Source organism: Lysinibacillus sp. NPDC096382, assembly GCF_044762845.1.
Taxonomy (GTDB): Bacteria; Bacillota; Bacilli; order Bacillales_A; family Planococcaceae; genus Lysinibacillus.
This window is the reverse complement of the sequence record NZ_JBIWFC010000006.1, coordinates 180,395-225,280: the sequence shown is the minus strand read 5'-3', so window position 1 is coordinate 225,280 and position 44,886 is coordinate 180,395. Positions and strand designations below refer to the sequence as shown.

At 37.3% G+C, this 44,886-nt stretch carries 39 protein-coding genes, 1 tRNA gene and 1 other RNA gene; 29 read left to right on the top strand and 12 right to left on the bottom strand.

Going from position 1 to position 44,886, the window contains the following annotated elements; genetic code table 11:
• The 7 genes from ACIQZA_RS11600 to ACIQZA_RS11570 form a co-directional block, all read left to right on the top strand.
• On the top strand, nt 1–208 hold a 208-nt coding region (locus tag ACIQZA_RS11600), incomplete at its 5' end, for a hypothetical protein (protein ID WP_402881695.1).
• A gap of 297 nt (nt 209–505) precedes the next feature.
• On the top strand, nt 506–973 hold the full coding sequence (locus ACIQZA_RS11595) for an NUDIX domain-containing protein (RefSeq protein ID WP_142509282.1): 468 nt from the start codon (nt 506–508) through the stop codon (nt 971–973).
• A gap of 9 nt (nt 974–982) precedes the next feature.
• Nucleotides 983–1,876 carry an RNase adapter RapZ gene (gene rapZ / locus ACIQZA_RS11590; protein WP_142509283.1) on the top strand — a complete coding sequence of 298 codons (894 nt, stop codon included), beginning with the start codon at nt 983–985 and terminating at the stop codon, nt 1,874–1,876.
• A gap of 4 nt (nt 1,877–1,880) precedes the next feature.
• Nucleotides 1,881–2,864 (top strand): gluconeogenesis factor YvcK family protein, encoded by a 984-nt coding sequence (locus tag ACIQZA_RS11585; protein ID WP_400937770.1) that lies wholly within the window; start codon nt 1,881–1,883, stop codon nt 2,862–2,864.
• Between the two features lie 65 nt (nt 2,865–2,929).
• Complete coding sequence (gene whiA, locus ACIQZA_RS11580) at nt 2,930–3,877, top strand: DNA-binding protein WhiA (RefSeq protein WP_142509285.1); 948 nt, start codon at nt 2,930–2,932, stop codon at nt 3,875–3,877.
• A 115-nt stretch (nt 3,878–3,992) separates the two neighbouring features.
• Nucleotides 3,993–4,250 carry an HPr family phosphocarrier protein gene (locus ACIQZA_RS11575; protein ID WP_053485816.1) on the top strand — a complete coding sequence of 86 codons (258 nt, stop codon included), beginning with the start codon at nt 3,993–3,995 and terminating at the stop codon, nt 4,248–4,250.
• 421 nt (nt 4,251–4,671) lie between these two features.
• Entirely contained in the window at nt 4,672–4,824 is a 153-nt protein-coding gene (locus tag ACIQZA_RS11570) for a hypothetical protein (RefSeq protein ID WP_402881692.1), read from the top strand.
• 57 nt (nt 4,825–4,881) lie between these two features.
• Here ACIQZA_RS11570 and clpP read toward each other — a convergent pair whose 3' ends face one another.
• A complete protein-coding gene (gene clpP, locus ACIQZA_RS11565; protein ID WP_132361998.1) occupies nt 4,882–5,463 on the bottom strand; it encodes an ATP-dependent Clp endopeptidase proteolytic subunit ClpP in 582 nt (193 codons plus the stop codon).
• A 539-nt stretch (nt 5,464–6,002) separates the two neighbouring features.
• Between clpP and ACIQZA_RS11560 the strand changes: the two genes are divergently transcribed.
• Nucleotides 6,003–6,077: transfer RNA gene (locus tag ACIQZA_RS11560), tRNA-Arg, on the top strand.
• A 445-nt stretch (nt 6,078–6,522) separates the two neighbouring features.
• On the opposite strand, the gene ACIQZA_RS11555 is transcribed toward ACIQZA_RS11560, so the two are convergent.
• On the bottom strand, nt 6,523–7,137 hold the full coding sequence (locus tag ACIQZA_RS11555; RefSeq protein WP_142509288.1) for a spore coat protein: 615 nt from the start codon (nt 7,135–7,137) through the stop codon (nt 6,523–6,525).
• Nucleotides 7,138–7,326: 189 nt separating this feature from the next.
• On the opposite strand from ACIQZA_RS11555, the gene ACIQZA_RS11550 reads away from it, so the two are divergent.
• The 13 genes from ACIQZA_RS11550 to eno all read left to right on the top strand — a co-directional run bounded on the left by ACIQZA_RS11550 (nt 7,327) and on the right by eno (nt 23,112).
• Nucleotides 7,327–7,908, top strand: coding sequence for a LemA family protein (locus ACIQZA_RS11550; RefSeq protein WP_142509289.1), 582 nt, complete (start codon nt 7,327–7,329; stop codon nt 7,906–7,908).
• Nucleotides 7,908–8,672, top strand: coding sequence for a TPM domain-containing protein (locus tag ACIQZA_RS11545; protein ID WP_400937759.1), 765 nt, complete (start codon nt 7,908–7,910; stop codon nt 8,670–8,672). Before ACIQZA_RS11550 ends, ACIQZA_RS11545 begins: the two co-directional genes overlap by 1 nt.
• Before the next feature lie 304 nt (nt 8,673–8,976).
• Complete coding sequence (locus ACIQZA_RS11540) at nt 8,977–11,253, top strand: S9 family peptidase (protein WP_402881688.1); 2,277 nt, start codon at nt 8,977–8,979, stop codon at nt 11,251–11,253.
• A gap of 144 nt (nt 11,254–11,397) precedes the next feature.
• Nucleotides 11,398–13,674 (top strand): S9 family peptidase, encoded by a 2,277-nt coding sequence (locus ACIQZA_RS11535; protein WP_402881686.1) that lies wholly within the window; start codon nt 11,398–11,400, stop codon nt 13,672–13,674.
• 184 nt (nt 13,675–13,858) lie between these two features.
• Entirely contained in the window at nt 13,859–14,095 is a 237-nt protein-coding gene (locus ACIQZA_RS11530) for a glutaredoxin family protein (protein ID WP_053485826.1), read from the top strand.
• 17 nt (nt 14,096–14,112) lie between these two features.
• Nucleotides 14,113–14,721: an FMN-binding negative transcriptional regulator gene (locus tag ACIQZA_RS11525; RefSeq protein ID WP_402881684.1), complete on the top strand. Its 609-nt coding sequence runs from the start codon at nt 14,113–14,115 to the stop codon at nt 14,719–14,721.
• 431 nt (nt 14,722–15,152) lie between these two features.
• Entirely contained in the window at nt 15,153–15,275 is a 123-nt protein-coding gene (locus ACIQZA_RS11520; RefSeq protein ID WP_255505174.1) for a hypothetical protein, read from the top strand.
• 441 nt (nt 15,276–15,716) lie between these two features.
• The gene (locus tag ACIQZA_RS11515) at nt 15,717–16,748 is read left to right on the top strand and encodes a sugar-binding transcriptional regulator (protein ID WP_402881682.1); all 1,032 of its coding nucleotides are present in this window, start codon (nt 15,717–15,719) and stop codon (nt 16,746–16,748) included.
• A 117-nt stretch (nt 16,749–16,865) separates the two neighbouring features.
• On the top strand, nt 16,866–17,882 hold the full coding sequence (gene gap / locus ACIQZA_RS11510; protein WP_400937747.1) for a type I glyceraldehyde-3-phosphate dehydrogenase: 1,017 nt from the start codon (nt 16,866–16,868) through the stop codon (nt 17,880–17,882).
• Between the two features lie 416 nt (nt 17,883–18,298).
• The gene (locus tag ACIQZA_RS11505) at nt 18,299–19,483 is read left to right on the top strand and encodes a phosphoglycerate kinase (RefSeq protein ID WP_402881679.1); all 1,185 of its coding nucleotides are present in this window, start codon (nt 18,299–18,301) and stop codon (nt 19,481–19,483) included.
• A 38-nt stretch (nt 19,484–19,521) separates the two neighbouring features.
• Nucleotides 19,522–20,283: a triose-phosphate isomerase gene (gene tpiA / locus ACIQZA_RS11500; RefSeq protein WP_402881705.1), complete on the top strand. Its 762-nt coding sequence runs from the start codon at nt 19,522–19,524 to the stop codon at nt 20,281–20,283.
• A complete protein-coding gene (gpmI, locus tag ACIQZA_RS11495) occupies nt 20,276–21,817 on the top strand; it encodes a 2,3-bisphosphoglycerate-independent phosphoglycerate mutase (protein WP_402881677.1) in 1,542 nt (513 codons plus the stop codon). The genes tpiA and gpmI overlap by 8 nt, the downstream gene beginning before the upstream one ends.
• A gap of 2 nt (nt 21,818–21,819) precedes the next feature.
• On the top strand, nt 21,820–23,112 hold the full coding sequence (eno, locus tag ACIQZA_RS11490; protein WP_142509298.1) for a phosphopyruvate hydratase: 1,293 nt from the start codon (nt 21,820–21,822) through the stop codon (nt 23,110–23,112).
• A 333-nt stretch (nt 23,113–23,445) separates the two neighbouring features.
• Here eno and ACIQZA_RS11485 read toward each other — a convergent pair whose 3' ends face one another.
• On the bottom strand, nt 23,446–24,051 hold the full coding sequence (locus ACIQZA_RS11485; protein ID WP_402881674.1) for a hypothetical protein: 606 nt from the start codon (nt 24,049–24,051) through the stop codon (nt 23,446–23,448).
• 485 nt (nt 24,052–24,536) lie between these two features.
• On the opposite strand from ACIQZA_RS11485, the gene ACIQZA_RS11480 reads away from it, so the two are divergent.
• A complete protein-coding gene (locus ACIQZA_RS11480) occupies nt 24,537–25,049 on the top strand; it encodes a GNAT family N-acetyltransferase (RefSeq protein WP_400937736.1) in 513 nt (170 codons plus the stop codon).
• A 367-nt stretch (nt 25,050–25,416) separates the two neighbouring features.
• On the opposite strand, the gene dltD is transcribed toward ACIQZA_RS11480, so the two are convergent.
• From dltD to ACIQZA_RS11445, 7 genes are all read right to left on the bottom strand, one after another.
• Nucleotides 25,417–26,592, bottom strand: coding sequence for a D-alanyl-lipoteichoic acid biosynthesis protein DltD (gene dltD / locus ACIQZA_RS11475; protein ID WP_400937734.1), 1,176 nt, complete (start codon nt 26,590–26,592; stop codon nt 25,417–25,419).
• Nucleotides 26,589–26,822, bottom strand: coding sequence for a D-alanine--poly(phosphoribitol) ligase subunit 2 (gene dltC, locus ACIQZA_RS11470; RefSeq protein WP_053485840.1), 234 nt, complete (start codon nt 26,820–26,822; stop codon nt 26,589–26,591). The genes dltD and dltC overlap by 4 nt, the downstream gene beginning before the upstream one ends.
• A gap of 62 nt (nt 26,823–26,884) precedes the next feature.
• Nucleotides 26,885–28,048, bottom strand: a complete 1,164-nt coding sequence (gene dltB, locus ACIQZA_RS11465; protein WP_400937730.1) for a D-alanyl-lipoteichoic acid biosynthesis protein DltB — start codon at nt 28,046–28,048, stop codon at nt 26,885–26,887.
• On the bottom strand, nt 28,045–29,517 hold the full coding sequence (gene dltA, locus ACIQZA_RS11460; protein ID WP_402881669.1) for a D-alanine--poly(phosphoribitol) ligase subunit DltA: 1,473 nt from the start codon (nt 29,515–29,517) through the stop codon (nt 28,045–28,047). Before dltA ends, dltB begins: the two co-directional genes overlap by 4 nt.
• Before the next feature lie 18 nt (nt 29,518–29,535).
• Entirely contained in the window at nt 29,536–29,673 is a 138-nt protein-coding gene (locus ACIQZA_RS11455; protein WP_132361964.1) for a teichoic acid D-Ala incorporation-associated protein DltX, read from the bottom strand.
• Between the two features lie 647 nt (nt 29,674–30,320).
• Nucleotides 30,321–31,961 carry an alkaline phosphatase gene (locus ACIQZA_RS11450; RefSeq protein WP_402881667.1) on the bottom strand — a complete coding sequence of 547 codons (1,641 nt, stop codon included), beginning with the start codon at nt 31,959–31,961 and terminating at the stop codon, nt 30,321–30,323.
• A gap of 268 nt (nt 31,962–32,229) precedes the next feature.
• Nucleotides 32,230–33,465, bottom strand: a complete 1,236-nt coding sequence (locus tag ACIQZA_RS11445; protein WP_402881665.1) for a transglutaminase domain-containing protein — start codon at nt 33,463–33,465, stop codon at nt 32,230–32,232.
• Between the two features lie 452 nt (nt 33,466–33,917).
• On the opposite strand from ACIQZA_RS11445, the gene secG reads away from it, so the two are divergent.
• The 6 genes from secG to ssrA all read left to right on the top strand — a co-directional run bounded on the left by secG (nt 33,918) and on the right by ssrA (nt 40,456).
• Complete coding sequence (gene secG / locus ACIQZA_RS11440) at nt 33,918–34,145, top strand: preprotein translocase subunit SecG (RefSeq protein ID WP_400937720.1); 228 nt, start codon at nt 33,918–33,920, stop codon at nt 34,143–34,145.
• A gap of 904 nt (nt 34,146–35,049) precedes the next feature.
• Complete coding sequence (locus tag ACIQZA_RS11435) at nt 35,050–35,796, top strand: alpha/beta hydrolase (protein WP_402881663.1); 747 nt, start codon at nt 35,050–35,052, stop codon at nt 35,794–35,796.
• Between the two features lie 37 nt (nt 35,797–35,833).
• Nucleotides 35,834–38,413 carry a ribonuclease R gene (gene rnr / locus ACIQZA_RS11430; RefSeq protein ID WP_400938952.1) on the top strand — a complete coding sequence of 860 codons (2,580 nt, stop codon included), beginning with the start codon at nt 35,834–35,836 and terminating at the stop codon, nt 38,411–38,413.
• Between the two features lie 117 nt (nt 38,414–38,530).
• Nucleotides 38,531–38,998, top strand: a complete 468-nt coding sequence (gene smpB, locus ACIQZA_RS11425) for an SsrA-binding protein SmpB (RefSeq protein WP_049669013.1) — start codon at nt 38,531–38,533, stop codon at nt 38,996–38,998.
• A 186-nt stretch (nt 38,999–39,184) separates the two neighbouring features.
• The gene (locus tag ACIQZA_RS11420) at nt 39,185–39,913 is read left to right on the top strand and encodes a hypothetical protein (RefSeq protein WP_400938950.1); all 729 of its coding nucleotides are present in this window, start codon (nt 39,185–39,187) and stop codon (nt 39,911–39,913) included.
• A gap of 187 nt (nt 39,914–40,100) precedes the next feature.
• Nucleotides 40,101–40,456: a transfer-messenger RNA gene (gene ssrA, locus ACIQZA_RS11415) on the top strand.
• Nucleotides 40,457–40,591: 135 nt separating this feature from the next.
• Here the strand turns inward: ssrA and ACIQZA_RS11410 are convergent.
• Both ACIQZA_RS11410 and ACIQZA_RS11405 read right to left on the bottom strand, forming a co-directional pair.
• Nucleotides 40,592–41,758, bottom strand: coding sequence for a site-specific integrase (locus ACIQZA_RS11410; RefSeq protein WP_483869824.1), 1,167 nt, complete (start codon nt 41,756–41,758; stop codon nt 40,592–40,594).
• Nucleotides 41,759–41,861: 103 nt separating this feature from the next.
• The gene (locus tag ACIQZA_RS11405; protein ID WP_402881657.1) at nt 41,862–42,164 is read right to left on the bottom strand and encodes a helix-turn-helix domain-containing protein; all 303 of its coding nucleotides are present in this window, start codon (nt 42,162–42,164) and stop codon (nt 41,862–41,864) included.
• 600 nt (nt 42,165–42,764) lie between these two features.
• Between ACIQZA_RS11405 and ACIQZA_RS11400 the strand changes: the two genes are divergently transcribed.
• A complete protein-coding gene (locus tag ACIQZA_RS11400; protein ID WP_402881654.1) occupies nt 42,765–44,534 on the top strand; it encodes an HNH endonuclease in 1,770 nt (589 codons plus the stop codon).
• Nucleotides 44,535–44,886 lie beyond the last annotated feature (352 nt).

Genomic DNA, 44,886 nt, shown 5'->3' with positions numbered 1-44,886 from the left:
AGCGGCAGCAACAAATGTTTTTTCTGTGCGAAAGCGAAGCGGCAGCAACAAATGTTTTTTCTGTGCGAAAGCGAAGCGGCAGCAACAAATGTTTTCTGTAGCGAAAGCGAAGCGTCAGCTACAAAGCGCCCAGTCGGAACGGAAATCAAGCACACGTTTTGGTGATGATCCCAAGATCAATATTTTGAGGAAAAAAATACAATTTTAATACGCTCTTAATATAGTTGTAACTTGAATGACATATAAAAGGTGTAATATATATATTGTAATTAGCAATCCCCCTTTTATTTTGTTGAGTAGGTTGTTTCCACCAAATTAGGTGGAGCAGCCTATTTTTGTTGTGAACGTAAATTTTTATGACTGAGTTTCATATGTTTGAGTAAAGGTTAAAAACAGTATCGATGAAGTTACAATTGCAAATGACGTAAAGTTTAGAATTGAGGACAACCTTGTTTGGTCTTGCTATAATGAAAGGTAGAATGCAAAAGAGATTAGAGGTGTGCCTATGCAAAGAATTGCAAATTTAATAGCCGTAAAAGACGGTCAAGTGTTATTACTTCAGAAGCCGAGACGTGGCTGGTTCGTAGCTCCTGGCGGTAAAATGGAGAGCGGTGAATCGATTTATGAGGCTGCAGTACGTGAGTTTAAAGAAGAAACAAATGTCACACCAATAAATGCTCATTTAAAAGGTGTTTATACGATGGTTATTAAAGAGAATAATGAGGTAGTGGACGAATGGATGCTTTATACATTTGTTGCAAAGGATGTAGAAGGAGTACCGTTTAAAGAAACTAGAGAAGGCAAACTTGCATGGCACCCAGTAGAGGATTTGGAACATTTGCCAATGGCTGAAGGTGATCGAACAAACTTACAATTTGCTATCTCACAATCAGGCATTCAGTACGGTACATTTGAATACACAACTGATTTTGAATTACTGCATGAGAAAATACAAATATCAATCGAACAATAAAGGAGCTGCATGACAGTGGTGGTTGAAGGACCAAAAGGTACACATGAATTGGTTATTATTACAGGAATGTCTGGAGCTGGGAAAACAGTAGCTATTCAAAGCTTTGAGGATTTAGGGTATTACTGTATTGATAATTTACCACCAGCACTACTCCCAACATTTTTAACCTTACTAAGGGATTCTGGTAAAAATATTACACGTATAGCAGCTGTCATGGATATGCGTGGTGGCGACTTTTTTGATTCTCTTATCGGCGCTCTCGACCATATTCTTAAAGAAGGTGACATCGTTGCACGAATTTTATTTTTAGATGCAGATGATGCAGCTTTAGTTAGACGTTATAAAGAGACAAGACGTGCACATCCATTGGCTGTAAATGGTTTACCATTAGATGGCATTAAACAAGAACGTAAGCTTTTATCCGAAGTAAAAGGTCGCGCTAAATTTGTCTATAATACATCTAATATGAAGCCTAAAGAGCTACGAGAAAAAATCGCTAAAGAATTTGCCAGTGATGCTGATAATATTTTCTCGGTAAATATCATGTCTTTCGGATTTAAACATGGTATGCCGATAGATGCCGACTTAGTATTTGATGTCCGTTTTTTAAAAAATCCATATTATGTAGAAGAGTTACGCCATAAAACGGGATTACAAACTGAGGTATCTTCTTATGTTCTGGCACTTGAAGATACGCAAACACTCATTCAAAAACTAACGGATTTGTTTGAATTTATGATTCCGCTCTATAGACAAGAGGGCAAATCACAACTTGTCATTGCTTTTGGATGTACTGGAGGACAGCATCGTTCAGTAACATTAGCAGAGTATTTTGGGGCATATTTAGCTGGAAAGGAAAACACTGTTATTACACATCGTGACATCAATCGTAGAAAGGATTGAGTGAATGGGAAAGAAGCGAACAAAGCTTGTTGTAATTGGTGGTGGTACGGGGCTTTCTACGTTACTACGAGGGCTCAAGCACCACCCATTTGATATTACTGCAATTGTGACAGTAGCAGATGATGGTGGTTCTTCAGGACGTTTACGAGATGACTATGATATTCCACCACCTGGTGATGTCCGTAATGTGATCGCGGCGTTATCGGATGTTGAGCCGCTTGTAGAGCAAATGTTTCAATACCGATTTTCTGCATCAGAAGATTTACGTGGGCATTCATTAGGTAATTTAATGCTGACTGCTTTAACAGATATTACCGGGGATTTTAACCATGCTATTAGCGAAATGGGAAAGGTTTTAAAGGTCCATGGTCGCGTCATACCAGCTGCCAACAAAAAGATAAATTTACATGCTGAGCTTGAGGACGGTTCAATCATTGAAGGGGAATCTAAAATTCCAAAGGCAAAAAAACGAATTAGTCGAGTTTTTTTAGTGCCTGAAAATGTGAAACCGTTACCAGAGGCTATTCGAGCAATATATCGTGCTGACTATATTTTAATTGGTCCAGGAAGTTTATATACAAGCATAATTCCAAACCTCCTTGTAAAAGGAATAGGAGAAGCTGTTGTAAAGGCTAAAGGAAGAAAAATTTATGTTTGTAATTTAATGACTCAAAAAGGTGAAACCATTTCATATACAGCGGGTGATCATGTTAAAGCTATATATAAACATGTTGGAGACTCCTTCATTGATTCTATATTAGTAAATGATGTAAAACTCCCTCATCCTGTAAAAGAGCTTTATAAGGAAGAGTGTGCTGAGCCAGTAACATTCGACGTTGCAAAGCTTGAAAGCATGGGATTAGAGGTTATTAAACGGGATATTGCCACGATTCGCCCAGATGGGACGGTGCGTCATAATGCTACAAACGTTGCGAAATGGCTTGTAGATTACGCTAATATCTATGAACAAGAAGTTAGTGAATCATAAAGCGCTTATTGTATATGATAAGATGAACATATACATAGAACAAAAAGTTGAAAGGAGGGCGTGATATGTCTTTTGCTTCTGAAACGAAAAAAGAGTTAACTCAAATAGAAGCGGACAATCATTGTATGAAAGCAGAAGTATCTGCCCTAATTCGTATGAATGGTTCATTATCCTTTGCTAATAAACAGTTAAGCTTAGACGTACAAACTGAAAACGCTGCAATCGCAAGAAGACTTTATACGATTATGAAGAAGCTGTATCCGTATAATGTAGAGTTACTTGTTAGAAAAAAAATGCGTTTGAAAAAAAATAACGTATACATTTGCCGCGTAAGAGAAGGTGCGCGTGAGCTACTGATTGATTTAGAAATCATCTCAGACGACTTTCAATTTAATCATACTATTTCTCGGAAGCTCATTAAAAAGAGTGGTCAAAAAAGAGCATACTTACGGGGTGCATTTTTAGCTGGTGGCTCTGTCAACAATCCAGAAACATCCGCCTACCATTTAGAAATTTATTCATTATATAAAGAGCACGGCGAGGCTTTAATGGATTTAATGAATGAATTTGAGCTAAATGCAAAAACAATTGAACGAAAAAAAGGCTTTGTAACTTATTTAAAAGAAGCGGAAAAAATTTCAGATTTCCTTAACATTGCTGGAGCGCATCAAGCAATGATGAAGTTCGAAGACGTCCGTATATTGCGAGACATGAGAAATAGTGTTAATCGCATAGTCAACTGTGAAACAGCGAACTTGAATAAAACAATAGGCGCAGCATTACGTCAAGTAGAAAATATCCGATTTATTGAAAATTCAATAGGTCTAGATCAATTGCCAGAAAAACTACGTGAAATTGCACGATTACGCGTAGAATACCAAGACGTCACACTAAAAGAACTTGGTGAAATGGTATCAAGTGGAACGGTTAGTAAATCCGGTGTCAATCATCGATTACGGAAAATAGATGAAATAGCCGATGCATTAAGAAGCGGAGAAAAAATTGGTGGTTAAATTTTCATACTTTTCAGGTATGAATGTGAAAAGCCTAATCGCGTATTGTTCTTTTGCTAGTAAGTAAGGTAAGATAAAAATAATAGATGAACGGTAGTAAAGGGGAGTTTTAAGAATGACCGAGAGAAGAGTCCATGTAAAATTAAAATTAGGACTACAAGCTAGACAAGCAGCACTATTTGTACAAGAAGCAAATCGTTTTAGCGCAGATATCTTTCTGGAAAAAGACGAGAAAAAAGTAAATGCTAAATCCATTATGGGTGTTATGAGCTTAGCGATTGCAAAAGGAACAGAGGTTGTACTTAGTGGCGATGGCAACGATGCTGAGCAAGCGGTTACAGCATTAGCAGCACTAATCGAAAAAGAAGATTAAAAAACTATGATGCAAAAACTGTCCAAACAGTAAAACTTACATGTTGGACAGTTTTTTTTTGCGCTTTTGCACAGAAAGTAGAGCTAAAGCTTTACGGGAATAAAAGGCTACGATAGAAAAAAATAGTGAAAGCGGCGGAGAGAAAAGGCTACGACGGAAAGAAGAGTCAAAGTGATGGAAATAAAAGGCTTTTGGGGAAAGAAGAGTCAAAGCGACGGAAAGAAAGGCTGAAGCGACGGAAAGAAAAGGCTGCGACGGAATGAAGAGTCAGAGCGACGGAAAGAAAGGCCGAAGCGACGGAAAGAAGAGTCAGAGCGACGGAAAGAAGAGTCAGAGCGACGGAAAGAAAGGCCGAAGCGATGGGAAGGAGAGCCGAAGCGACGGAAAAAAGGCCGAAGCGACAGAAAGAAGAGTCAAAATAATGGATAGAACCGTCAAAATGAAAGATAGAGTAGCCAAAGTCGTGGATAGAACCATTGAAATCGTGGATAGAGCCATTAAAGTCGTGGATAGAACCATTAAAATCGTGGATAGCCCAATCAAAGTGAAGGATAGTCCCATCAAACCAATATAGTTAATGTCGAACAAAAAAAGACATCTCAGAAATAATCTGGGATGCCTTTAACTATTTTTATTTGCGTTCCATAATTTGGTCGATTAGGCCGTATTCTTTTGCACGCTCAGCTGTCATGAAGTTATCGCGGTCTGTATCTCTTGCAATGACTTCAAGTGGTTGACCAGTGCGTTCCGATAAAATTCCATTTAATTTTTCACGTAAGAATAAAATACGTTTTGCAGCGATTTCGATTTCAGTTGCCTGACCTTGTGCACCGCCAAGAGGTTGGTGAATCATTACTTCAGCATTCGGTAATGCGAATCGTTTACCAGGTTCACCAGCAGCAAGTAGGAAAGCACCCATAGATGCTGCCATTCCGATACAAATTGTTTGTACTTGTGGCTTGATAATTTGCATTGTGTCATAAATTGCCATACCAGCAGTGATAGATCCACCTGGTGAGTTAATGTAAAGAAAAATATCTTTGTCTGGATCTTCTGCTTGTAGGAATAGAAGTTGAGCAACAATTGAGTTAGCAACGTTGTCGTCAATTGCACTTCCTAATAGGATAATACGGTCTTTTAGTAGTCGTGAATAGATGTCATACGCACGTTCACCACGACTTGTTTGTTCAATAACTGTAGGAATTAAATTCATGTTAAATCCTCCTTAAAAAACTAAATTCGAATACTTTTGCTGAAAACTTCCTTGGTAATTCAGCTGTATCCTTATCATACACATTATAGTCAGGGAAGGTCAAATATTAACCCTGTTAAAGTAAAATAAATTAAATCAATTTTGCCTTGGCGTAATTATAGTGCTGCTTCGCTTTCACAGAGAAAACATTTGTCGCCGCCGCGCCGCCCTCGCCCAAAAAACATTTTATCCTACCGCTGCTTTTGCTATAAAAAACATTTACCGTTGCCGCTTCGCTTTCACGCATACACAATTCAGAATCTGTGATATCCGTCTGTGGTTTATCTTTTTTCCGTAGTATTTTGACGCTTATTGAATGAAAAAAAAAAAGTTAAAATGTTTTGCATTCTATAGTTGAAAAATGGGCAATACGTTTGTATAATTGATAAGGTCACATAAGTTAAAGTACAGTACACTATTTTGCAGGTATGCTTCACATGAGGGTTATCTACATCATGCTTTTCTAAAGCCTAGGGTGAGTACTTTTTTTTTGTTTAATTGCCCTCGTGGTGTAATGGATAACACGTAAGATTCCGGTTCTTGCACTGGGGGTTCGATTCCCTCCGAGGGCGCCATTTTACTGATTATTTGATTTACTTTTATAACTCAATTCTCCTAATAAGTAGTTTAGCAGCCTGCTTAGTGGGGAAAAGAGAAGGGAATATAATGGAAATATTGCCTAAGAGGCATTATTCCCGTATATGTTCCTTTCAAACCTTCAAAAAAGCAACAATTCCAAATTATTTTTTAGTGAACATACTGTACGTGAAGACTAGTTATACTAGTCGAAAAAAAGAATCCTATCTGAGGGGATTCTTTTTTTTTTTTGCAAATAATTAAAAATAGCACCAGGATGAATGGATAAACATTTACTCCTGGTGCTATTTTTAGTTTTTCGCATTGTTTTTATGAATGAAGTTTTTGCGGATCCACGAACGAAAGCATTTTTTATAAAAAGTTAAACAAGAGCAGCCCCTGGGTGATAGTGACCACAGAGGGGGCTGCTCTTGTTTTTTAGAATTAATGAAGGGGATTTGTTGTAGTGCTGTATGCATTAAGCATCGTTTGCATATCTTGTTGAGAAAATTGAGGTACTTGATAGTAGCCATGCATATTTTGGTATATAGATAATTCGTATGCCATTTCAATGCAGTTGGGAATACTATCTGCAATAACGCGACGAACAACAGGGTTTGTAGTTTCTGTTGCTGCTGCAGTCATACCTTTTGCCACACCTTTTTGAGCGCCAAGTAAGAAGCCAGAAATACATTCATCGCTGAGCTCATTTGCATTTTGCATTGGCTTTTTAGGTTGGCCAGGAGTCAATCCATATTTAAAATTATTTCCTGTCTCCATTTGATAGCGACCTGTAGGAACAGATGGATCATGACCTGTGTTATAAGATTCCACAATAGTGTTATACATACCTAATGTGAAATTATATTGGCGATCCAAAATACTAAGCAACTCTGTGTCCTTAACATGTGGACGTAAAACAATGGATTGATTCATACAAGCAATGATTGCACCTATTGTTTCATGCAAGTCCATTTGCTCATGTCCACCATGATTTAGGCTTTGTTGTTGATTAAACGATGTTTGGTTTGATGATTCGTTTTGAAACGATTGTGTCAAAAAAAGCGCCTCCTAAATATCATAGTTTGTTACAGTATTAAGTATGGCACGTTAGAGAAATTTCATACGGTATTAATGCATTTGCATATATGTAGAATAGGGATGTTTTTTTTGCTGCACATTAGTGGTAAGAAAAAAGAAAGGCTTATCATGGATGATAGCTAAAAGAAAGCGAAGGAGGTTTTAGAATTGAAAAAAATATTTGGACCTGTAGGAATAATCGTTATTATTTTAGTTGTATTGGCCTTACTATTTATTCCAAAATACAATAGTCTAGTAACGGCAGAGGAAAGCGTAGATTCGAAATGGGCGCAAGTTGAAAATCAGCTACAACGTCGCTACGATTTGATTCCGAACTTAGTAGAATCTGTAAAAGGTTATGCTAACCATGAGAAAGAAGTGATCGCTAGCATTACAGAGGCACGTGCACAAATGGGAAGTGCTCAAAGTCCAAAGGAACAGGCGGTTGCCAATGATGCATTAAACGGGGCACTTAGTCGATTACTAGTAGTCGTAGAAAATTATCCGAATTTAAAGGCAGATGCAAATTTCCGTCAATTAATGGATGAATTAGCTGGGACAGAAAATCGTTTAGCAGTGGCTCGAGAAGATTATAACAATGAAGTGCAGACTTTTAATAAAACGGTTAAACGTTTTCCAGGCAATCTTATTGCAGGGATGTTTGGTTTTGAACAGAAAGAATACTTTAAAGCAGCTGCGGGTGCTGAAAAGGCACCATCTATAGATTTTGGCAGTTCAGGTAAACAATAATGAAACGGTTAATATTCCAACTTGCTATTGTTAGCATCATGTTTATTCTGTCTATAAGAATGGCGGAGGCCGCAATGCCGACACCGATGAAAAATACGTATATTCATGATTTTGCTAATGTTTTATCAACATCCGTAAAGGAAGAACTCAACCACTATTCCGAGCAGCTAGACAAAGGCACAGGTGCTGAAATTATGGTCGTAACGGTAGATACTATTAACGGAGAAGAACCAAAAATGTATGCAACAAAAATGATTCGTTCATGGGGTATTGGCGATGCGCAAAAAAATAATGGTGTTTTAATTTTAGCAACGTTTGGGCAGGGCGATGGCAATAATGATGTCGTCATTGCTGTAGGCCAAGGTCTAGAAGGAGCATTACCTGATGGCAAGTTGGGGCGCATTTTAGATACAGCGTTTTATCCAAATGCAAGAGCTGGAGACATTAATAAGGCATTTAAAGCAACGTATGCAGACGTATTTCAAACTGTCGCACAGGAATACAATTGGGATGGAGAGATGCCTGAAAATACAGCTGACAATGAAGAAATGCCACCGTGGGTGATTATTTTAATCGCTATCATCGTACTTGTTATTTATACATTTATTTCTAATGGTAGAGGAGGAGGGCCTCGTTCTGGTAGACGTGGCGGTTTTCCGGGTAGTTTTCCAGGTGGATTCGGAGGTGGCGGCTCTAGGGGCGGTGGATTTGGCGGATTCGGAGGCGGCTCATCTGCTGGTGGAGGAGCAAGTCGGAAATTTTAATTTCAGATGCCAGCCTTATGTAACGTAAGTGAACCGGTAGTTACAAGTGTTTTGGTAGAGACAGATACAGAAGTCTCCCTCCTTTATAGGCGGTGGGATGAAGCTTTCGGTGGATGTCACGTAATTATGCCGAGGCACAACTGTTTATAGTAAAAAAGTGAACTCAATGCAGTTTGCTTTTTTTATTGGTTTAAAAGGGAAATATACTTAATTATTATCAATAATTGACAATGTAGATAAAATTGCTATAATTCAATTATATCGACAAACGATATAACATAAACTGATATATGGAGGAATCATTTTGAAGAAAAGATTTTTATCAGCATCATTAGCGGTTATTTTAACATCATCTGCGGTTATTCCTGTATCTATGCAGGAAGTGCGCGCTGCCAATGAAACTAGCAGTCAAGTAGAAGTAAAAGAGGAACGTCTATCTGCTAAGGAATTTTTAGATTTAACTGTAACAGCCTTAACATTCCAACATGGATCAGAGAAAATGCGTCAGCAAATCATTGATACGTGGGTAAAAGGCGAGGAATTAAAAGATTTAAGTGTCCATATTAAACGTGATGAAGCTGCACGTATTTTAGTAAGAGCTTTAAATAAAGAGGAAAAAGAAGCAACACTTGCTGAGTATCAAGAAAATGCAAATAAACTTGGCTTATTTAACGGTCTGCCAACTAGTGAAACAATTTCTAAACAAGATGCGGTTAAAATTTTAAATAACGCTAAAAATGTGAAAAATGGTGTCAGCAATAATGAAGGCGTGAAAGAAATTTCTGTCGAAGATTTCATGAAAAATCCAGGAAACGTTGGCTATGAACTTTCACCGGATGGCAATTACATAACTTTTAACGCTGCATGGGAAAACCGTAGAAACGTTTTCGTAAAAAAAATGAATGACGATAGCGAGCCAGTACGTGTATCTAGTTCAACGGATCGCGATATTGGTGGATCCTTCTGGAAAGATGATAATTTACTATATGTAAAGGATAAAGGTGGCGATGAAAACTTCCACATTTATTCAACAACATTTAATGGTAATGAAGAAAAGGATTTAACACCTTATCCGAATGTAACAGTTGGGGTATTAAGTAGCTTAAAGGGCGTTAAAGACGAAATCCTTATTATGATGAATAAAGAAGATGCAAAAGTCTTTGATGTGTACAAACTTAACCTAAAGACTGGTGAAACTACACATGTTGCGAAAAACCCTGGTAATATTACGAGCTGGATAGCAGACCGTGATGGAAATGTACGTATGGCAGTTGCTTCAGATGGTGTAGTAGGCACTGTTCTATATCGAGATTCAGAAAAAGATGAATTTAAGCCATTTATTGAAATGGAAGAAGGGGATCAAGTAACGCCACTTGCTTTCTCTAAAGACAATAAACATATTTTCGCAACTTCTAATAAAGGAAGAGACAAAGTAGAAGTAGTTAAATATGATTTAGAAGGTAAAGAAGAAGTAATTATGTCTAACTCAGAAGTAGATGTAACGGGTGTATTATATAATGCTGAGAAAGATAAAGTATTGTACGGTGCATATGTATCAGATAAGACACATTATCAATTCTTTGACGAGGACTTTGAAAAACTATTCCGTAAAATTCAACATAAATTAGGTGTTCAAGAAAGTGAATTAGGCATTAATGATTACAATAAAGAAATGACAAAATTCATTGTTAGCGTTTCTAGTGACACTGTTTACGGAAAATATTATTACTATGATTCAACAACAGATGAAATGACAGAAATGGGAACGTTAAGCCCTTGGTTAAAACAAGAGGAGCTTGCAGAAATGCATCCAATTTCATATAAGAGTCGTGACGGCTTAACGATTAACGGTTATTTAACTTTACCGAAAAACAAAGAGGCTAAAAATCTCCCACTTATCGTCAACCCTCACGGTGGTCCGTGGGCACGTGATATGTGGGGCTTTAACCCAGAGGTACAGTTACTAGCTAACCGCGGTTATGCAGTACTACAAATGAATTTCCGTTCTTCAACTGGCTATGGAAAAGAGTTTTTAGAGGCTGGTAATAAACAATGGGGTCTAAAAATCCAAGATGATATTACAGATGGCGTACAATGGGCAATCGACCAAGGGATAGCAGACCCTAAACGCATCGGAATTTACGGTGCATCCTTTGGAGGTTATGCAACTTTAGCTGGGATTACATATACTCCAGATTTATATGCTGCAGCAGTGGACTATGTAGGTGTATCTAACATCTTTACATTTTTAAATACAATCCCTCCGTATTGGGACACATTGCGTAACCAACTTTATAAGCGTGTGGGCAATCCAGAAGAAGATAAAGAGCTATTAACAGCCGCTTCACCTGTCTTCCATGTGGATAAAATTAAAACACCTTTATTTGTAGCTCAAGGTGCAAATGATCCACGTGTAAACAAAGCTGAATCTGATCAAATCGTTGAAGCATTACGTGCAAGAGGCGTTGATGTGGAATACATGGTGAAGGATAATGAAGGCCACGGTTTCCTTAATGAAGAAAACAGTATCGAATTCTACACTGCAATGCTAAAATTCTTAGACAGCCATTTAAAAAAATAAGTATGAAAGAAGACTGTGCAGGAACTAAGTTTCTCGCGCAGTCTTTTATCGTTAGGACCAATAATTGACAAATATACTGAAGTTGGTATAATTTCATTGTATTAACAATATGCATAATGCGTACTGATATAAGGAGGAATCATTTTGAAAAAAAGGTTTTTATCAGCATCATTAGCGGTTATTTTAACATCATCTGCGGTTATTCCTGTATCTATGCAGGAAGTGCGCGCTGCCAATGAAACTAGCAGTCAAGTAGAAGTAAAAGAGGAACGTCTATCTGCTAAGGGATTTTTAGATTTAACTGTAACAGCTCTAACATTCCAACATGGATCAGAGACAATGCGTCAGCAAATCATTGATACATGGGTAAAAGGCGAGGAATTAAAAGATTTAAGTGTCCATATTAAACGTGACGAAGCGGCACGTATTTTAGTAAGAGCTTTAAATAAAGAGGAAAAAGAAGCAACACTTGCTGAGTATCAAGAAAAAGCAAATAAACTTGGCTTATTTAATGGTCTGTCAACTAGTGAAACAATTTCTAAACAAGATGCGGTCAAAATTTTAAACAATGCTAAAAATGTGAAAAATGGTGTCAGCAATAATGAAGGCGTGAAAGAAATTTCCATAGAAGATTTCATGAAAAATCCAGGAAACGGCGGCTATCATCTTTCACCAGACGGAAATTACATTACTTATAAATCTGCATGGGAAAATCGTTCAAATGTGTTCGTAAAGAAAATGAATGACGATAGTGAGCCAGTACGTGTATCTAGTTCAACGGATCGCGATCTTGGTGGATCCTTCTGGAAAGATGATAATTTACTATATGTAAAGGATAAAGGTGGCGATGAAAACTTCCACATTTATTCAACAACGTTTAATGGGAATGAGGAGAAGGATTTAACGCCATATCCGAATGTAACAGTTGCGTTATTAAGTGATTTACAGGGCGTTAAAGACGAAATCCTTATTACAATGAATAAAGAAGATGCAAAAGTTTTTGATGTGTACAAGCTTAATGTGAAGACTGGAGTAACTACACATGTTGCGAAAAATCCAGGTAATATTGCAAGTTGGTTAGCAGATCATGATGGAAATGTACGTCTGGCAGTTACTTCAGATGGTGTAGAAGGAACTATCCTTTACCGTGATTCAGAGAAAGATGAATTCAAACCATTTATTGAAATGAAAGCAGGAGATGAAGTAATGCCACTTGCTTTCTCTAAAGACAATAAACATATTTTCGCGACTTCTAATAAAGGCAGAGATAAAGTAGAAGTGGTGAAATATGATTTAGAAGGTAAAGAAGAAGTAATTATGTCCAACTCAGAAGTGGATGTAATAGGTGTATTATACAGTCCTGAGAAAGATAAAGTATTATATGGTGGATATATAACAGATAAAGCACACTATCAATTCTTTGATGAAGACTTTGAAAAACTATTCCGTAAAATTCAAAACAAATTAGGTGTTCAAGAAAGTGAATTAAGCATTAATGATTACAACAAAGAAATGACAAAATTTATCGTTAACGTTTCTAGTGACACTGTTTACGGAAAATATTATTACTACGATTCAACAACTGACGAATTAAAAGAATTAGCAACGTTAGGCTCTTGGTTAAACCCAGAGGAGCTTGCAGAAATGCATCCAATTTCATATAAGAGTCGTGATGGCTTAACGATTAACGGTTATTTAACTTTACCGAAAAACAAAGAGGCTAAAAATCTGCCACTTATCGTCAATCCACACGGTGGACCATGGGGACGCGATGTATGGGGCTTTAATCCTGAGACGCAATTACTAGCAAATCGTGGTTATGCGGTACTACAAATGAATTTCCGTTCTTCAGCTGGATACGGTAAAAAGTTCCTTGAAGCTGGTAATAAGCAATGGGGTCTAAAAATTCAAGATGATATTACAGATGGCGTACAATGGGCAATCGACCAAGGTATTGCAGACCCTAAACGCATCGGAATTTATGGTGCATCCTTTGGAGGTTATGCAACATTAGCAGGTATCACTTATACACCAGATCTATATGCAGCAGCAGTTGATTATGTAGGTGTATCGAATATCTTTACACTATTAAATACAATTCCTCCATATTGGGAAACAATGCGTGAAATGCTTTATGAGCGTGTAGGGCATCCAGAAAAAGATAAGGAGCTATTAACAGCTGCTTCACCTGTCTTCCATGTGGATAAAATTAAAACACCGCTATTTGTAGCTCAAGGTGCAAATGATCCACGTGTAAATAAGGCTGAGTCCGATCAAATCGTTGAAGCATTACGTGCTAGAGGCGTTGATGTGGAATACATGCTGAAAGAAAATGAAGGCCATGGTTTCCATAATGAAGAAAACCGTATCGATTTCTACACTGCCATGCTAAAATTCTTAGATAGCCATTTAAAAAAATAAGATGAAAGTAAACTGTGCAGGGAGTACCTTGCACAGTTTTTTCTTAACTAGAGGCTCTAAAGGAATAATCCATGTATTCTAGAACTGTGCTTAGGGATAGGAGTCATTAGAGCCATTTTTTGAAGGGGACATTACACTCTCTTGTTTAATAGTTTTATAATAGCTCTTAAGGGAGGTGCTGTAATTGAACGTGAAATTTTTTAGTCGAGCTAATTGTGGACTATGTGTAGAAGGACTGCATACATTAAAGCTTGTACAGGAAGATATAGATTTCGATATAGAAATTATTAATATTGAAGAAGACGAGAGCATACATGAAAAGTATATGTTGATGATTCCGGTAGTAGAAAAAGATGGGCAAGTGATACAATACGGCAATTTGGATTACGCAACACTTATGGAGCATTTGTGTAGCGAATAACAAAGGGGGATTTGCTTATGTACATACCAGCGGCTTTTAAAATGAAGGATGTTTCAGAGATGATAGAAGTGATTCAGGAAAACAGTTTTGCAACACTCTTTTCGACTCATGAAGGAATGTCCTTTGCTACACATCTTCCGTTATTGTTGAATGACACAAAAGATTATTTAATTGGGCATTTTGCAAAAGGGAATCCTCAATGGAAAGATATTGAGAACCAAAAGGTTTTAGCAATATTTCATGGGCCACATTGCTACATATCTCCCTCATGGTATGAAACAAATCATGCTGTCCCAACATGGAATTATATAGCAGTACATGTTTATGGAGAAATCGAACTTATGGAAAACGATGATGAATTAATGAACTCCTTTAACAACATGATTAATGAATATGAACATCATACCAGCACATATAGCCTTACTCAGGTAGATGAGCAGCTTGTAAGTAACCTAAATAAAGGAGTTCAGGGCTTTAAATTAAAAATCTTAAGTATGGAAGGTAAGAAAAAGTTAAGTCAGAATCATTCTAATGAAAGACAGCATTTAGTGATTCAAAAATTAGAAGAAATCGAACATACAAATGAGCAGCAAATCGCTCGTTTAATGAAGCAAAACAATAAGTGAATCTTAAAAACTCCGCATTTTTTCTGCTATGTATATGGCGGTGAAGAAAGAGAGCAATTTTTTTGCTTCTTTTAGCGTGCTTCCAAACATCCACTGAAAAGAGGAATAGGCTAAGAACGCTACGTCTTATGGCAATTTATCTGTGTGAAAGCGTAGCGGCAACAAAACACACAACTGAGGACCCACATCGAAATAATTGATAGTTACTTTACTCGAATTTTTAGCGGTAATAACCACAATTCACAAATTGTTCAATGAAAGCGTTTAGAAATTGAACAGTTTGTGAAGACCTTCACATTAGGCTTTATTTTTAAAAAAATAGGAGTAGAATAAGAATCAGTAAGAGATTGTTATAAAACAGTTTATCGGAGATATCACATTTTTAGTGGTTGTTATATTACAAAAACATATAGTTGAAGGGAGATTTTACAATGTGGGTTATTACAGTATTTGAGAAAAAGGACGTTCGTATTTTTGAATACACAAATAAAAGTGAAGCAACAAAAGCTTTAGGCGGATTTAAGAAAAACGCAATTTTATCTTTCACAAAATAAGCTAACAAAAAACTCGTAGCCATGACAATGTGGTTACGAGTTTTTTTGTTAATAGAAACTAAACACTGATTAATCAGACTCACTACCATAACGTGGGGGTGATTTCCGTTCCTGCTGGGCGCTTTGTTGCTGCCGCTACGCTTTCGCACAGAGCAAAGCTTCCGAAGGGGTCCGATGAGCCGCTTCGCTCGCTCCGGGGTCTCGGGCCAACACAATTGAAGGCGTTATCACATGACGTGATGATTTTAGCGTAAAAAAATTTTTATAAGCCTTAGTGCATCCACATTTAGGTCACTATGCTTAAATTACTTTTCAATGCCAAAACATAACATTTACTTGCTCTTTATTTTAAAGCGTATTATAATGAAATTGTAAGTGGGACATAATTTTAAGTGGTGGGACAAAAAATAACCCATAACTATTATAAAGGGAGTAGATTATATGTTTTCTGTACCTGAGGCGCAGCAAAGGCTACTTCCAGAAATGTATCCGCTTCTGCAATCAAGATATCGTATTTTGCAAACAGTTCAGCTTATGCAGCCAATTGGGCGTCGTACACTTGCTGATTCACTTAAAATGACTGAACGAGAAATTCGTAAAGGAACGGATATTTTACGTGAGCAAGGGTTAATAGATTCTCAAAAGTCGGGTATGGTATGTACAGACGAAGGTAATGTAGTTATTGATAAGCTTCGAGCACTCGTCTATGAATGGTCTGGCATTACACAGCTAGCTAAATTACTGAAAAACCATTTTGGCTTACAGCATGTAATTGTTGTTCCAGGTGATTACAATGAGGACGATACGATATTAACATTGCTTGGAAAAGAGGCAGCACAACAATTTATATCAACAACCTTTGATGGTCAAATAGTAGCTGTTACTGGTGGCAAGTCGGTTGCATCACTCGCGCAATTTTTACATCCAGCTGATGCAAACAACATTACATTTGTTGCTGCTCGTGGAGGTATTGGGCATGAAATGCAAATGCAAGCCAATACACTTGTCTCAACATTTGCCATGCAGATGGATGCACAGTATCGCACATTATTTTTACCAGAGCATTTAAGTGAGCAGGCCTATCAAGCAATGTTAACAGAGCCAATGGTAACTGAAATGATGAATTATTATGATCGTGCAGATTGTGTTATTCATGGTATTGGTTCGGCAGAAGAAATGGCAGTTCGTCGTAACTCATCGCCTGAGGATTTACAGATACTCGAAGAAAAGGGTGCAGTAAGTGAAGCATTTGGTTATTATTTCAATGCAGAAGGCGAAATTGTACATCGAATTCGAACAATCGGTATACAGTTTGAACAAGTGCAAAGAAGTAAGCAAGTCATTGCAGTTGCTGCTGGTAAACAAAAAGTGAAGGCAATGCTATCGTACTTTAAGGTAGCACCAAAGCAAACCATTTTTATAACGGATGAAGTAGCCGCAAAAGCTATAGCTGAAGGTTTACCTTCTTTATAAATTACTCAAATTTCGGCGGGTGCTACAACACTCTCTGAATGAGAATAGGGCCAATTGTGGATATTATAAATGTCCGAGGCAAAATAAATTATTTAAACATTATTGGAGGAATTGACAATGGCATTAAAATTAGCTATTAATGGATTTGGACGTATTGGACGATTAGTATTTCGTGAAGCAATGAAGCACGATGAATTTGAAGTGGTTGCAGTAAATGACCTAACAGATGCAGGCCAGCTTGCACACTTATTAACTTATGATTCAGTACACGGTATCTACGATGCTGATGTTTATGCAGACGGCGATTCTTTCGTAGTAAATGGAAAAAACATTAAAGTTTATGCTGAAAAAGATCCTGCAAATTTACCTTGGGGTGAACTAGGTGTTGATGTAGTACTTGAATGTACAGGTAGATTCCGCTCAATGGAAGAAGTAGGTAAGCATATTCAAGCAGGTGCTAAAAAAGCTATTCTTTCAGCTCCAGCGAAGGGCGAAATGCCAACGTTTGTAATGGGGGTTAACCATGAGGATTATAACCCTGAAACAGATGATGTTATTTCAAACGCTTCTTGTACAACGAACTGTCTAGCGCCAGTTGCAAAAATACTTGATGAAAAATTTGGTATTGAGCGCGGTATGATGACGACAATTCACTCATATACAAACGATCAACGTATCCTTGACTTCCCGCACTCTGACCCACGTCGCGCACGTGCTGGTGCAGTGTCAATGATTCCAACAACAACAGGTGCAGCAGTTGCAGTTTCAAAAGTATTACCTCACTTAAAAGGTAAACTAGATGGCTTCTCTATGCGTGTACCAACACCGAACGTTTCATGTGTTGACTTAGTAGTGGAGCTAAAAGCAGAAGTAACGAAAGAAGCCATTAATGCTGCATTAAAAGAAGCTTCAGAAAATGAGCTTAAAGGTATTTTAGGCTACAACGAACTACCATTAGTTTCAATTGACTACAATGGTAACCATAACTCTTCAACTGTAGATGGTCTTTCTACAATGGTATTAGAAAATAGTATGGTAAAAGTTCTTGCATGGTATGATAACGAAATTGGTTACTCTACTCGTTTAATGGACTTAGCTTTATATATCGCAGAAAAAGGATTAAACACTAAATAAGTGACATAATTCGATAACTAAAGTAAAAAGTGTGACACAATACCGCTTTTTGCGCACAAAAAGTATAGCCTTTATAATATCTTAAAGATATAATGTACAAGGGTAATGGGAGTGAGGGAATTTACCCTTACTCCTTTTTTATACGAAATATAAGGCAGATACGTGACTGGTTATGTAATTGCAAGACATAGAACGTGACTTTTGCTACTATAAAAGCAAGTAAAAGGGTACTTCACCATAACGTGGGTTGATTTCCGTTCCAAGCGTTTTTTTTGAAAATGCTTATTAAACAAAATTAATCCTATGTGATGATGGATCAACTATTTTTATCTAATACAGTTAAGTGAATCATGTGAGGAGCCAAGATGGGTGAATCCAGGTAATTCATGACTAAAAACTTTGAAGGGGGTTTCTTCATGTTAAATAAGAAGACGATGAAAGATATTGATGTAAAAGGTAAGCGCGTATTTGTACGTGTTGATTTTAATGTACCGATGGCAGAAGGTGCGATTACTGACGAAACACGTATTCGAGCAGCAATTCCTACAATTGAGTATTTAGTGGAACAAGGTGCCAAAGTAATTTTAGCTTCTCACTTAGGACGTCCAAAGGGTGAAGTGAAAGAGGATATGCGCCTAACTGCAGTAGGTGTACGTTTAGCAGAATTAATGGGTAAACCTGTTACTAAATTAGATGAGTCAATTGGTCAAGAGGTTGAAGAAGCTGTTGCAAATATGCAAAATGGTGACATTATTCTTCTTGAAAATGTTCGCTTCCACGCTGGCGAAGAGAAAAATGATCCAGCATTAGCAGAGCAATTTGCAAAATTAGCAGACGTTTATGTCAATGATGCGTTCGGTGCAGCTCACCGTGCACACGCGTCAACTGAAGGAATTACTAAGTATGTACCAGCAGTATCTGGTTACCTTATGCAAAAGGAATTAGATGTGCTAGGTAAAGCATTATCTAACCCTGAGCGTCCATTTACAGCCATTATCGGTGGTGCCAAAGTTAAAGACAAAATTGGTGTGATTGAAAGCTTATTAGAAAAAGTAGACCATCTAATTATTGGTGGTGGCTTATCATTCACATTCATTAAAGCGCAAGGTTATGATATCGGTAAATCTTTATTAGAAGAAGATAAAATTGATTTAGCAAAATCCTTTATTGAAAAAGCAAAGGCAAAAGGCGTGCAATTACATATGCCAATCGATGCCGTAGTCGCAAGCGAATTTTCAAAAGATGCTGAAACACAAATTGTAGATGTAAACGCTATTCCAGCTGACTGGATGGGCTTAGATATTGGTCCGAAAACAGCTGCTAAATATGCAGAAGTTATTAAAAATTCTAAATTAATCATTTGGAATGGACCAATGGGTGTTTTTGAAATGGATAAATTCGCGAATGGTACAAAAACTGTAGCTGACGCTATGGCGACAACAACTGGTTATACTGTGATCGGTGGCGGGGATTCTGCAGCGGCAGTAGAAAAGTTTGAAGTTGCCGATAAAATGGACCATATTTCTACAGGTGGTGGTGCATCACTGGAATTAATGGAAGGGAAAGAGCTTCCTGGAATTGTGGCATTAAACGATAAATAAATCATTAACGTGGAATAAAAACATAGGAGGCAAGAATGATGCGTAAACCAATTATTGCAGGTAACTGGAAAATGTATAAAACATTTGAAGAGGCTATTCAGTTTGTTGATTCGGTACAGGACAAACTTCCTTCAAATGATAAAGTAGACGCTGTTGTTTGTGCACCAGCACTTTACCTACCTACGCTTGTGCAAGTTGCTAGTGAATCTGAGCTAGCAATTGGTGCACAAACGATGCATTATGAAAACGAAGGTGCATTCACTGGAGAAATTAGTCCAGCTCAGCTAGCAAGTGTGGAAGTAGACTATGTTATTTTAGGACACTCTGAACGACGTGAATATTATAACGAAACAGATGAAGCCATCCATAAAAAGGTTGCTGCAGCACTAGCGTATAATATCGTACCAATTATTTGCTGTGGAGAAACGCTTGAGGAACGTGAAGCGGGGACTACTGAGCAAAAGGTTGCTCATCAAATTACAGCAGCACTTGCTGGATTTGGCGCACAAGAAGTGGAGCATATGGTGATCGCCTATGAACCTATTTGGGCAATCGGTACAGGTAAAACAGCTACAGCAGAAGATGCTAACCAAGTATGTGGAGCAATTCGTGCAGTAGTGAAGGAATTATATAATGCTGAAACGGCCAATGCTGTACGAATTCAATACGGTGGTAGCGTAAAACCTGAGAACATTCAGGAATTATTATTAAAAGAGCATATCGATGGCGCTTTAGTTGGTGGAGCAAGTTTACAACCAGAATCATATTTGAAATTATTGGAGGCGGCAGCAAATGCCTAAAAAGCCAGTAGCATTAATTATTCTAGATGGCTTTGCATTTCGCGACGAAACTTTCGGAAATGCAGTAGCTCAAGCAAACAAACCTAACTTCGATCGTTTTTGGAATGAGTTCCCGCATTCAACATTAACTGCAGCTGGTGAAGCGGTGGGGTTACCTCAAGGTCAAATGGGGAACTCTGAAGTTGGACATCTAAATATAGGTGCTGGACGTATTGTCTACCAAAGCTTAACACGCTTAAACAAATCTATTCGTGAGGGAGATTTCTATACGAATAAAGCATTTTTGGATGCCATAGCACATGCTAAAGCTCATCAATCTAAGCTTCATATTATGGGCTTACTTTCAGATGGTGGCGTACATAGCCATTATGAGCATATGTTTGCACTATTAAAGCTTGCAAAACAACAAGGCTTAGACAAAGTCTTTGTACATGGTTTCTTAGATGGTCGTGATGTTGGACCATCAACAGCTTTAGGCTATATTGAAGAAACTGAAAAACAAATGAAGGACATTGGCGTAGGTCAATTCGCTTCTATTCATGGTCGTTATTATGCAATGGATCGTGATAAACGCTGGGATCGTGTAGCCCTTACGTATAATGTACTAGTAGATGGTGTTGGTCAAACAGCTGACAGCGCAGCAAAGGGCGTAGCTGCATCATATGAACGCGATGTAACAGATGAGTTTGTTATTCCATTTAGCGTTCAAGAGCATAGGGAAGCCGTGGCAACAATTGACGATAATGACGCTGTTATTTTCTTCAACTTCCGCCCTGACCGTGCAATTCAGCTGTCTAAAGTGTTTACAAATAGTGAATTTGATGGCTTTGCTTTATCAGATAAGCAGCCAAAGAATTTAAAATTTGTATCATTTACACACTACAGTGATGAAGTACACGCTCAAGTTGCGTATGAAAACGATAACTTAAAAAATACGATTGGTGAAGTGTTAGCTTCTAATGGCAAAACACAACTTCGTATTGCAGAAACAGAAAAGTATCCGCATGTTACATTCTTTATGAGTGGTGGTCGTGAGGAGAAATTTGAAGGAGAAGAGCGTATTTTAATTGCATCTCCAAAAGTTGCAACATATGATTTAAAACCTGAAATGAGTGCTTATGAAGTAACAGAAGCATTACTTGCAGAGATTGCGGCTGATAAATTTGATGGCATTATTCTTAATTTCGCTAACCCTGATATGGTTGGGCATAGCGGAATGTTAGAGCCAACCATCAAGGCCATTGAAACAGTCGATGAATGTCTTGGTAAAGTAGTAGATGCACTCCTTGCAAAAGGTGGCGCAGCTATTATTACAGCTGACCATGGTAACTCTGATGAAGTTCTTACTTTAGAAGGGGCTCCAATGACAGCTCATACAACAAACCCTGTTCCAGTAATTGTGACAAAAGCAAATTTAATGTTAAGAAATGGTGGTATTTTAGCCGATTTGGCGCCAACCATGTTAGAATTATTAGAGGTGTCACAACCTTCTGAAATGACAGGTCAATCATTAATTGAAAAAGAGGAGAATTAATTATGCCATTTATTACACAAATTTATGCGCGCGAAGTTTTAGACTCACGTGGGAATCCAACGGTAGAAGTTGAAGTATTTACAGAATCAGGTGCTTTTGGACGCTCAATCGTACCATCAGGTGCATCTACAGGTGAATATGAGGCAGTAGAATTACGCGACGGTGACAAATCTCGTTACCTAGGCAAAGGTGTATTAAAAGCAGTTGAAAATGTAAACACAATTATTGCTCAAGAGCTAGAAGGTAATTACTCAGTTCTTGATCAAGTAGTCATCGACAAAGCTTTAATCGAGCTAGATGGCACAGAAAACAAAGGTAAACTAGGTGCCAACGCCATTCTAGGTGTATCAATGGCAGTTGCACATGCTGCGGCAGATTACTTAGATGTACCTCTTTATCAATATCTTGGTGGGTTTAACTCAAAACAACTACCAGTACCAATGATGAACATCATAAATGGTGGCGCTCACGCTGACAACAACGTAGACATTCAAGAATTCATGGTAATGCCTGTAGGAGCAGAATCATTCCGTCATGCATTACGTATGGGTGCTGAAATCTTCCACAGCTTAAAAGCAGTACTTAAAGCTAAAGGCTATAATACGGCTGTAGGTGACGAAGGTGGTTTCGCACCAAACCTTGGTTCTAACGAAGAAGCCATTACTGTAATTTTAGAAGCAATCGAAAAAGCTGGCTATAAACCAGGTGAAGAAGTAAAACTTGCAATGGACGTTGCTTCATCTGAATTATTCAATAAAGAAGATGGCAAATATCACTTAGACGGTGAAGGTGTTGTTAAAACTTCTGAAGAAATGGTTGGATGGTATGAAGAGCTAACAAACAAATACCCAATCATCTCAATTGAAGATGGCTTAGACGAAAATGACTGGGCTGGACACAAATTATTAACAGATCGTATCGGCGCTCGCGTACAATTAGTAGGTGACGATTTATTCGTAACAAATACGCAAAAATTAGCTGCTGGTATTGAGCAAGGTGTTGGTAATGCGATCCTTATCAAAGTAAACCAAATCGGTACGTTAACAGAAACATTTGAAGCGATCGAAATGGCAAAACGCGCTGGTTACACAGCAGTTATCTCTCACCGTTCTGGTGAATCTGAAGATGCAACAATTGCTGATATCGCAGTTGCTACAAACGCTGGTCAAATTAAAACAGGTGCTCCATCTCGTACAGACCGCGTAGCTAAATACAACCAACTTCTTCGCATTGAAGATCAACTTGGTGCAACAGCTGAGTACCTTGGTTTAAAATCATTCTATAACTTAAAATAAGCTATTACTAAGTAGCTTTACTGGTATCGCCTCAAAGGTATTTACATACTTTTGAGGCGATTTTTTTGGTGGTTGGGTGAATATGGGGCAGTTTTTGGCAAAGAGATCGGGTAACGTGGGAACTACTCAGGTAGGGAGAAAAAGTAATCGGGTACCCATAAGAACTACTCGAGTAGGAGAAGTGATCGGGTAACCTGGAAAAGTGCTCGTATACCCCAGAGAACTGCTCGGGTAGGAGCCGGGTTTCCTGGGCTGCTCAGGTAAGATGAAATCCCCTGCTAAAAGTTACCTTTGAAATCTAAAGAAAAACCATTCAAATTAACAAAGATCCAGTTACTTGTTATGAATTTTTAATTTCAATAAATATACAAGATGGTCATCATTTATCATTTTTTTTACTTCATTCTCGTTCTGTAAGTCGTATGTTCGTATAGAGTTTCCATTTGATTCTCTGTATACACCTAGTAAATAAGTTTCGTTCAATTTTAATTTTACTGTTTCATCCCCAATTGCATAATCCCATCCACTAATACTACCAGCAGCTTGAATTTTGTCGATTTTTATAGGGTTTGCTTTAACACTTGGTCCATAAAGAAAAGCAAAAGATTCATCATCAGTATTTATTATCCCAAACCCTATATTGCCTTCTTCTACTTTGTTTGGACTTTGCCCATATGATAGTGCCATTAAGGAATTAGACTCCAATTGCCCATCTTTGTAACTTTCCACCCAAAGATCAACCCAACTTTTATCGGCATTATTTAATTTAAAATGAAAGTCTTGTGCTATGCCTAAATTTAAATCTTTGAAAGTACTCACATATTTAGAATCGGTGTTAATTGAAATAGTCGCTAATGCTGTATCTTTTTGATTAGTGCAACCTGAAAGAAATAACAAAAACAGTGTTGATAGGATACTAATAAAATACTTATTTCTCAATAAACGAAACCGCCTTTCAAGAATTTACTGCCTTTATTAAAAAAGGCAACGTGCTTTATAGAGGGCTCACCACCAAAAGTTGTGGATGACTTTTGTTAAAACGTCTACTATGTAAATAGTTGATTGGAGTGGAGACTGGGCGATTCCTCGGGAATCAGCGATAGAGGAAAGCATCACATCCTGTGATAACGCCTTCGTGACCAACATCGTGTTGGCCCGAGACCCTGCAGCGTAGCGGATGTTTTCTGTGCGAAAGCGAAGCGGCAGCAACAAAGCGCCCAATCGGAACGGAAATCAACCACACGTTTTGGTAATCATCCTTATAGAGTATTATTCGACAAATCTTGTAAAAAGACCTTGTAATGCTTTAATGGCATAAATACACTTATTGAAAGCTATGCAAGTGCATTTATGCCATTATTATATGTTTAAATAGTAAAACATAAATTATATATAGGGAAAACAATACTGAAAGGAGAATTACGATGAAAATTTTTGAAACAGAACGACTTACCCTTCGTCTACAAACAACAGATGATGCCGATTTTATCCTTGAGTTAATGAATGACCCTTCATGGTTGCAGTTCATTGGTGATCGCGGTGTGAAAACAGTGGAGGAGGCATGTGAATATATAGTAAATGGACCACTTCGTATGTATGAGCAATTTGGTTTTTGTTTTTATTTAGTTGAAAGAAAAGACGATCAAATCCCCCTTGGAATTTGTGGTTTTGTTAAAAGGGAGTCGCTAGAAGATGTGGATATTGGGTTCGCTTTTCTGCCTAAGTATTGGGGAAAAGGATACGCCTATGAAGCGGCTTCAGCAACAATGGCATATGGTTTAGATATACTAGGGTTAAATCGTATTGTAGCTATCACAACCCAAGATAATGAGGCTTCAGCTAAGTTACTAGAAAAAATAGGCTTGAAGTTTGAAAGATTAGTCCAATTTTCCAATGATGCTGAAGAACTTAGACTTTTTTCATTTAACTTCTTTTAGCAAATGTGTTATGGAGCGACAGGTGAGAATTCTCTATCTTTAGAGGTGGTTAAATGAATGGGATTATTTCAGCGGGTCACCAAACATCCGCTGAACTCTAGAAACTCAGTCTAAAAACGCCACATCCTGTGGTCACGAAGGCGTTATCACAGAACGTGATAGTTTTAGCCTTCGTTCCTCTATTTGCTTCAGGGTCTCATCTGTGACGCTATTCATTTCAGATAAGAATAACCCTTCCTCAATCAATTTTTAAGGAAGGGTTGAAAATGGAAGTTGTAGAGTGAATGCCCTCAAAGATAATCTACATAAAAAAGAGACAGTCTTTAGTGAGTAACACTTTAGACTGTCTCTGCTTTCGTTAAGTGATTTATTTCTGTGCCCAATATTTGTCTAGCTCTTGATCTAGATAGACCCAGCCCTTCCATGCAATATGAATCGTATCCATAATGAAATAAGGATCATAGTCATGGCTTGAGAAATCAACAAATGGAACACCATTATCAGTCAATATCTGGTTCATTTTTGCGTAATATTTATCACGGCGATCCGCAGGATATTCAGTGTAGTCATACCAATGACCATTTACTGGAATAGAGATGAATAGAGGCTTTGCACCAGCATCTTTTAAAATATCAATGACAAGCTGTAAATCCTCATATTCGGGTGAAGTCGTGTAATCTTCGCTTTTTCGGAATCCTTTAAACCTATCAAGATTAGAATTTTTAAGTCGCTTATAAAACTTGTTTTCAATCATTAAATCATTGGAAACACGCTTTTCGCCATATTTTTCGGCATTTTGTAGTTGTTGCTCAAATGTTTGGTCCGCAACTAGTTTGTCATTGTTCTTTAACTTACTCCCCTCTCGAGGGAAGAGCGAGTAATACAAATCTTTTTTCTCTAAAAGTGCCTTTTGGAAATGGCCAGCTAACATTGCAAGTCGCCCGATGATTGGTTTTTCCTTCCCACCAGATAATTTATATTCATAAATTGTTCTTAGCAGGTCATCGCGGTTTACTGTATCAAAATCAAGCAGGCGTTTCATTCCTCGATTTCGAAGATCTTCGTCAATGTCTTTATTGTATGCTAAATCATAAGCATGCAACATCGAATAGTTAGGAGAGAAGTGTAATTCATTCATGCCCTTTTTCGTAAACCATTGAGGGGAAATGATGAAAACAATTTTCTTATCCTTTAAATTCTTTTCCTGTGCAGCAAAATTTAAAAAGTGTGTAATAGACTGCATTCCACCACGCCCGACCATAAATGTCGTATACGGAGCATTTGTAGCACGAGTATAGTTATAAGGGTGGAAAGGATCAAAACGATTTAATTCTGAGGAGCCATATAAAGGCATAGTATTAGGCTCCTGCAACATTCGCTCTTGGAAATACATCCCTTGGAACACTAACGGAGACATACTCGTCTTTGCTTGCTCTACATCTTCATCTGAAATCCAAGCTTTTATCCAGGAATTAGGGAAGAATATCAAGGCAGCAAAAAGAGCAAAAGCAATTAATAATGATAGAAAGCCTTTCTTAATCATTGTCTTTCAGCTAATTCCGCAGCAATACGATTTGGCGTGTTCCATTCCTCACGGTTGAAATCAGTAATTGGCACTGAGATATTAAAGCGGCTTTCAATTTCCACTAATAAATTAATTGTACCGAATGAATCAAGAAGTCCTTCTTCAAATAAATCGATATCTGGATTTTCTAAAATGATATCGTCCTCACATAATTCTACTAGCATTTCTAAAACTTGTTGTTTATCCATATTATAAATCTCCTTTATTGTTTAGGCTGCGTTATTCATAAAAATATGAACAGAGCCATTAATTAAAATAATGTTCCTGAAAAAATATAGAAACCAAAGCAAATGGCATTAAACGTAATAAATACGCCGATTGCATGCGTCCATTTATTTTTTGGCCAAATCTTGCGCTTTTTATTCCAACGTTCAAATTTATCGAAGCAGATAATTAACAAGGCATGGTAGAGACCGTAGACAACAAAGTGCAATTCTAATCCGTGCCAAATACCCATTAAAAAGAACAGTAAAAAGAAGCCAAGATAAGAAACTGTATATTTGTTTTTAATCCATTTTTTCTTCGTCATCCAAAGTACGAAGCGCATATAAACATAATCCCTGAACCAAAATGAAAGACTCATATGCCAACGGTTCCAGAAGTCTTTAATATTGCGACTCGAGAATGGACGGTTAAAGTTAATTGGCGTTTGAACACCCATAATGCGACTGACACCAACTGCAAAAGCACTATACCCTGCAAAATCGAAAAATAGATAAAAACTATACATATACATATACGCTATTTGCCCTTGAAAAGGTGTCAAATAGTTATACGTTTGATTTGGTAAATAAATAAGTGTGTAATTGTATATTAAATAAGCCAAAATAAATTTATATAAAAAGCCTAAAAATATACAATTGATCCCGCTTAATAGCAGCTTTTGATAATCTTGTCCAGATGGCACTGTGTGCATATCTTTATAAAAGCGTCGCCAACGATCAATAGGTCCCGAAGTTATTGTTGGGAAGAACAGTAAGAAATAAGCAAGCTCAACTACTGAAATTTTATCCTTAATTAAGCCATCACGAGTTTCTAAAATCATTTGTACCGATTTAAAGGTAATATAGGATACCCCTAAAAATCCAAATAAATTATTAAGGCCAAGCATAGGCAGAACCTTCACAAGTACAAGTGGCAAAATAGACAGCAGTACAGCAATTACGAATACGGACGTGCTATTCTTCTGTAAGCGATATTTTTGGTAACCGACAATTAATAGTAACTGAAATACTGTAAATAGTATAAGAGAAGTTGAGCCATTAAGGGAGTTACCAAAAATAAGAGCTAACACGACAATCGAAATAAAGATATTATAGCGTTTAGCTGATTTCCCACGTAGTCCTAAAATAATGGATGGCATTAATAAAATACCAATGATGATGAAGAAAAATATATTTCCATAAGCCGTCATACTGTTTCCATAACCGCCAATCCTTTACGATCAACTTTACCGTTAGTATTTAAAGGTAAAGTGTCAATGTATTTGAACGTTTTCGGAATCATATAAGATGGTAAATACTCCGCTAACAATGCTTTAAGCTGCTTCGTCATTTTGAAGGCAGAGTCTGTCAATGGTTCTCGTAGAACAACAAACGCACTTAGTGAAACAATTTCATCATCTTTTGAAATAGGTATAACAACACAGCTAGCAACAGCTGGAAGATTGCCGATTTGCTTTTCAATTTCCTCGATTTCTAAACGATAACCGTGTAGTTTCACCTGGAAATCTTTTCGTCCTGAAAAGAACAGATAGCCATCTTTTTCATAACCAACGTCCCCAGTTTTATAAATACGTTGATCCCCTATTGTAGGAAACGCTTTAAGTGTTAAATCAGGTGCCCCAAGATAACCTGCACTTACAGTCGGTCCAGAAATAATAATCTCGCCATCTTCTTGCAAGGATAGATTAGGCTCAGATAGAGGAGCGATTGGTAATTGGTCAAATTGCTCCAGAAGCTCCTTTGTTACTTCCACATAAGATACGGCAACCGTTGTTTCTGTAGGACCGTATAAGTTAAAAATAGAAGCTTGTGGGAAGCGCTGCATTAATTCTTTCGATACGGATACTGGTAAAACCTCTCCGCAGAATAAAAATGTATTTAAAGTAGGCATTAACGCCTGATCCCATTCTTTGTTCATTAAGCAGATCTTCGCAAAGGAAGGTGTAGAAGTCCAAACGCGAATATCAGATGAAGCTAATGACTCAAATAACGCTTTTGGATTAGCAATTTGCTCCTGCTTAATAGCGTAAAGTGTTTGCCCACTAACGAGTGCAGGATATAAATCCATTACCGATAAATCAAAGGAATAAGGTGCTTGGTTTAGAAACACGCCAGATTCCTGTAAAGGGAAATGCTCATGCATCCAATCAACAAAATGTGCTAAATTATCAGCTGTAATTTGAACACCTTTTGGCTTACCAGTAGAACCAGATGTGTAAATAATATAATGAATTTCTTGATCCTTAACCCAAGTTGAAGGCTCTGTTGAAATGCTAGTAGCTTGAGCCACTAGATCACTTACTTCCACTACAGGAACTGATTGATTCGCGTTTAATGTTTCAGTTTTTAGTAGTAAACAAGCCTGAGAAGCTTCTATTATAATTTGTAACCTTTCAGACGGTGTAGAAGAGTCAACCGGTACATATGGATGACCTGCCTTTACAGCTCCTAAAAAGGCAACGATTTGTAAAGGGGACATATGCCCGTAGACGACGATAGGTTGTTGTCTTTTCAAATCAAGAGCCATTAAATATTGCGCTACACAATCAGAAAGATGCCAAAGCTCACCATACGTTAAGGCATCACTATTGGTTTGATATGCAGTTCGATGTGGATGCTGTTGTGCCACTTTTTGAATAGCCTCTAAAATACTTAACATAGTTTATATCTCCTTTTCTTAAAATTCCGTATATATAAATGGTCCTGCGTTCATATCATGGAAGCCATGGATAAGAAACAAGAGCGTTAAAATGATGAAGTAAAATAACGTAAAGCCTATAAAACGTAAAACCTCATTATTTTTAATGGATTGCATATGTCCACCTCCAATTAAAAATGAAAAAAGATTATAACTTTGTAAATATATAAATAAATAGATATTTTTTCAAGTTTTTTCTAAATTATTTTTCCACTTATTAATTTTTCAACACTGTTTTGACGGATTGTAGATTAAAATGTTGCTAAATTTCTCGATATTCATAAAATTATAAGATTAATTTAAGGTAAAATTAAGGTTTCTAAAAACCTTACCTAAATGAAGGAAAGAAAATGATTTTCCTTTGTACCTCAATTTGAATTTTACTAAAACTACAATCACCTTTATTATCGCTGTTTTTCCGCTTCAATGGTACTTAAAAAATCCTTAAATTTCGTTTTAGGGCATTCGAAGCAATCTATTTTTTCGTTACATTAAGCATAATAAATGAAAGTAAAATCAAAGTAAATCGGACGGAAAATATTGGTATAATTTATGATGAGAGGGGATAACCAAAATGGAAGCTGTAAAAATGTTAAGCAGATGATAAAAGTGGTAATCTTTTGAGGACTGTTGCAAAAACAAATTTGAGCAAAAAAGAAAAGTGCCACCATCAAGTTAGACATCTCAACTTATGATAGCACCCTTATTTTTATCTCGCTACAGAATTCCAAAGTAAGTGGGAGAATAACTTTCCGTAAAAGCCCTTATTTGATTACATTTAAAACTTTTTTAGAAACGTAAAATTCAGTACCGTTGTAGACATTGATTGTATCAAAGGTATGTGTTTTTGCTGTCTTGTCTTTTTCGTATATTAAAATGTTCTTATTAACTGGGATTGTAACGGTTACATTATTTTTTTGTGCAATCAATTTAGGGTTTTCTTTATCAGTTAAGTCAATTTTAGATGTATAGCCTTTTTCCGTAAATGCTTTTGTTGCTGGTATATATAAATCATCTGTAAGCTTATTTAAATCGAAGTCCATAAACTTTGCCATCGCATGGGCTAAATCTGTGTTTTCTACAAGGCCTGTAATTTTAGATGGCCCGAATGAGTATAAAAACACATCATCACCAGTATGCCCACCGGTTGTAAAGCCAATATTAGCACGGTTGGCAAGCATTTTTACCATTTCTTCTCCAGGGTCTTTAGCTAACTGTAAGGTTGCAAGCTCGTCCGGAGATAAATCATCTAATCCATAAAGTGCAGCGACTTCTACAATATTTGATTTATCTTCCTTTAATTGGCTTAGCGCACCTTCAACGGTCATTTTAGCTTTCTTTAGAGGGTCGATATAGGCAGAAACAGGTGTGTTGGAATAAGTACTTGTCGTGTTAGCATTCCCCATTGTAATCCCACTGTTGCCGTGGTCTGTAACAGCAATGACCATAGTATTGCCATCTTTTTTTGCAAAATCAACCGCTTCCTTGACTGCATCATCAAACGATAAAATATCGCTAATCATACCAATTGTGTCATTGGCATGAGCCGCCCAGTCCACTTTACTGCCTTCTACAAATAAGAAGAAGCCATCTTCATCCTTTTTGAGCGTATCAATAGCTTTACTAGTCATCTCAGCAAGACTTGGCTCAGATGCTTTTGTTTTGGCACGATCATAATCGTAGGCAAGGGCACCTGGAGCAAAGCTTCCCCAAATTTTTGACGATTCACTATTTAGAAGCTCATCTCGCGTTTTCACGATGTCATAATTTTTTTCTTTAAGGACATCCACTAAATTCTCGCCATCTTTTCGAGCATTTTTAGTTGTGCCAGGTGCCAAAGACTCAAAGCCACCACCTAATACGACATCAATGTTTTGATAAACTTGCTGCTCAGCGATGTCATCATATTGGCTTCTATTATTAACATGTGCAGAAAAGCCTGCTGGTGTGGCATGCTGAATTTCCGAAGTAGCAATCAATCCAGTCGCCTTGCCCTGTTGTTTAGCCCCTTCTAAAACATTAGCTACAGGCCTAAAAGCATCCTCTTTGGCAATTTGCTTAAGTCCTGGTGAATTAATAACGGACGGTAATACACCTACAAATTTATCATTTGATTTATGGCCAGTTGCTAATGCAGTAGCGGCAGGAGCTGAATCAGTAATAGCTGAATCGGCAGAGTATGTACGCACGCCCCCTGATAAAATTTCATCCATCGCTAAACTTTGACCTTTAAACCAACGAGAAAGTGTAACGGCATTATTACTACTACCATCCATCACGAGCATAATCACATTTGTTGGCTTCTTTACTTGAGCAGCTTCTACTTGCGGTTGAGCGATACTAATCGACGATAAAGCAATTGCGCTTGCTAGTAACAATGAACTCCATTTTTTTGAATGTTTCATGATTTTCCTCCTTAAGGTAAGGTCATTTCACAAGTAAGTGTAAAGGAAGGTTGTAAAGCTACAATGAATTAATTGTTATGATATTGTGTGGATCTTGTTAAATGTGGCATTTATAACTAAAGTGGGGGGTGTTTCCGTTCCGACTGAGCGCTTTCCTCCAGGCTCATCTGTAACCTGATCCCGGAGGAGTCGCCCAGTCTTTACGAAAACTAAAGGCTGAATGTGAAAATAAAATCTGTCTTACTATCTATTGGGATGGAAGCATAAGCTATAAATTTTGTGAATGTTTTTCACCATCAATGGTTTCGTATAATAAAACCCCTTTATCATTAATGAACAAGTTTTGAACCTCTTCCTCTAACAACACTTCTTCTGAGCCATCTTTTATAAATATCTTTGTTAAAAAGCCGGCATTATCATAATCACTACAATAAATCGAATCGTCAACTGCCGCAAGGAAATAACAGGCTGTTTCCGTAACCTGTCTATTTTGTTTTGTTGCTAAATCATAGGCGTATACCATGTTATCGGCCATGCTATTATAATAAATAACGTTACCAACAGTATCCGCATACCACATATCATGCATAAAATCATATGCATCGCTTGTAGCAGCAAAATAGTTGTCACGTGCCCAAATATGATCTTCACTTAGTTTTTCGTCATTCACTAAAAAATATTCGTAGGAAATAGCATAAGGTTCATCAGGATTAACATCATTCCAAGTTGTATCAACATGATACCAATCACCATTAACACTTACTAAATTCCATGCATGAAGCTGATTATCGCTATAGCCATAAACATATTTAGCATCAAGACCAGCCGCCAAAAATAAACGGTAGGCTAAAAGTGTATAAGCTTGGCAAACACCAGTTTCTTGACTAATTAATTCATAAACAGATTGACCTTCTGAAGCATCTTCACCAGAATAAGTGGCTAGTTGTACTACAAAGTCATTAACGGCTTTAGCACGATGAAAATCATCCATGTCATTTGTAATGTACTTAGTTGCAAATTTCTCTACATAATCATCGACTTTCTTTTCCTTTTTGGCATCTGTTAAATATGTAAAATCAAATTCTATCTCATAACCACTATCTACTTCCGATGCTTCCCAGTTGAAATCTTTGATATATCCTGTTGTATAAGGATTAACAAAATTAAGTATGTTATAAAGATCATTCAGTTGTTCTTCAAATGTATCCCAATCTAATTTTCCCCTATATATTACTGTAAAGTTTGGGTCAAACGTGGATATATGCTTCTCAACCTTTTTTGAGAATTGCAACAAAGCAAGATCTTTCTTAAATAATGTCGTTGAAAAAAGGTCTTCTGCAGAAAACTCCACTGATGGAGCTTTACTAGTAGGCTCCTTAAAGTCCATAGAAGCCTCTTCAGGTTCCTCTGGTACTAATACTTCGACGGCTTTGATAACGGCTGAACAAGCGCTAAGCATGCATAAAATAATAAGTAAAAAAATTAGCAATAAACTTTTTTTCATAATTCCTCCATTATAATTATATTTTTAGCTCATCACTAAAACGTGAGGGTGATTTCAGCGTTTTCCAGGGGACGTTCGATATGCCACTAAGAGCAACAGATGTTTTTGGGCGAAAGCGGCGGGATGTTGGTCCGAAGGCATGATCAGAGGACGTGATGCGCTTACCCCTCGTTCCTCTATTTTTGCAGGGTCTCTTCTGTGTCGCTAATCCCAAAGAGTCGTCTGGCCTCCACGCCAATCAACTTATATGAACGGCATTTTTTGGGATTTTTGTGATGACTATGCTTTTAACTATTATAGGATAATGTGATAGCAAGTTGGTATGTTGATTTTTAGAAAAACTAACCGAATGAGGTAAAATGAGGGTATTTATTAATCTTAGTTTGTCAAGAGAACCTTTTTTTGTTATAATATATTATGTTGTGATGTTCGAAGTTCGGGAGGTGCAGTGAATGCATACAGTAGTATTAGTTTCATTAGTTATCGTTTCAGTAGCGTTGATCGTTGTAGTATTACTTCAATCTAGTAAAAGTGCAGGCTTGTCAGGTGCCATCTCGGGTGGAGCTGAACAACTATTTGGAAAGCAAAAAGCACGTGGTATGGATCTAATCCTTCATCGTGTAACAATTGTGTTAGCAATATTATTCTTTCTTTTAGCACTCGCTATTACAAAAATCTAATAGTTGAAGATATATCGCCTAACCTTTACTGGTTGGGCGTTTTCTTTTATGGTACTAATTATTTGGATGTCGTCAATACATAGTTAGTTCAGCAAAGTCGTGTGTGGGGCAGGGAGATACTCGTGGAAGCGAAGTGAATACTCGCGTGAGGTCGGGCGCGGAAGCGAAGAATGCTCGCGTGAGGCAGGGAGATAATTGTGGAAACGAAAAGAATACTCGTGAAAGCCAAGTGAATACCCGCGCAAGGGTGTAAATACCTGCGAATCGCAAAATGACGGATGGAAAAGCTAAAGTGATGGCTAGACTCCCCGAAGCGACGGATAGAAAAGCTAAAGTGATGGCTAGACTCTCCGAAGCGACGGATAGAAGAGGCAAAGTGACGGATAGACTCCTCGAAGCTCTTTTATCAGCGATGAAAGAGCTGAAGCGGCGGGATTTCGTGTTTTAGCGGCGATCCTTGCTTGGTTAGCGGCGGAAATTCATGTTTTAGCGGCGTTCTTCCTTTGGTTAGCGGCGCAACTCACACTTTTAGCGGCGAATTCTAACATAAGCTGGACAATTTGACAAAACTAAAGTCAGAGTTGAAGAACATTGTATAGAATTTTACACAATATTAAGGACTTGACTTCGAAGAGTCAAAGTGACGGAGAATCCACGAAGCGACGGATAAAAGAGTCAAAGTGACGGATAGACACCTCAAAGCGACGGATAGAAGAACCAAAATGCCGGATAGACTCCTCGAAATGCCGAATAGAATTGCCAGAAACATCAAAATGCTGAAAAAGACCATCAAATTAACCGATAAAACCTCATAAAAGATGTAACAATCGCCAAAACTTTTTAGGAAGCTTCAGTATGGCTATAATGGTTATAGTATATGTATTTGGATGAAGGAGGGCGCGCAATGAAAAAATCGTTATCACAGCCTTTTTTCTTTCAAGCAGGACCTAGAGCAGTTTTGTTATTGCATGGGTTTACGGGAAGCTCTGCGGATGTGCGAATGCTTGGGAGATTTTTAGAGAAAAAAGGGTATACTACATTAGCACCTCATTATAAAGGTCACGGTGTGGAACCGGAGGAACTTATTACAACAGGTCCTGCTGATTGGTGGCAGGATGTCGTAGCCGCGTACAAACAGCTGCAGGATGCGGGCTATGAGGAGATTGCTGTTGCTGGCTTGTCATTGGGTGGTGTGATGGCATTAAATGTTGCGCTTAATAACCCAGTGAAAGGTATAGTGACAATGTGTGCTCCAATGACGATGCGTACAACAGATGTTATGTTTCAAGGTGTACTGAAATATGCGAGGGACTATAAAAAGTTCCAAGGTAAAGGTGAGGAGCAAATCGAAGCTGAGGTTGCGTTAATTGCTGAAAAGGGCATGCCATCTTTACAAGAATTGCGCGAGTTTATTGCCCGGACACGTCAAGAAATTGACATGATATATGCACCAATTTTTGTCGTACAGGCGACAAATGATGAGGTAATTGAGACAGAATCTGCCAACATTATATATAATCAAACTGAGTCACTTGAAAAACAGATCAAGTGGTATGAAAACTCAAAACATGTTATTACGTTAGATCAAGAAAAAGATCAGTTACATGAAGATATTTATCGCTTTTTAGAAAGCTTAAATTGGGCACAATAAAAATATAATTAGGATTTTCTCATGAAGGAGGGAAATTATGAAAGACCAGAACAATTCACTACAAAGTCGTTTACTCGATTTTTTCGGTGAAGAAGAATATAAACCATTAACCGTTGGCGAAATCGAGGACGTATTTGGCTTTGAAGATGCTGACGAATTTAAAGAATTAGTGAAAACGTTAGTGCGTATGGAGGGGCAAGGTTTAGTTGTGCGTTCTCGCTCCAATCGTTATGGCTTGCCAGAGCGCATGAATTTACTTCGAGGTAAATTTATCGGACACGCGAAAGGCTTTGGCTTTGTGACACCTGATATTGAGGGGATGGATGATGTTTTCATTCCACCGCATGAAATAAATGGTGCGATTAACGGCGATATCGTTTTAATACGTGTTTTAAAGGAATCATTCGGTGATCGTCGTGAAGGTACGGTGACAAAGGTAGTAGAGCGTGGACAAACGAGCTTTGTTGGGACATTCCAAGCAAATCGAGGCTTTGGCTTTGTTGTTTTAGATGACAAAAAACTACCGATGGACATTTTCATTGCTAAGGGTGATACATTAGGAGCTGTTGACGGACACAAGGTTGTCGTTGAGGTAGCTACTTGGCCAGAAGATTTAAAATCGGCAACAGGCTATATTACAAAAATATTAGGGCACAAAAATGACCCAGGTGTGGATATTCTCTCTATTTTATATAAGCACGACATTCCACCAGAATTCCCTGAAGAAGTGGTTGCTGCCGCGCAACGAGTGCCGGATGAAATTACAGAGGCAGATTTAGAGGGCCGCCGTGATTTACGCCATGAAACGATTGTGACAATCGATGGAGCTGATGCGAAGGACTTGGATGATGCTGTAACCGTAACGAAAAATGTAGACGGTACTTATAAACTTGGCGTACATATTGCAGATGTTAGTTATTATGTAACACAAGGCTCTGTAATAGATGTTGAAGCTTATGATCGTGCGACGAGTGTTTATTTAACAGACCGTGTTATTCCAATGATTCCGCATCGATTATCGAATGGTATTTGTTCATTAAATCCACAGGTTGATCGTCTAGTACTGTCTTGTGAAATGATTATTGATGCAAATGGTAATGTGGTTTCACATGAAATTTTCCAAAGTGTCATTAAAACAACTGAGCGTATGACATATAGAGACGTTTACAAAATTTTAGAGGAGCAGGACGCAGAGCTAATTGCCCGCTATGAGCCACTAGTACCAATGTTTAAACATATGGCTGAGCTGTCTAATATTTTACGTACTAAACGAGAAATGCGTGGTGCAATTGACTTTGACTTTAAAGAGTCTAAAGTGATCGTGGACGAAGATGGATGGCCAGTAGATATTGAATTACGTGAACGTACAGTAGCTGAGAAATTAATTGAAGATTTCATGCTAGCTGCCAATGAAACAGTAGCAGAGCACTTCCACTGGATGAATGTACCGTTCCTTTACCGTATTCACGAGGATCCAAAGCCAGAAAAGCTGCAACGCTTCTTTGAATTTGTCACGAACTTCGGTATTTTAATCAAAGGTACAGGGAACACAGTACATCCAAAGGCGCTACAGGATGTATTAAAGGCCATTGAAGGTATGCCAGAGGAGCCTGTTATTTCAACAATGCTTCTACGCTCCATGCAGCAGGCAAAATATTATCCTGAAAGCTTAGGCCACTTTGGTTTATCAACTGATTTCTATACACACTTTACGTCACCGATTCGACGTTATCCAGACTTAATCGTCCATCGTTTAATTCGAACGTATTTAATTAATAAAGATACATCAAATGAGACAGTCGCACAGTGGAGTATGGCGATGGATGAAATTGCTGACCATACGTCAGAGCGTGAACGCCGTGCTGTCGATGCAGAACGCGATACTGATGCACTGAAAAAAGCACAATATATGTCCGATAAAATTGGCGAGGAATTCGAAGGGATCGTCTCATCCATTACAAACTTTGGGATTTTCGTGGAGCTACCAAACACGATTGAAGGACTTGTCCATATTAGCAATATGACAGATGACTACTACCGCTTTGATGATCGTCAAATGATGATGATCGGTGAACGTACAAATCGCCAATTCCGTATTGGTGATGAAGTTACAGTACGTGTAGCAAATGTTATTATTGAGGAGTCATCGATTGACTTTGAAATCGTCGGAATGGTAACGTCTTATGGACGAACTCGAAAAGCTGCACCTACTGTTATTCACGCACGCAAAAATTATAGCGACAACAAAGATGGTCGTAATGGCCGCAAAGGTGGTCGCAACGGGGAAGAGCGAAGCGGACGTGGCAGTCGCAGTGGTCGCAACGAAGAAGAACGAGGCGGACGTGGCAGTCGCAGTGGTCGCAACGAAGAAGAACGAGGCGGACGTGGCAGTCGCAATGGTCGTAACGAAGAAGAACGAGGCGGACGTGGCAGTCGCAATGGTCGTAACGAAGAAGGGCAAGGCGGACAAGGAGAGCGACGTGAAAACGACCGTGATCCACGAGGACGCCGCAAGGATGGCTCAAGCCCAGGCCCTAAAAAAGGCGTGAAGCAAAAGCAAAGGTTCTACGAGGGCGTCGCCAAGAAAAACAAAAAGAAAAAATCAAAACGTAAATAAAGTAAAAGTATAGGTGAAGGCATCGATTTTCGCTTTAAAGCAATTTGAAGCGGGTGCTTTCACTTTATCAAAAAAGCAGGTTAACCCTGCTCAACCTTTAAGTAGAGGGTGAATAATATGGCAAAAGGTACTGGTAAAGTATTAGCACAAAACAAAAAAGCCGGGCACGACTACTTCATTGAAGAAACAATCGAAGCGGGCATGGTGCTAACAGGCACAGAAATTAAATCCATCCGTGCGGGAAGGGTTCAACTAAAAGAATCTTATGTACAAATCCGTAGCGGTGAAGCTTGGATCAACAATATGCATGTCAGCTCATTCGAACAAGGCAACCGCTTTAACCATGACCCACTGCGCGCCCGCAAGCTACTGCTTCATAAAAAGCAAATCGGCGAGCTAGTTGGTGCCGTAAAACGTGACGGTTACACAATCGTCCCATTAAAAATGTACATTAAAGACGGTTATGCCAAACTCTTAATCGGCGTCGGCAAAGGGAAAAAGGATTACGACAAACGTAACGACATGCGCAAAAAAGAAGCGAAACGCGACATGGAACGTGCCTTCAAAGCGAAAAATCAAGATTAATAGATTGTTTGAAAGCTCACTATTGGATGGTGAGCTTTTTGTTTTTTTAGCGAGAGAACGGATAAAATATATCGTGCAAGACCGTTCTAATTGATGTTGGTTAAAAAATATAATGGAGAATGCATATAGAGAGCAAGTCTTGCGATTTAAGGAGGAGACACAATTCTTACGATTAGAAGAAAAGTATTGTTTGTGGAAATGGAGCATATTTATTTCGCAGAAAAGTGTAATGATCTACAAGAAAGAAAAAAGCTAGTTTGCTATACTCAAACAAAGCTCCCTGAGCAAAAACTTGAGGGACATACAACACTACAAATTATTTTACAGCAAGACGAAGATGTCCTGTTAGCGGATTTATCAAAAATGAATCGCTATATGCTTAGACGTGCAAGAAAAGAGCCCTACGAAGTAATTGTTAAAGAAAACCCAACTGATATAGAGCTGAAAGAATTCCAACAATTTTACAATGCATTCGCAAAAATGAAACAAACAAATCGAGTTCGTAAATTCCATATGCAAACAATGAAACTACTTCGCGAGCAAGGAGCACTAATATACACAAAGCTTCAAAATGATAAAGGTGAAGCACTTTGCTATCGAATATACATTGTTGATGGAGATATGGTACTAAATTTATACACAGGTACTGCTGCATGGATCCAGGATAGACCTGATTTAAAGCAGCAAATCCGCTTCGCTAATCGTTATTTACTATGGGAAAATATTATGATGTTCCGAAGCAGAGGCTACGCTCGCTATGATTTCGGTGCATTAACGAACAAAGAAGAAATTAAAGAATTTAAGCTTGGCTTTGGTGGACAAGAGGTAGATGTTTACTTTGGTTATCTTACAGATTCCATAGTTGGGAAGCTATTATTAAAATTACGAGAGTTGAAATTTAAGGTAATGCAATAAGAAATAAGTTTCGAGGGAGCTAATTCTTTCCATCATAGCAGGACACTTGAACTATAGATAGATTTGCTTTATAATAAGTATTAATGAATGCCAGATTACATGGAAGCGTACTTTTAGCTCCCACCGTACTAGAAGAAATTCTAGCTCCTTTGCTTGAACGAGGCCATGTGCTTCGCTTCATATTCAAGGGGACGTTACGGATTCGACAGGGATGGTTCAAGCTTTGGTCGCGCGTCGGAGGTCTCGGCTCCGTCATCAACGGAAGTTATATAATAACTGGCAAACAACAAAACTTAGCTTTCGCAGCGTAAGCTCTTAAGCGCTCTGCCTCTCTATCGCCCATGTAGAGAACGTGGGGCCCAACTTTAGTGGGATACGGTCGATGGTGCCACCTGAGTCACCGACAAGAGATTTCCAGGTTAGCGTACAGGACGCCTGTTTGTCGGCATAATGCTACGTGAATCGTAAATAGGCAAACTACACGCGTAGAAGCTGAAGTATTGGAGTTTCTGGACGCGGGTTCGACTCCCGCCGTCTCCATTTTAAGAAATCAATTGATTTCAATAGATGTCAAAACCCTTGATATGATAGGGTTTTGGCATTTTTTATTTATCATACAATTTCAATGAATATCAAACGAACGTAGTCAAAAACGTAGTCAAAACGTATTCAAGAATTTTAAATCTCAAGATAGGAATCAAACTTTTGAATTGCATCTTCTTGAGCTTTTTTCGTAACGTGTGTATAGATATCCATAGTGGTTTTCACATCTGTATGACCAAGACGATCTTGCACTTCTTTAATTGATGCTCCAGCTTCAAAGAGAAGTGAACAATGAGTGTGTCTTAATCCGTGAGGTGTGATTTTTACCAATGAATGTTTCTTTTGCACACTATACATCCATTTTTGGACTTGAACAGGTTGAATGTATTCATTATTTGTATTACTAAAAATTAGCTGATTTGCCTTCGTTGTATTATGACCAAGTACAAGATACTCTTGCTTTTGAATCCTTTTCCACTCTTTTAAAATTGTGATGGTTCTATCAACAAGTTTAATTACTCGTGATGATCCAGTTTTCGGTGGTTTTAAATAAAGCCTCGCACTTTTCCCTCTGCCTACTGCTTTTGTGATGGAAAGCTCTTTTTCTATAAGATTTAAATCATTCCAAGTAAGAGCTAGGGCTTCACTTTTACGCATCCCTGTAAAAGCTAATAAATGCAGTAAAGTAAATGCTTTATAGTGTAACGATTGTTCACAATGACTTAAAAACTCGTTCAGTTGCTCGCGAGTATAAAAGTTCTCGCTCTTTTCCTCAAGCGCAATCGTCTTTTTAGGTTTAATTCTTGTTTCTACATATGTGAATGGATTTGTTTGGATATAGCCACGCTTAATCGCAAAATCTAAAACTTTTGCTGCGTATGCTTTGACCATACGAAATTTCTTTAATTTTTCTGCCCATTCATCTACATGCTTTTGGCATATATCTACTGTGATTTTTTCAATTTTATAAGCACTCATTGCAGGTAAAATATGATTTTTAAAAATGCCAATGGTTTTCACAAATGTACTTTCTTCAACAGTTTTTTCATATTGCTTTACCCATATGTTGTATAGTTCTTGGTAGTTTTCAGCACGTTCTTGTTTATATGTGCCTTTTGCAACTTCTAACTTAATACGAGCTAATGCTAGTTCTGCTTCCCTGCGTTTTTTAAAGCCACGTTTCATTGTACGCTTCTGCTTACCAGTCAATGGGTCAACACCTAAATAAACCGGAAACTCATAGCGTGTTTCACCATTCTTTAGCTTGTAACTTTTAATGGGGGATACTTTTTTCTTCATTATCATACTTCCTCCTATTCAATACTTGCGGGGGCAAAATTAAAGAAAAGAGGATTAATCCCTTAGTCATTATATAATTTTACTAATAGGAAATCCTCCCAGTAAATTAATAACTGTGACTTTCTAAAAAGTTGTCAATTTCTTTACGGGATACACGCTTGATACCTTCTATTTCACATACTTTAAGACCCATATGTCGAAATGTTATAAAGGTATTGTATGAGACACCTGCATATTTAGCGGCTTCTTTTAGTGAAAGCCATTCACCATGCACTCGGCTTTCATTTTTTTGATTATTTACTTTTAGCTCCTTAACTAAATGCTCTAGTTTTACTAAAATCTCATTGAAATATTCAATAAGACTCTCCTTATCTGTAGCGTTATTTAGTTTTTCGATTTTAATAGACATGATTATTTCACTCCGAACTGAGATATTTGGAGAAGAACTCCATGTATAAATAAGTAATCTCTTGAGAAATCTCTTAAATTGCATCATTCTCCAATGCTAATTTCTTTGTATCACTCGATATTTTTTAAAACACCCCATCACACACAAAAAAAACACACTTATTTTTTGGCTCACCTAAAAATACCCGGTGTAACTAATGTAAGTGTGATTATTTATCATATTCTAGGAAATATTTATGTATAAAATAGAAATTTAAACTCCTAATATCTTCCCATGTCCCTAAAAATGTGAAAAAATATAGTTGTAATGATATATATAATTATTTTGAAGAATAGGAGAAAATCAGTATGTCAAAGAAATTTTTAAGTACGTTGCCATTGCGATAGCTTTCGCAGCAGGGGTATCGAGTATTAATTACATCGCACCTACGCCAGTGGCGGAGGCACAACAGTCGGTAGCCAACTACACGTATTCAGCACAGGTAACACAGTTCCTCAAGGAACTAAATGCAGTACGTAAGGCATCTGGAGCACCTGAACTAAAAATCGACGCTCGTTTATCTGAGTCTAATGGCTAATCTAAATATTAGGAGGAAATTAAATGGCATTAAAAGATAAACCAGAAGTAAAATACGCTTTATGGCAAGCATATCAAAGACGCTGTGCTATTTGTTATAATGATTTATTTAATTACTCAGATTTAGAGATTGATCATATAATACCTAAATCTACTCAAAAGGATGAAAAAAAATTTGAAGAAGTTAAAAGAAGATATGAATTGCCATCAAATTTTAATATAGATGGTCTAGAGAATTTAAGACCAGCACATCATTTTTGTAATAATAAAAAAAGAAATAAGATACGTACTAAAGAAACTATGGAAGAGTTACTTGTAATAGCTCAAAGTAAAATTAGAGAAGTAAAAAAACATATAAGAAAATTTGAAGAAGAAGCAAAATATGTCCTAAGTATAGAAGCGATCAGAAAACAATTAATTGAAGGTGAAATTCCTACTATTGAAGAATATGTGGATCAAATTAATAATCATACTGCAAATTTTGGAGTAGAAGATTATAAAAGTGATTCAGCATTTAGTAGATTTTCGAAATATAGTTATAAAACAGTGATATTAGAAGGCTATCTTCCCAGACTAGGGGAAAATAGAGGCAGTTGTTTGTTTACATTTAACAGTTTCTATATTAGAGGGTCTAATATTAGTTTAGGACATAAAGAAATATTAAGTGAGCTGTATCCGGGGAATAATACACCCATTGAATTTGATATGCGCAGATATATTGTTGCTAAATTAGATAACAATAACTATGTTATTCAGCTGGGGAATTCAAGATTCAACTTAAGCCATGAAGAAGTGAAAGATCTTTGTATAGTAATTGATAAATTTATTATAGATTATATTGATGCACTTAAAGAATTAGAAGAGATTTTAGAGTGTGAAGAGTTTACTCCACATCATCAAAATGAATCGAAATATAACTTAATTAAAGTAAATATGAATCTCTGGTTAAAAATACTCGAATTTTCAAGAAAATATGATTATGAAGCAGGGGATTCAGATTGGCATATATTTGATTCGTCGGGAAATAATATGTTGAAGGTTTATATAAAAAATGAAAATGAAAAATACAATGAAGGATATAAATGTATTATACATAGTTTTATAGAAGATCCATATAGTTGGGCACCTTCTAATTATGTATGGTTATTGTGGTATGATGTTAGTTTTAAAAAAGATTACGGCTTAAGAGATTATTGGACAGTTAAACAAACGTATAATTGGTTGCTTGAAGATTTACTACCTAAAGTAATACAAGAGTGTATACTCTCGGAGCCCAAAAGTTTTTTTAAAAGAATAAAAGAACCTAGTAATCAAATAGATACTAGTAGTTATTTTTATAATGGGGAATTCAGATATTTCTCTCCAAATCACATTAATGACTCCTTGCAGCTTATTAAACTAGTTAATGAAATTCAGTTATTTTATTCAATAAATGAGTATGTTTGCATAAAAAAGAGTGCTTTAATAGACCTTTATAGAGCTATCATAATTAGTCTTAAAGCCTATAAAAGTCCAGATTATCATTATATCTGTTCAAAATTAAATATAGGTACATTTACTAATATTAAGATGGATATTGAGAATTTTTTGCAAAATAAAATTGATAGCTTAAACGACTTAGATTTGTTAAAAATATATTCATCTAATATAGATAATCTACTTAGAGTTTTATATTCAAATTTATGTGATATGCAAAATACCTTAAACTTTAAAGATATAAAAAATTATCTATTATTAATTGATTGGTATATTGAAGACTATAATGATAAAAAATTAGTAGAATGTTATAAATAACCCATGAATTACGACATTAAACTTCCAGTTATATACAAGGTATTTTATTTTACGAAATAATGGTTTTTTATGAAGAGGGTGCTAAAAATAGCACCTTTGTTTAATTTAGAGATAAAGTAAGCATTTCAACATGATATATTAAATAATCAATTAAGGAAGGTATTAAGATTTATATATTGTTAGATTTAAAAACATAATAAGAGAAGTAAAAACTTAGGAGTAATGAAGTAATCTAAAATATAATAATCGAGGGAATATGATTACACAAAACATTAACACAAATTAAACACCCCACAGTATGACTACTTTGGCAAATAACCTCTTGTTTTCTCTTTAATCTTTGATATCCTTG

Excerpts from the sequence above, each read along its gene's own strand:
- ACIQZA_RS11400 (WP_402881654.1), top strand. The coding sequence starts at position 42,765 with ATGGCATTAAAAGATAAACCAGAAGTAAAATACGCTTTATGGCAAGCA.
- tpiA (WP_402881705.1), top strand. The coding sequence starts at position 19,522 with ATGCGTAAACCAATTATTGCAGGTAACTGGAAAATGTATAAAACATTT.
- ACIQZA_RS11520 (WP_255505174.1), top strand. The coding sequence starts at position 15,153 with ATGTGGGTTATTACAGTATTTGAGAAAAAGGACGTTCGTATTTTTGAA.
- clpP (WP_132361998.1), bottom strand. The coding sequence starts at position 5,463 with ATGAATTTAATTCCTACAGTTATTGAACAAACAAGTCGTGGTGAACGT.
- gpmI (WP_402881677.1), top strand. The coding sequence starts at position 20,276 with ATGCCTAAAAAGCCAGTAGCATTAATTATTCTAGATGGCTTTGCATTT.
- dltD (WP_400937734.1), bottom strand. The coding sequence starts at position 26,592 with ATGATTAAGAAAGGCTTTCTATCATTATTAATTGCTTTTGCTCTTTTT.
- ACIQZA_RS11515 (WP_402881682.1), top strand. The coding sequence starts at position 15,717 with ATGTTTTCTGTACCTGAGGCGCAGCAAAGGCTACTTCCAGAAATGTAT.
- gap (WP_400937747.1), top strand. The coding sequence starts at position 16,866 with ATGGCATTAAAATTAGCTATTAATGGATTTGGACGTATTGGACGATTA.
- dltA (WP_402881669.1), bottom strand. The coding sequence starts at position 29,517 with ATGTTAAGTATTTTAGAGGCTATTCAAAAAGTGGCACAACAGCATCCA.
- rapZ (WP_142509283.1), top strand. The coding sequence starts at position 983 with ATGACAGTGGTGGTTGAAGGACCAAAAGGTACACATGAATTGGTTATT.
- dltB (WP_400937730.1), bottom strand. The coding sequence starts at position 28,048 with ATGACGGCTTATGGAAATATATTTTTCTTCATCATCATTGGTATTTTA.
- ACIQZA_RS11545 (WP_400937759.1), top strand. The coding sequence starts at position 7,908 with ATGAAACGGTTAATATTCCAACTTGCTATTGTTAGCATCATGTTTATT.
- ACIQZA_RS11575 (WP_053485816.1), top strand. The coding sequence starts at position 3,993 with ATGACCGAGAGAAGAGTCCATGTAAAATTAAAATTAGGACTACAAGCT.
- ACIQZA_RS11585 (WP_400937770.1), top strand. The coding sequence starts at position 1,881 with ATGGGAAAGAAGCGAACAAAGCTTGTTGTAATTGGTGGTGGTACGGGG.
- dltC (WP_053485840.1), bottom strand. The coding sequence starts at position 26,822 with ATGGATAAACAACAAGTTTTAGAAATGCTAGTAGAATTATGTGAGGAC.
- whiA (WP_142509285.1), top strand. The coding sequence starts at position 2,930 with ATGTCTTTTGCTTCTGAAACGAAAAAAGAGTTAACTCAAATAGAAGCG.
- smpB (WP_049669013.1), top strand. The coding sequence starts at position 38,531 with ATGGCAAAAGGTACTGGTAAAGTATTAGCACAAAACAAAAAAGCCGGG.
- ACIQZA_RS11570 (WP_402881692.1), top strand. The coding sequence starts at position 4,672 with ATGGATAGAACCGTCAAAATGAAAGATAGAGTAGCCAAAGTCGTGGAT.
- secG (WP_400937720.1), top strand. The coding sequence starts at position 33,918 with ATGCATACAGTAGTATTAGTTTCATTAGTTATCGTTTCAGTAGCGTTG.
- ACIQZA_RS11450 (WP_402881667.1), bottom strand. The coding sequence starts at position 31,961 with ATGAAACATTCAAAAAAATGGAGTTCATTGTTACTAGCAAGCGCAATT.
- ACIQZA_RS11455 (WP_132361964.1), bottom strand. The coding sequence starts at position 29,673 with ATGCAATCCATTAAAAATAATGAGGTTTTACGTTTTATAGGCTTTACG.
- rnr (WP_400938952.1), top strand. The coding sequence starts at position 35,834 with ATGAAAGACCAGAACAATTCACTACAAAGTCGTTTACTCGATTTTTTC.
- ACIQZA_RS11505 (WP_402881679.1), top strand. The coding sequence starts at position 18,299 with ATGTTAAATAAGAAGACGATGAAAGATATTGATGTAAAAGGTAAGCGC.
- ACIQZA_RS11435 (WP_402881663.1), top strand. The coding sequence starts at position 35,050 with ATGAAAAAATCGTTATCACAGCCTTTTTTCTTTCAAGCAGGACCTAGA.
- eno (WP_142509298.1), top strand. The coding sequence starts at position 21,820 with ATGCCATTTATTACACAAATTTATGCGCGCGAAGTTTTAGACTCACGT.
- ACIQZA_RS11445 (WP_402881665.1), bottom strand. The coding sequence starts at position 33,465 with ATGAAAAAAAGTTTATTGCTAATTTTTTTACTTATTATTTTATGCATG.
- ACIQZA_RS11480 (WP_400937736.1), top strand. The coding sequence starts at position 24,537 with ATGAAAATTTTTGAAACAGAACGACTTACCCTTCGTCTACAAACAACA.
- ACIQZA_RS11405 (WP_402881657.1), bottom strand. The coding sequence starts at position 42,164 with ATGTCTATTAAAATCGAAAAACTAAATAACGCTACAGATAAGGAGAGT.
- ACIQZA_RS11525 (WP_402881684.1), top strand. The coding sequence starts at position 14,113 with ATGTACATACCAGCGGCTTTTAAAATGAAGGATGTTTCAGAGATGATA.
- ACIQZA_RS11595 (WP_142509282.1), top strand. The coding sequence starts at position 506 with ATGCAAAGAATTGCAAATTTAATAGCCGTAAAAGACGGTCAAGTGTTA.